Source organism: Curtobacterium sp. 1544 (genome assembly GCF_040544915.1).
In the GTDB taxonomy this organism is placed as follows: domain Bacteria; phylum Actinomycetota; class Actinomycetes; order Actinomycetales; family Microbacteriaceae; genus Curtobacterium; species Curtobacterium pusillum_C.
This window is the reverse complement of record NZ_JBEPKX010000037.1, coordinates 1-41,551: the sequence shown is the minus strand read 5'-3', so window position 1 is coordinate 41,551 and position 41,551 is coordinate 1. Positions and strand designations below refer to the sequence as shown.

The window sequence follows — 41,551 nt, the reverse complement described above, 5'->3', positions numbered from 1 at the left end:
GGGTGCGCGGCCCCCGGGCCCCGGGGGCCTGGGCGCGCCAGACCCGCACCCCCGGGGGGGGGGGGGGGGCCCGCCCCCCCCGCCTCCAGTCCGTCTCCTAGGTACGTCTACCGCGTCTACCGCGCCAGCTTCAGCCAGACGGCGCCGAGCGGCGGCACCACCAGGTGCGCCGACGCGGGGCGTCCGGCCCATGGGGTGTCCTCCGCGGTGACGACGCCGAGGTTCCCGACGCCGGACCCGCCGTACTCCGCGGCGTCGGTGTTGAGGACCTCGTGCCAGGCGCCCGCCGTGGGCAACCCGAAGCGGCGCTCCACCGGGACCCCGGAGAAGTTCACGAAGACGGCCAGCCGGTCGTCGCCGTCCTTGCGGAGGAACCCGAGCGTGGAGTGCGGTGCGTCACCGCCCTCGATCCACTCGAAGCCGTCGGCGGTGGCGTCGTGCGTCCAGAGCGCTGGGGTCTCGCGGTACACCCGGTTGAGCGACGCGACGAGGTCCTGCACTCCCCGGTGCCCCGGGTCGTCGAGCAGCCACCAGTCCAGGCCGCGGGCCTCGGACCACTCGGTGGGCTGGGCGAACTCCTGGCCCATGAAGAGCAGTTGCTTGCCGGGGTGCGCCCACATGAAGGCCAGGTAGGCACGCACGTTCGCGAGCTTCTGCCACTCGTCGCCGGGCATCTTGCCGTACAGGGAGCCCTTGCCGTGCACGACCTCGTCGTGGCTGATCGGCAGGGTGAACTGCTCGCTGAACGCGTACACGAACGAGAACGTGATCTCGTCGTGGTGGTAGCTGCGGTACACGGGTTCGCGCTCGATGTACTGGAGCGAGTCGTGCATCCAGCCCATGTTCCACTTCTGGCCGAAGCCGAGCCCACCGGCGCTCGTGGGCTGGGTGACCCCCGGCCACGAGGTGCTCTCCTCCGCGATCATCACGATGCCGGGGTAGCGCTTGTACGCGGTGGCGTTGGTCTCCTGCAGGAAGGAGATCGCCTCGAGGTTCTCCCGCCCGCCGTGGATGTTCGGCAGCCAGTCGGTGCGTGAGTAGTCGAGGTACAGCATCGAGGCGACCGCGTCGACCCGCAGCCCGTCGATGTGGAACTCCTCGAGCCAGTAGAGCGCGTTGGCGACGAGGAAGTTGCGCACCTGCGGCTGCCCGAAGTCGAACACGTACGTGCCCCAGTCGAGCTGTTCCCCACGGCGGGGGTCGGGGTGCTCGAACAGCGCGTACCCGTCGAACTTGCCGAGTGCCCACTCGTCCTTCGGGAAGTGCCCGGGGACCCAGTCCATGATCACGCCGATGCCTGCCGAGTGCAGACGGTCGATGAGGTACCGGAGGTCGTCCGGGGAGCCGAACCGCGCGGTCGGGGCGTAGTAGCCGGTGACCTGGTAGCCCCACGACCCGCCGAACGGGTGCTCGGACAGCGGGAGGAACTCCACGTGGGTGAACCCGAGGTGCTGCACGTGGCCGATGAGCTGGTCGGCGGCGTCACGGTACGACAGCCCTGGTCGCCACGAGCCGAGGTGGACTTCGTAGACGCTCATCGGACGGTCGTGCGTGGTCGTCTTCGCGCGGTGCTCCATCCACTGCGCGTCGCCCTCGGACCACGTGTAGTCGGACGAGGTGATCACGGACGCCGTCAGGGGCGGGACCTCGGTGCGGCGGGCGAACGGGTCGGCTCGTTCCACCCAGCCGGAGTCGGTGAGCAGTTGGAACTTGTAGCGCTGTCCCTCGAGCGCGCCGGGCCAGAACAACTCCCAGACGCCGAGGTCGGTGAGGCGGCGCATCGCGGTGGTGCGGCCCTCCCAGCCCTCGAAGTCGCCGATGACGCGCGCGGCCGTCGCCCGGGGTGCCCACACCGTGAACGAGACGCCGTCGACGCCGTCCACGGTCGTGACGTGTGCTCCGAGGTGGTGCCACAGCTGCTCGTCACGGCCCTCGCCGAAGAGGTGCAGGTCGAGCTCGCCGATCGTCGGGGCGAACCGGTACGCGTCGTCGGTCGTCCAGGTCGCGTCGTCGGTGTCGGTGGACTCGTCGTAGTCGTAGTCCGCCTCGACCCGGTAGCGACCGAGTCCGCCCGCGACGGCTCCGGCCCACAGGCCGTCGCCCTCGTGCGTCAGCTCGATGTCATCGCCGTCGGGGCGGACGATCCGGACGGCGTCCGCGAGGTGGCGGACCACCCGGACGCTCGTGCCGCCGTCGACGGGGTGCGGGCCGAGGACGTCGTGCGGCTGCGACCAGCGGGCCTCGGCGACCTGCTGGCGGAGCCAGTCCTCGAGCGGAGCGGGACGCGGCTCGGCAGCAGCATCGGGAGCGGCCGTCGACGGGGCTCCGGGTGTCGGCGCCGCCGTCGGTGCTGACGGTGCTGCGGGTGCGCCGCTGCCCACGGCCTCGGCCGCGATGTGCCGCGGGTGCGCTGCGTCGGAGGCATGGCCGGCCAGCGTCGCAGACTCCGCGACTCCGCGGTCGGGAGCCTCGTGCGGTGCGGCGGGCGCCCCGGGCAGGTCCTCGCCGGGGGCGGAGACGCGCGGTTCGTACCGCTGCGTCGGAGGCGTCGTCGGCCGGGCCTCGTACGACTCCGGAGCCACCGGTGCGTCCGCCCGTTCGGCGGCGACGTGGTGCGCGGGGTGCGTCGGACGCGGCGTGTCGGACGGCATGCGGCGCGGGAGGACCGGCGGCGGGGGCGGCGGGACCGCCGGCACGCCGGGGGAGTCGCCCCGGGCCTTCCGTGCGTCGTCCTCGGGGTGGGTGTCGGTCATCGGTGGGGTCCCTCCACGACGAGCAGGTGCACGGGTTCCTGGAACGCGTCCAGGCGGACGTAGTTCGACGATCCCCAGACCCAGCGCTGGCCGGTCACGACGTCGCGGACGTCGAACGCCTGCTCGGAGTCGAGACCGAGCGCGGCGAGGTCGAGGTGGACCGTGGTCTCACGGGCCGAGTGGGGGTCGACGTTCGCGACGACGATCACGGTGTCGTCGCGGCCCGACCGGATGAACCGGCCGGGAAGGTGCTTCGAGTAGACGACGATCGCCGGGTCCTCGGCGTCGTGCACGTGCAGGTTCCGGAGCTGGCGGAGCGCGGGGTGCGCCTGCCGGAACCGGTTCAGCATCGTGACGTACGGCGCGAGGCTCGCTCCCTCGGCCTCGGCCAGGGCGAAGTCGCGGGGCTTGTACTCGTACTTCTCGTTGTCGATGTTCTCTTCCGAGCCGGGACGGGCGACGTCCTCGAAGAGCTCGTACCCGGAGTACATGCCCCACGTCGGCGCGCCCGTGGCGGCGAGCGCCGCACGGATCTTGTAGCCGGCGCGACCACCGAACTGCAGGTACTCGGTGAGGATGTCCGGCGTGTTCACGAACAGGTTCGGGCGCAGGTACGCACTCGTCTCGTGGGAGAGCTCGTCGAAGTACTCGGCGATCTCGTCCTTGGAGTTGCGCCACGTGAAGTACGAGTACGACTGCTGGAAGCCGACCTCGGCGAGCGCCCGCATCATCGCCGGGCGCGTGAACGCCTCGGCGAGGAACACCGTGTCCGGGTGTTCGTCGCGGACCTCGCGGATGACGCGCTCCCAGAACCAGAGCGGCTTGGTGTGCGGGTTGTCGACGCGGAAGATCCGGATGCCGAAGGCGATCCAGTGGCGCAGGACCCGGAGGACCTCGGTGACCAGGCCCTCGGGGTCGGAGTCGAACTGGATCGGGTAGATGTCCTGGTAGCGCTTCGGCGGGTTCTCGGCGGTGGCGATCGAACCGTCGGCGCGCTGGGTGAACCAGTCCGGGTGCTCGGCGACCCACGGGTGGTCGGGAGAGCACTGCAACGCGAAGTCGAGGGCGACCTCCATCCCGGTGTTCTTCGCCGTCTCGACGAAGTCGCGGAAGTCGTCCTCGGTGCCGAGGTCGGGGTGGATCGCGTCGTGTCCGCCCTCCGGCCCACCGATGGCCCAGGGGCTGCCCGGGTCGTGCGGCCCGGGGGTCAGGGTGTTGTTCGGCCCCTTGCGTGCGGTCGTCCCGATGGGGTGGATCGGCGGCAGGTAGACGACGTCGAAGCCCATGCGGGCGACCCCGGGCAGGCGGCGGGCCGCGGTGCGGAAGTCGCCGCTCTTCCAGGAGCCGTCGGCGTTCTTCTTCGCGCCCTCGCTGCGGGGGAAGAACTCGTACCAGGCGCCGACGCCCGCGCGGGTCCGCTCGACGTCGAGCAGCTGCGTCGGGGAGTGGGTGCGGAGAGAGGTCAGCGGCGCTTCTTCGACCTCGGCGGTGATGCGCGGGTCGTCGACCGCGGCGAGGCGCTCGGCCGGGTCGAGGTCGGTGTCGCGGATGCGTTCGGCGGCGCGGGTGGCCGCGGGGGAGTCGGTCTCCGCTGCCAGGCGATCGAGCAGCACGGCGCCGTCGAGCAGGGTCGCCTCGGTGTCGACGCCGGCGGCGATCTTCAGCCGCGCGCCGTGCAGCCAGCTCGCCCAGTCGTCGGCGTAGGACTCGACGTGCCAGGTCCACACACCCGTGTGGTCGACCTGCACCGTCGCCTCGTACCGGTCGGTGCCGGCGGCGACCAACAGGAGCGGCACGGTCCTGGTGCCCCCGTCCGGTCGTTCGAGGACGAGGTCGGCGCCGATGACGCCGTGTCCTTCGCGGAAGACGGTGGCGCCGAACGTGATCACCTCGCCGTCGAACGCCTTGCCGGGGAATCCGTTCGGCGTCCTGGGGGCGAGTTCGGTGATCGGGATGCGCCCGATCTTCGGTCGGCGGGGTCGGTCTGCGGTGGCCACGGAGCCGACGCTACCCGGCGAGGGCCTCCGCGTTCCCCGGAACGTGCCGTCTGTGGAGAGCCGGGCGCGCCGTGGAGCTGTGGAGGGACGGACTGGAGGCGCGGGGGGGGGCCGCCCCCCGCCGCCCCGCCCCCCCCCGGGCGGTCTCGGGGGCGGGGGGCGGCCGGGGGGGCCGCCCCCGGCGCGGGCCCCCCCCCCGCCCGGTGGGAGCGGCCCCGGGGGGGGGGGCCCCGGCGCCGCCCGCGCCCCCCCGGGGGGGGGGGGGGGGGGGGGGGCCCCGGGGGGGGGGGGGGGGGGGGGGGGCGCGGGGGGGGGGGGGGGGGGCCGGGGGGGGGGGGGGGGGGGGCCCCCCCCCCGCGCCTCCAGTCCGACCCGCCGTCAGGCGATCTCGAAGACGTGGATCCCCGGGCCGTACGCCGTGAAGACCTGCCCGGCCGGCCGGAGCCGCTCGTGGTCCCGGTGCTTCTCGCTCGACCACGCCAGGCGGTACCCGACCACGTCCTCGCGCACGGGCAAGGTGATGTCGCGCGTGCGCCCGCTGCCGTGCACGACCACCAGGACCCGGTCGAACGGCTCGTGCTCTGGCGTCGACTCGGCGAAGTACTGCAGGGCGCGGTGGATGGGCTGGTCCCAGCCCTCGAGCGTCATCGGCTGCCCGTCCGGCCCGTACCAGGACATCCGCGAGGCTCCAGGTGTCTCCTGCCCCTCGACCCCGAAGCGCGTCGGCCGGAGCGCGGGGTGCGCCGCCCGGAGCCGTGCCAACGACGCGACGGCCGACGTCATGGCCTCGGCGTCCTCGTCGTCGGACCAGTCGACCGGGGTGAGGTCGTCCGACACCACGTACGCGTTGTTGTTCCCGTGCTGCGTGCGGCTGCGCTCGTCACCGGCGGTCAACATGGGGACACCGGCGGAGAGCATGAGGGTCGCGGCGAGGTTCCGCATCGACCGTCCACGGGCCGCGCGGACCCCCCGGTCGGCGGTGTCGCCCTCGATCCCGTGGTTGAACGAGCGGTTGTCGTTCGAGCCGTCCCGGTTCTCCTCGCCGTTCGCCTCGTTGTGCTTGCCGTCGTACGACACCAGGTCGAGCAGGGTGAAGCCGTCGTGGGCGGTGACGAAGTTGATGCCGGCGAGCGGTCCGCGTGCTGTGTCGAAGAGACTCCTCGATCCCGTCAACGCATCAGCCAGCCGGCCGATGCCGTGCGCCGGGGCACCGTTCCGGCGTTCCTCGGCGATGTCGGTGAGCCAGAACTGCCGCACGGTGTTCCGGAAGCCGTCGTTCCACTCGCTCGTGCGGGTGCCGAACGACCCGGTCTTCCAGCCGTCGGGTCCGACGTCCCACGGCTCGGCGATGATGAGCGTGTCCTGCAGGTCCGGGTGGTTCCGGATCCGGTCGAGCAGCGGGTGCGCCGGGTCGAACACGTGGTCGGCATCCCGGCCGAGCGCTGCCATGAGGTCGAAGCGGAAGCCGTCGACCTGCACGTCCCGTGCCCAGTACCGCAGGCTGTCGACGATCAGGTCGGCCGTGGCCTCGACCGAGGTGTCGAGCGTGTTCCCGCAGCCGGTCGTGTCGTAGTAGGCCGCCGGCTCGCCGTCCGGAAGGCTCGCCCACCGGTACCGGTTCGCCCCGTCGATGCCCCGCAGCGAGCTCGTGGGGCCGCCGAGTCCTTCCTCGGCGGTGTGGTTGTAGACGACGTCGAGCACGACCTGGATCCCGGCGGCGTGCAGCAGCCGGACCATGCCCTTGAACTCCCGGAGCACCGCCGACGCACCCTCGGCCCGCGCGCCGGGGGAGGCGTGGGCGGTGTGCGGCGCGAAGAAGCCGAGGGTGTTGTAGCCCCAGGCGTTCTCGCGTCCGGCGTCCCGCAGCCACCGCTCGGTGTCGAACGCGTGCACCGGCAGGAGCTCGAGCGTGGTCACACCGATCCGGTGCAGGTGCGCGATGGTGCTCTCGTGCGCGATGCCGGCGTACGTGCCGCGGAGGTGCTCGGGGACGGCGGGGTTCGCGGCCGTCAGGGTCCGGACGTTCGCCTCGTACACGACGGTCCGGTCGAGCGGCGTCGTCGGCTTGACCACCCCGCCCCAGTCGAACGCGTCGTCGACCACCACGCCCGTCCACCGCGAGTCCGCACCTCGGACGATCCCGCGGGCGTACGGGTCGAGCAGCGGACGGGTGGGATCGAACGCGTGCCGCGGGCCGGCCGGTCCGTCGACGAGCAGGTGGTAGGTGTCACCCGCCTCGACACCGGGGACCTCGCCGCTCCAGACGTCGCCGGACTGCGTCAACGGGACGGTCCCGCGGCCGTCGACCACGACCGACACGGCCGTCGCCGAGGCGGAGCGGACGGAGAACCGCGGGACACCGGCCCCCAGGATGAACCCCTGGGTCTCGTCGATCGCGGTCTCGTGCATGCCCACCAGGGTACGAGGACCCGCGGGTATCCTGGAAATGCTCGTTCAGGGGGTGCAGATGCCGGTCTACCTCGACCACGCCGCGACGACGCCGATCCTGCCGGAGGCGCTCGCCGCGTTCACCGCTGCGCTCGGCACCGTCGGCAACCCGTCGTCGATCCACAGCGCCGGGCAGCAGGCGAAGATGCTGCTCGAGGACGGCCGTGCCGCGGTCGCCGCCTCGCTCGACGCCGACCCGGTCGAGGTCGTGTTCACCTCGGGCGGCACCGAGAGCATCAACCTCGCGGTCAAGGGCATGTTCTGGGCGCGGCAGCAGGACCGGCCGCGGCCCCGCATCGTCGTGCCCGGCGGCGAGCACCACGCGACCGTCGACACGGTCGAGTGGCTCGAGCGCCACGAGGGCGCGGTCGTCGACGTGGTCCCGTTGGACGCGCAGGGTCGCGTGGACCTCGCCGGCCTGGAGGCACGACTCGCCGACGCCTCGGACGTCGCCCTGGTCACGTTCCTGTGGGCGAACAACGAGGTGGGCACCATCCAGCCCGTGTCACGGATCGTCGAGCTCGCGCACGCCGCGGGCGTGCCCGTGCACAGCGACGCGGTCGCCGCCTACGGGCAGGTGCCGGTGTCGTTCGCGGCCTCCGGCCTCGACGCGTTGAGCGTGTCCGCGCACAAGATCGGTGGTCCGGTGGGCATCGGCGCGCTCGTCCTCGGGCGCCGGGCCACGGTCGAACCACTCATCCACGGCGGGGGTCAGCAGCGCCAGGTGCGGAGCGGCACGCAGGACGCCCCGGCCGCTGCGTCGTTCGGTGTCGCGGCGGCGATGCCCCACGCGGACGTCCGGGCGCTGCGGGACCGACTCGTCGCCGGGGTCCGGGCCGCCGTGCCCTCGGCGGTGCTCATGGGGGACCCGGTCGACCGGCTGCCGGGCAACGCGCACTTCACGTTCCCGGGGTGCGAGGGCGACTCGCTGCTGTTCCTGCTCGACGCCGCCGGGGTGGCCGTGTCGACCGGTTCGGCGTGCCAGGCCGGCGTGCCCGAGGCCTCGCACGTCCTGCTCGCGATGGGGCTGTCCGAGCAGGACGCCCGCGGAGCACTCCGGATCACGCTCGGGCACACCACGACCGTCGCCGACGTCGACGCGTTCCTGGCTGCGCTGCCGGACGCGGTGGCGCGGGCGGGGGCCGCGGGGATGGCGTCGCGTGAACCGGTCCTCGGACGCTAGGCCGCGCGCTGTGTCCCTCCGCGTGTCCGCCGCCGTGCTGCTGGCCGTGCTCGTCGGGACGACGGTGGCCGGCTGCGTCGCCGCCGGCCCGCGCGACGGCTTCCTCACGCTGTCGGGGTCGGATGCGACCGAGCCGCCGACGTGCACGGTCGCTGCGCCGGTGAGCGTCGAGACGCTGGACGGCACGGATCTGCAGTCGTGCCTGCCGTCGGGCCAGGAACTCGTGTTCCCGGACGGGTACCGGGAGATGCTCGGCGAGACGTCGGGCAGTTCCGCCAGCGCTCCCGGTGCGGGGTTCGTGTACAACTGGGTCTCCGTCGGACGATGGGGCCTCGTGGCTGCCCGGGCGTCGGACGACTGCTCGGACGTGCGGGAGTGGGGGCACCCGGAGGCGCTCCGACGTGTCCACGAGGCGTTCGGTGCCGACTGGGCGTGCGACGACGCGGAGTCGTCCGACCGTGGCTGACCTCGACCGGCGACTCGTCGAGCTCTACGACGACGACAACCCCGACGGTCCGGACCACGACTTCTACCGCGCGCTGGCCGACGAGTCCGGAGCGCATTCGATCATCGACCTGGGCTGCGGCACGGGCATCCTCACCGTGACGCTCGCAGGCCCGGGCCGCCGGGTCGTCGGGGTCGATCCGTCGGTCACCATGCTCGACCGTGCTCGCGGTCGGCCGGGTGCCGAGACCGTGACCTGGGTGCACGGCGACAGCCGACAGCTCCCGGAGACGTCGGCCGACCTCGCCGTCATGACGGGCAACGTCGCGCAGCACATCGACGATCAGGACTGGGCACGCACCCTGCGGGACCTGCGAGGGGCACTCCGTCACGGCGGGACCCTGGCGTTCGAGAGCCGGAACCCGGCGGCCGAGGCCTGGCACAGGTGGACCTCGACCGCGCGCACCACCCGCGACACCGCGCACGGGCCGCTCGAAGAGTGGTCGGAGGCTGAGGAGGTCGCCCCGGGAGTCGTCCGGCTGATCGCGTCCAACCGCTTCACCGACACCGACGAGACGATCGTCGAGACCGTGACGCTGCACTTCCGCACGCGGAACGAGCTGGAGCGACAAATCGCCGCTGCGGGGTTCGCCGTGACGGCGGTGTTCGGCGACTGGCAGCGCGGCCCGGTCGTCGACTCGTCCGCCGTCCTGGTCGTCACCGCGGTCGGTCGGTGACCGGCGAGGCGGAGGCGAGCCGCGCCTCCAGACGGTCAGCTGTGTCGGACGCGCGCCGGTAAGCTTGGTGACCATGGTCGAACTGGACTTCACCGAGCAGATCTCCGCCCTCCGCGAGACCTTCGGCAACATCCGCTCGGTGGTCGACGTCGACCGCCTGCAGCGCGAGATCGCCGACCTCAGCGAGCAGGCCGGGGCCCAGGACCTCTGGGACGACGTCGAGCACGCGCAGCAGGTGACGAGCGCGCTCTCGCACCGGCAGTCGGAGCTGAAGAAGGTCAACGACACCGAGCGGCGCATCGACGACCTCGAGGTGCTGGTCGAGATGGCGAACGAGGCCGACGACCAGGAGTCCGCCGACGAGGCCGCCGCTGAGCTCAAGGCGATCCAGAAGACCATGGGCGACCTCGAGGTGCAGACGCTCCTCGACGGCGAGTACGACGACCGTCCCGCGGTCATCACGATCCGTGCTGGTGCCGGTGGCGTCGACGCCGCGGACTTCGCCGAGATGCTGCTGCGCATGTACCTCCGCTACGCCGAGCAGCACGGCTACAAGACGACCGTGATGGACACCTCCTACGCGGAAGAAGCGGGCATCAAGTCCGCCACGTTCGAGGTCGACGCGCCGCACGCGTTCGGCACCCTGTCCGTCGAGGCCGGCACCCACCGGCTCGTCCGGATGTCGCCGTTCGGTGCAGCGGGCAAGCGCCAGACGTCGTTCGCCGCGGTCGAGGTCATCCCGCTCATGCCGGAGACCGCCGTCATCGACATCCCGGAGAACGACATCCGCGTCGACGTCTTCCGTTCCTCCGGCCCCGGCGGCCAGTCGGTCAACACGACCGACTCCGCGGTCCGCCTGACCCACATCCCGACCGGCACCGTCGTCTCGATGCAGAACGAGAAGTCGCAGATCCAGAACCGTGCCGCCGCCATGCGCGTGCTGCAGTCGCGACTCCTGCTCCTGAAGAAGGAAGAGGAGAACGCGAAGAAGAAGGAGCTCGCCGGCAACATCACGGCGAGCTGGGGCGACCAGATCCGTTCCTACGTCCTCGCGCCGTACCAGATGGTGAAGGACCTCCGGACCGAGCACGAGGTGAACAACCCCTCAGCCGTGTTCGACGGTGACCTCGACGGGTTCATCAACGCGGGCATCCGCTGGCGCAAGCAGTCGGTCGATTCCTGAGCCGCGCGCCTCGGTTGATTTCCTGGCGGGGAGACCTACCCTGATCCGGTCATGATCAAATTCGACCAGGTCACCAAGGTGTACTCGGGCAACCCGAGTCCCGCGCTCGACGCCATCTCCCTCGAGATCCTCAAGGGGGAGTTCGTCTTCCTCGTGGGCGCGTCCGGGTCCGGCAAGTCCAGCTTCCTCCGCCTCGTGCTGAAGGAGGAGAAGCCGTCGCGCGGGCAGATCCACGTGCTCGGACAGCGTCTGGGCGCCCTGTCGTCGCGCAAGGTCCCGTACTTCCGCCGCAACCTCGGCGTGGTCTTCCAGGACTTCCGGCTCCTCCCGAACAAGAACGTCTTCGACAACGTCGCGTTCTCGCTGCAGGTGATCGGCAAGAGCAAGGGCTTCATCAGCGAGGCCGTCACCGACGTGCTCAAGCTCGTGGGCCTGGCCGGCAAGGCGACCCGCATGCCGCACGAGCTCTCCGGTGGCGAACAGCAGCGTGTCGCGATCGCCCGCGCGGTGGTCAACAAGCCGGCGATCCTGCTCGCCGACGAGCCGACCGGAAACCTCGACCCGACGACCTCGGCCGGCATCATGGCGCTCCTCGAACGCATCAACCAGGGAGGCACCACCGTGCTCATGGCGACCCACGACGCCAGCATCGTGAACCAGATGCAGCGCCGCGTCATCGAGCTCTCGAACGGGACCATCCTGCGCGACGAGCAGTCGGGCGGTTACCAGACCCAGGCGGTGCCGATCCAGCGCGGTGGTGGCGTCTCGAACACCACCGGCATCCAGACCATCCCGGGGATCATCCGATGAGGCTCGGGCTCGTCATGTCCGAGGTCGGCTCGGGCCTGCGGCGCAACGCGTCCATGGTCGTGTCCGTCGTCCTCGTGACCTTCATCTCGCTGACCTTCGTCGGCACCGCGATCCTGCTCCAGATGCAGATCAACCAGATGAAGGGGTACTGGTACGACCGGGCCCAGGTCGCGGTCTACCTCTGCACCGACACGGACACCACCGGCAACTGCACCGGCGCCAAGGCCACCGACGACCAGCGGCAGCAGGTGCAGGCGCAGCTGGATTCCTCGACCCTCAAGCCGTACATCGAGAAGACGTACTACGAGGACCAGGACCAGGCGTACGACCGCTTCAAGCAGCAGTTCAAGGACTCTCCCGCCACGGAGTTCGTCAAGCCCGAGTACCTCAACGAGACCTTCTGGGTGAACCTGAAGAACCCGTCCCAGGCGGACGTGCTCGTCGAGAGCCTGTCGAAGGTCGCCGGCGTGCAGAGCGTCGTGGACCAGCGCGGGTACCTGCAACCGATCTTCAACCTGCTCAACGCGTCGTCGTACACGGCGATCGGCATCGCGTCGCTGATGCTCATCGCGGCCGTGCTGCTCATCGCGACGACGATCCGCCTGTCGGCCTTCAGTCGAAGGCGCGAGCTCGGCATCATGCGCCTCGTCGGGGCGTCGAACCGGTTCATCCAGACACCGTTCGTGCTCGAGGGGGTGATCGCCGCGGCCATCGGGGCGGTCCTCGCGGGTGGGGCGATCGTCGCCGTGGTGTGGTTCTTCGTCCGGAACTACCTGGCGCAGCGGTTCTCCGGCACGGCGTTCATCGGGATGGGGGACGCGGCGGTCGTGGTCCCGGCGGTGATCGTCATCGGCATCGTCCTGGCGGGGCTGTCCGCCTTCGTGGCGATCCGCCGGTACCTCAAGGTCTGACGCGTGGTCGCGTCGGCGGCGCGCCGGGAAGGTGCGCCGCATGCCGTGCGTTCGGTAGTCTGTAGGGCTGCGCATCCGCAGCGACCGCCCGGGAGGAGACACGCATGGCGAAGGAACGCGGCGAGAAGATCGTGGCGACGAACCGTCGCGCGCGTCACGACTACCTGATCGAGGACACGTACGAGGCCGGCATGGTCCTGTCCGGCACCGAGGTGAAGTCCCTCCGTGAGGGGCGCGCGTCGCTCGTCGACGGGTACGCCTTCATCGACGGGGGCGAAGCCTGGCTCGACGCCGTGCACATCCCCGAGTACACCGAGGGCACGTGGAACAACCACGCGCCGCGGCGGAAGCGGAAGCTGCTCCTCCACAAGCAGCAGATCGTGAAGATCTCCCACAAGACGGCCCAGGGCGGCTACACGCTCGTGCCGCTGCAGATCTACTTCCACGACGGCCGGGCCAAGGTGGAGATCGCGGTCGCGAAGGGCAAGCGTGAGTTCGACAAGCGCCAGGCCCTGCGCGAGAAGACCGACAAGCGCGAGGCCGAGCGGGCCATGCGCACCCGGAACCGCGTCGGCGAGTAGCGCTGATCGGTTTCGGTCGGTAGACTGAGGGACTGCTCCGAACGGGGCATTGGCAACTCAACAGCGTGACAGCGGCTCGCACGTCCGGCCCGCATGGGGATGATCGGTTTCGACATTGCCTGTGTGCCGACGGGAAGCGGGCCGAGGACCCACGGTTATCTCGTTAACGATCCGTGGAAACCAACAAGTGCCAATTCCAAGCGCACTGACTTCGCTCTCGCTGCGTAAGCAGCCCAGCACATGAAGTCCGTCGGCCAGGTGATCGTCTTCTAACCTGAGTTCCGGCGTCATCCAGAGGACTTGCTGCACGGTTGCGCCTCAGGGCCGTGCGGGACTTGCACTGAGACTGGGCCCGTCGTCCTAGAAGCCGGTAGCAAAGGACGGGGCCGAGCAGAACGAACCATCCGGATACGCCCGTAGAAGACGTCGAATTGCAGCGATGGACGGGGGTTCGATTCCCCCCATCTCCACCATTCGCCGAACGCCGAGCCGCTGTCACGCTGACGCCACACCGAACGCCCCGACGCCGTCCCTGGATGGTTTCGGGGCGTTCGCTGTCCCGCTACCCGCGGGGACTACGATCCGGGCCAGGTGCGGGAACTCGCCCGTGCTGATCCCGAACGAGAGGTCCACGCGTGGTGCAGGAGATCGCGATCCGAGTCCGTCTGCGAGAGCAGGAGCGAGTGGTGCTCGCCGACTACGAGCGGGCGGTCGCCTCGGTCGCGACGGTCGCTGCGTTGGCTGCATGGCTCCCGACACCGGACGCCCGGTTGGTCATCCGCGGGCGCGGGGCCGAGCCGGTGCGGCTCGAGACGGTGACCTACGGGTCCGTGATCGAGATGCTCGTCGTGCTCGACCAGCGGTCACCGGCGGTGGAGCGAGGAGCCGCTGCGATCGCGGCGCTCGTCGAGTCAGTGCGGCACGAGCACGTCGAGGACGACGTCGCCGGCGTCGCCGGCGAGCTCGACCGACTGGACCGGTCGGCGCCCCGCGGGCGGTCGGTGGTGGAGCGGACGCTGCGGGCGTTCCTCGAAGGTGCGCGCGCCGACGTCCTCGCCAGGAAGACCACGACCCGGGTGCGGGCGGCGCAGGCGCTCCTGCGTCTCGCCGAGGACGGGGCATCGCTCGTCGTCGAGCGGGTGGACGATGCGCTCGCGCCGGTCGTCGAGGAGCACGCGGTCGACGTCCTCACCGACACGGGCAGCGCGGTCGTCGTCGAGCCCGTGGACGGTATCGGGTCGACGGAGCAGGAGCCCGAGCCCCAGCCGAAGAAGGCGTCGAAGAAGGCTGGCAAGAAGCAGTCCGACAAGAAGAAGAACAAGAAGGACGACAAGAAGAAGAGCAAGAAGGACGTCGGCAAGAAGCAGTCCAAGAAGGACGACGGCAAGAAGAAGGCGAAGAAGAAGTAGCCTGAGTGCTTGTACAGCACATTTGTTTCCATTGTGTTAAACAATCCGGCGAAAGTGCTGTCACGGTGCCAGAGTCGATGAGCGCGGCCCCCGTTCGCGGGACCGCGCTCATCGACAGGAGCAACAGTGGCTACAACGACACAGGCGCTGCCGGACTCCGGCCTCAAGCGCAACGTCGGCTTCATCGGGCTCATCTGGGCCTCGACGGGGTCGATCATCGGCTCCGGCTGGCTTTTCGGCTCGCAGGAGGCCTTGAAGACCGCCGGACCAGCCGCGATCATCTCGTGGCTCATCGGCGGCGTGGCGATCCTCGTCCTCGCCCTCGTGCACGCCGAACTCGGCGGCATGTTCCCGATCGCGGGTGGAACAGCGCGGTTCCCCCACATCGCGTTCGGTGGCGTCGCCGGAGCCTCGTTCGGGTGGTTCTCGTGGCTGCAGTCCGTGACGGTCGCCCCGATCGAGGTCGAGGCGATGATCAAGTACGCGCAGCACTGGGAGTTCGCACACCCGTGGTTGCACACGACGACCGTCGACGGTGAGACGCAGCAGCTGCTGACCGGAGCGGGGATCGCCGTTGCGGTGGTCCTCATGGCCGTGGTCACGGTGATCAACATGCTCAGCGTGAAGATCCTCGCGAACACGAACTCCGCGGCGACGTGGTGGAAGGTGGCGATCCCCCTGCTCGTCATCATCGTGCTGGCGTTCAGCGGGTTCCACGGCTCGAACTTCACGGCGGCCGACGGCTTCATGCCCGAGGGTGCGAAGGGCATCCTCGCCGCGGTGTCCACGTCGGGCATCATCTTCGCGTTCCTCGGGTTCGAGCAGGCGGACCAGCTCGCCGGTGAGGCCAAGAACCCGAAGCGCGACATCCCGAGGGCGGTCATCGGCTCGGTGCTCATCGGGCTCGTGATCTACCTGCTGCTCCAGGTCGTCTTCCTCGGCGTGCTGCGCTCCGACGCGATCCAGGGATCCTGGGCGACGGCGGACTTCACGAAGTACACCGGTCCGTTCGCCGACATCGCGATGGCGGCCGGCATCACCTGGCTCGCCGTGATCATCTTCATCGACGCGATCATCTCGCCCGCCGGCACCGGTCTGATCTACGTGACGGCGACGAGCCGGATCTCGTACGGGCTGAGCCGCAACGGCTACTTCCCGAAGGCGTTCGAGTGGACGACGAAGCAGGGCGTGCCCTGGGTCGGCCTGATCGTGGCGTTCGTCGTCGGGTGCGCGTGCTTCGCCCCGTTCCCGTCGTGGCAGGGGCTCGTCAGCCTCATCACGAGTGCGTCGGTGCTGATGTACGCGGGTGCTCCGCTGGCACTCGGTGCCTTCCGGAAGCGCATCCCGGAGATCGAGCGGCCCTACCGGATGCCGGCCGCGGCGGTGCTGTCGCCGATCGCGTTCGTCGTCGCGAACCTCATCATCCTCTGGACCGGGTGGGACACCGACTGGAAGCTCGGCGTCGCGATCCTCATCGGTGCCGTGGTGATCATCCTGAACAACGTGTTCCGCGGCGCTTCGAGCGTCCGGCCGCGCTGGGACTGGAAGGCGGCCCAGTGGCTGCTGCCCTACCTGATCGGCATGGGCCTCATCGTGTTCCTCAGCGACTTCGGCCCGCTGACGCACCCGGTGTTCCCGCTGTGGATCGACATCGTGGTGGTCGCGGTGTTCTCACTGGTGATCTACTACTGGGCGATCAACTCCGCCTCGGACCGCGAGGAGATCCTCCGCACCGCCGAGGACGTCCGTGACGTCGAGGAGAGCGGCGTCGTCGAGCCGGTGCACCACTAGAGCCGAACGACTAGAAGTCGAACAGGTTCTGCCGGATGCCTCCGGCGCCGTACTCCCGTCGGAGGAGCCCACGGCGCCGGAGCACCGGCACGAGGTCGCCGAACGTCCGGTAGACCTGCGCCGGGTGCAGGTCGCCCGAGAAGATGATGCCGTCGTTGTCCGCGTCCGCGCCGAGCTCCTCGATGAAGTCGGCGAACTCGTCGGCGGTCCCCACGAACCCTTCGCGCGCTGACACCCGACCCTTGCGCGCCTTGCGTTCCAGCAGCGAACGCAGCGGTGCATCCGGGGTGTCACCGACGAGGCCGCGGATCGTGCCGGCGGACACGTGGTCGCCGAACGTCCCGGCGGGGATCGGCGCGTCGAGGTCGAGCGCGAGCAGGTCGGTTTCGGAGTCGCTCGACCATGCGATCGCCGCGGTGCGCAGGTCGTCGTCGGAGGGGTGCGTCGACGCGGAGACGATCCGGTCGGCTTCCTCGGTGGAGGACACGATCTCGGGCTTCAGGACGAACAGGATCCGGAGGTCCGCGGCGGACCGGCCGGCGAGGGCAGCGGCCGAGACCACCCGCTCGCGGTAGTCCCGTACGGCAGCGGCGGACAGCGGTGCGAGCGCGAGCTGCACGTCCGAGTGGGTCCCGGCGAACGCCAGCCCGCGCCCGGAGCCGCCGGGGGAGACGACCACCGGATCCGAGTCGAGCGGCAGCGCGTTGAGCGGCCCGTCCGCGGTGAAGTACTCGCCCTCGTGGTGGAACGCGTCGAGCGCGTCCCCGTTCGCGAAGTTCCAGTCCGAGGAGTCGCCGACGTACCCGTCGGAGCGCCAGGAACGCCAGAGCCGCCGCAGCAGCCCGATCCACTCCTCGGCACGGTCGTACGCCTGGTCGTGGGGCAGCGGCGACAGCCCCGCGTGCCGGGCGCTCCCGGTGTCCGTCACGACGTTGATGCCGAGCCGCGACCCGGACAGGTGCGCCAGCGTGGCGAACTGCCGAGCAGCGAGGTACGGCGGGGTGAACCCGGCGTTCACGGTCGGGGCGATGCCGATGTGCGACGTCGCGGCGAACAGGTACGGCGCCAACAGGAGCGGGTCGTGCTTCGGCCCGCCGTACGCCTGGCGGATGCGCAGGTCGAGCGTCGACGGGTTGCCGAGCGAGATGGCGTCCTCGGCGATGACGAGGTCCATGCCCGCCTGCTCGAGGGCGCGGACGGACTGCTGGTACAGCTCGGGCTTCGTCCAGTCGTGTCCCCAGTCCCAGTCGGACCGGCCCCACGCCTGCGGGCCGAACCCGCGTGAGAAGAAGTACCCGAAGTGCTGCAGTTCGGCCATTGCCTAGAGTTCCTCCGCGATCACGTGGTTGCCGGGGACGGCGTGTTCCAAGGAGGCGAGCTCCGAGTCGGAGCCGACCCGTGCCTCCAGGCCGACAGCGCCGACAGCGCCGACAGCGCCGACAGCGCCGACAGCGCCGACAGCGCCGACAGCGCCGACACCCGCACCACGCAACGCTGCGAATCCGCGCGACAGGTCGCGGACCAGGTCCGCGACGTCCTCGATCCCCACCGACAGCCGGATCAGACCGTCGTCGATGCCCTGGTCGGCGCGCTCCTGGGGCGTCTTGCCGGCGTGCGTCGTCGTGGCGGGGTGCAGGATCAGCGAGCGGACGTCCCCGAGGTGGGTCATCCGGCTGAACAGCTGCACGCTGTCGATGAAGGTGCGTGCGGCGGCTTCGCCGCCGTCGAGCGTGAACGCGAAGACGGAGCCGGCACCGCGCGGCAGGTAGCGCTGGGCGAGGTCGTGGAACGGACTGGAGGCGAGACCCGCGTAGTCGACGCTCGTCACCTCCGGCTGCTGCTCCAGGAAGGACGCGACGGCCAGCGCGTTCGCGCTGTGGCGTTCGACGCGCAACGACAGCGTCTCGATGCCCTGGCGGAGCAGGAAGGAGTTGAACGGCGACGGGGTCGGGCCGATGCGGGAGGCGACGACGTCGCGCGCGAAGACGATGAACGCCCGGCTGCCGTAGCGGTCGACGTAGCTCTCGCCGCCGAGCGACCGTTCCGGGCTGGTCAGGTGCACCCAGCGCTCGGGGGAGACGGACCAGTCGAACGTGCCACCGTCGACGACCACGCCGCCGAGGCCCGCGCCGTGCCCGGAGAGGAACTTCGACGCGGAGTGCACGACGATGTCGGCCCCGTGCTCGAACGGGCGGACGAGGTACGGCGTCGCCAGGGTGTTGTCGACGATGAGCGGTACACCCGCACGGTGCGCGGTGTCGGCGACGCCGGAGATGTCGAGGACGTCGTTCTTCGGGTTCGGGATGGTCTCGGCGAAGAACGCCTTCGTGTTCGGACGGACCTGCCGAGCCCACTCGTCGAGGTCGCGCTGGTCGGCGACGAAGTCGACCTCGATGCCGAGGCGGCCGAGGTTCTGCACGAGCAGCCCCTTCGTGCCCTCGTAGATGCTGCGCGCCGCGGCGACGTGGTCGCCGGCCTGCAACACCCCGAGGAACGCGATGGTCGCGGCGGCCTGTCCGCTGCCGACGAGGATCGACTCCACGCCGCGCTCGAGCAGGGCGATGCGACGCTCGACGTCCGCGTTCGTGGGGTTCCCGAGGCGGGTGTAGGTGTAGCCGTCGTCCGTGCCGGCGAAGCGGTCCCGGGCTTGGTCGAAGTCCTCGAACAGGAAGCCCGAGGACATGTGGATCGCGGGGACCCTCGCACCGTGGCCCGCGTCGGGCTGGAACCCGCCGTGCACCTGCTCGGTCGCGAAACCGTGCGCCTCGTCCGTCATCGGTCTACCTCCTGCCGTGGTCGTCCCGGTACTCTCGCAGGCCTCGCCCTCCAGCCGCCGATTTGCGGCGTCCCGTTACGGTGGAGGCATGGTGGACGAAGACGCGACCCTGGTCATCCGTGACGTGCGACCGTGGGGAGGGGAGCGTCGCGACGTCGTCGTCGCCGGCTCCCGCATCGCCCGTGTGACCGCCCCCGGCGCAGTGCCGACGGCGGGCGCCACCGAGGTGCATGGCCGCGGGCAGGTCGCGCTCCCGGGTCTGGTCAACACACACGCCCACGTCGACAAGAGCTGGTGGGGCCACCCGTGGGAGTCGTACGGCGGCGAGGGCGGGACCCAGGGGCGCATCGCCCACGAGCGTGCCCGTCGTGACGCCCTCGGCATCCCCGGCGAGGCCGTCGCCACCCGGGTCCTGCGCGAGTCCCTCCGCACCGGCACGACCCGGGTGCGGACCCACGTCGACGTCGACCTCGGGGTGGGGCTCCGCGGCATCGAGGCCGTCCGCGCAGCCGGTGCCGCCCTCGACGACGCGATCGAACTGTCGATCGTGGCGTTCCCGCAGGACGGCGTGCTCCGACGCCCGGGCGTCCTCGACCTGCTCCGGCAGGCGGCGCTCGCCGGTGCCGAGCACATCGGCGGCCTCGACCCGTCGCTCATCGACCGCGACCCCGTGGGACAGCTCGACGGCCTGTTCGACATCGCCGCAGACACCGGGTGCGGGATCGACGTCCACCTGCACGAGCCCGCCGACCTCGGGGCGTTCTCGTTCGACCTGATCCTCGACCGTGTCGAGCGGCTCGGGATCGCACCGGGCAAGGTCAACGTCGCGCACGGCTTCGCGATCGTCGACGTCGACCCGGTCCGGCGCCGCGACCTGCTCGCCCGGATGGCCGGGCTCGGCGTCACGATGACCACGGTCGCCCCGGTCCGCATGAAGCAGCTGCCGCTGCACGAGTTCGACGAGGCCGGCGTGCGGTTCGGCTTCGGCACGGACGGCATCCGGGACCTGTGGAGCCCCTACGGAGACGGGGACGTGCTCGGCATCGCCTGGCAGTACGCCCGGGCCGGCGGGGTGGTGCGGGACGAGGACCTGGTGCGGGTGGTCGAGATCGCCTCGCGCGACGGCGCCCGGTTCGTCACCGGCGAGGAGCACGACCTGGTGGCCGGCGCCCGCGCCGACGTGGTGCTGGTCGACGCGGAGAACCCGATGGACGCGCTGGTGCGCCGCGTGCCGCGGTCGCTCGTGGTGGCCGGTGGCCGGGTCTTCGACCCCGCGGAGCTGGCGCAGCACCCCTGGGAGTAGCGCGGCCGGCGGCGGGCGGTCGGTTCGCACGCCGTTCGCGACACCGCGCTCGTCGATCGACGTGTGCGGTGTCGCATCATGCGCATGTGCACGGTGCGTGCGCATCGTTCGACACGACGCCGGTCGATCGACGCGCGTGGTGTCGGAAGGTGCGCACGCATCGGACTGGAGGCGCGTGGTGGCGCCGGCACGCGCCTCCAGTCCGGTGTCAGTCGCGCTGGGCGAGGGCCGCCACCACTGCGGCCAGGCGTGCGGGCAGCCCCGGCGCGAGGCCGTCGGGCAGCGCGTCGAGGGCGAACCACCGGACGTCGTCGCTCTCGTCGCTGACGGTGGTCCGCCGAGCGGGATCGACCACGGCGACGAAGCCGACGTCCCAGTGCGCTGCGCAGGCGAAGCCCCCGTGCAGGTCGTGTCGGTCGAGGTCGGCGATGCTCTCATCGAGCAGGTCGAGGTCGGCGACGCCGGACTCCTCGCGGGCCTCGCGGCGGGCTGCGTCGGCGAGCGACCGGTCACCGGGTTCGAGGTGGCCGCCGAACTGCACCCAGAACCGGCCCTTGCCGTGGAGGCACAGCAGCACGCTGCCGAGGTCGGGCGAGAACACGAAGCACGACGCGGTGAGGTGTTCCGGGCCGCCCTCGCGTCGGAGTGCCGCGTCGCCGTGGGCCCGCACGAAGGACTCGAACCGGTCGCGGTGCGGGGCCGTCGTCGCGGCGAGGGCGGAGGTCACGGCGTCGAGGTGCACGGCGTCATCCTCGCAGGGCTCTCGCGTCGTTCACCGTGCCACGCGGGGGCGCGCCGGCTGCGGTGCCGTGCGACAAGTCCGATGTCGTACCACAGCGGAGTCGTCGTTCCGAGTCGGAACCCGCCCCCGCCCGCGCCCCCGCCGCTCCGCGTCAGAACAGCGCGCGCACGCCCGCCTCGACCGTCGCCCAGACCTCGAGCAGCGGCCCGCGCGCGAGCCACACCGCCACGGCGTTCACCGCGACGAACAGCGCGAACCAGACGCCCGCCGGCACCCGCATCTCCGCCGCCGCGATGTGGAAGTCCGTCTGCACCCGCGCCCCGGTCACCAGCCACCGCGCGACCTGCACCACCGATCGCAGGCCGTCGACCACGAAGAACGCCCCGACGGCGGCGACGACCAGCACGGTGGTCTCCGACGGGCGCAGGGCGACCCAGAGCGCGAGCGCGTCGAAGCCGAGCACCACGAGGATCCCGAACCAGTTCCGGACGAACGCCAACGCCACGAGCCCGACGACGCCGAGGACGACGACGGGCAGCCACCGCGACCCGTGCAGCACCCCGGTGACGAGCAGCACGCCGGCCCAGAGCGGTGCGCTGTACCCGGCGTAGAGGTTGAGGATCCGGACGAGCCAGCGGATCCCGCCCGGCACCCGGCCGAGCTGCACCCAGGCCTCGCCGGACCCGTCCGCGTGCAGCTCGATGCGCTGGATCCGCCCGCCGAACGGCACGACGACGATCGCGTGGCCGACCTCGTGCGCGATGGTCGCGGCGATGCGGGCCACGCGTCCGACGAGCGGCACGAAGGGCAGGACGGCGCCGACGAGGAGCGCGACGAAGACGAGGGGCGGGGCTGCGGTGGTCAAGGCACCAGGATCGCAGCCCCGCCCAGGAGGAAGCCGAACGGACTCAGCCGACCAGGGCCGGCACCAGGGCCGGTACCACCGCCGACATCAGCGCCGGCACCACCGCCACCGCGATCACGATGATCGTGGCGACGATGGCGAGCGCGGTGAGGACGGCAAGGAACACCGTCAGCCGGTTCATGCGCGTGTGCCTCGCTATTCGACCGTCACCGACTTGGCGAGGTTCCTCGGCTTGTCCACGTCGCAGCCGAGCTGGAGCGCGAGTTCGCGGGCGAGCATCTGCAGCGGGACGACGGCCTCGAGGGGACCCCACGGTGCGGTCGCGCGACCCCAGGCGAGGTCACCGGCGGCCCGAGGGGTCAGCGCCGGGATGTCCGAACCCTCGCCGCCGACCGTGATGACGAACCCGCCGCGGGCGCGGACCTCGGCGATGTTCGCCTGCAGCCGGTGCTCGCCGTGGTCGATCACGACGACGGGGGTGCCCTCGTCGACGAGGGCGAGCGGTCCGTGCTTGAGCTCGCCCGCCGGGTACGCCTCGGCCCACCGGTAGCTGAGCTCCTTGAGCTTCAGTGCGCCCTCGGCGGCGTACGGCAGACCGGCACCGCGGCCGAGGAACAGGAACCCGGTGGCGTCCTTGACGCTCGACACGAGCAGGGGGATGCGGTCGGCGGCGATCGCGGCGGCGTGGTCGATGCGTGCGGGCAGGTCGGTGAGTTCGGCGACGAGTGCTTCGGCCCGCGCCGTGTCGATCCGCCCGGAGGCCACGAGCGCGGAGATCACCGCGGCGACCCCGACGACGACCTGCGCCGTGAACGTCTTCGTCGCGGCGACACCGATCTCGGGCCCGGCGTGGCAGTCCAGGACCGCGTCGGCGCGGCGCGCGAGCGAGGAGTGCACGTTGTTCGTGAGGGCGAGCACCGGGTGCCGGTCCTCGAACCGGTCGAGTGCGCGGAGCACGTCGGCGGTCTCACCCGACTGGCTGATCGCGACGACGAGGGTGCCGGATCCGAGCACGGCCTGGTCGGCCTCGCTCGCGACGACGATGTCCGTCGGGACGCCGCCGATGCCGCGGAGCGCCGTGGCGATCACCTGCCCGGCGTTGAGGGAGGTCCCGCACGCGACGATCGCGAGCCGGTGGAACCCCGGGAGGCCGAGGCCGACCCACATGCTGCCGTCGGCTGCCCGGCGGGCGACGCGGTCGAGGATCGAGGCGACCACGGCGGGCTGCTCCTCGATCTCCTTCGCCATGTGGTCCGGGTGGTCGCCCAGGTCGAGCGCGGTCGCGGCGAACGGCGACGGCGTCGGGAACGGTACCGGTACGGCGATGCCGTCGGACGACCAGGTCCAGGCCTCGCCGAGTTCGACGACGTCGCCGTCGCGGAGCGCCACGAACGTCTCGCACCACTCGGCGATCGCACCGATGTCGCTCGCCACGAAGTCACCCCGGGCCGAGCGGGCGACGACGAGCGGGGATCGCTGCGCCGCGACGACCATGCGGCCGTCCCGGGCGTCGAGCACGACGATCGCCCACGAGCCCTCGAGCTGCGCGGTCGCGATCTGGACGGCGAGCATGAGGTCCGGATCGACGGCGAGCGCTCGCTCGACGAGGTGCGAGATGACCTCGGAGTCGACGTCGGACGAGAACACGTGCCCCTGCGCCTCCAGGGTGGTGCGCAGCCGGTCGGCGTTCTCGACGATGCCGTTGTGCACGATGCTGATCCGACCGGTGCAGTCGGCGTGCGGGTGTGCGTTCGCCTCGCGGACCACGCCGTGGGTCGCCCACCGGGTGTGCCCGATGCCGACACCGGTCAACGCGTCACCGGACCGCGCGGACACCAGCGTCCGGAGGTCACCCACGCGGGAGACGGAGCGGATCGTCTCGGTCCGACCGGAAGCGGTGCGGACCGCGATCCCGGCGGAGTCGTAGCCGCGGTACTCGAGTCGTTCGAGGCCGTCGAGCAGGTAGGGCGTCGCGTCGTCGGAGACGCGGGCCGCGATGATGCCGCACATCTGGGTTCCCTTCGGGTGGGGAGGAGCAGCGAGTGTGGAGGAGCAAGCAGTGGGGGAGTGCTGTGGGGGAGGTGCGGCACCGACCGCCGCCGGGTCTGCCGTGCGTCCGGTCCGCCGGCCCGGACCGCCGCCCGTCCTCGGATCAGGCGAGGACGGACGACGGCGTACGTGGGCCGACGGTTCGGGTACCGGACGGGGTACCACGGGCTGGCTCCGGGGGGGACACGGCGGTCGGTGCAGGAGAAGCCTCACCCGGCGTCGGTGACACGGCAACGGTCCCGCCCCGCTCTTGCGGTTCCCCGCGTGCGGGCTGCGAGCACCTGCGGACGCGTGCGGTCTCCCGCAACCACGGAACGGACTGGAGGCGCGGTGCCAGCTGGCACCGCGCCTCCAGTCCGTTAGGGAGTCGCGTTCAGATCACGTGAGCAGCGCGACCAGGTGCGACCGCGAACGCGCCCCCACCTTCCGGTAGATCTGCGTCAGCCGCAGCTCCACCGTCCGCTGCGACATGAAGAGCGACGACGCGATCTCGCGGTTGCGGTACCCCTCCGTCACCTTCTGCACGACGGCGCGCTCCTCCGCGGTGAGCGAGGTGAGCACCGCCGAGGCGTCCGGCGCGCTCCGGGGCGTGCCCGGCATCGCCGCGGACAGGACCGGACCGGAGCGCAGCGACGTCGGCGAACCGAACGACGGCATCGCGACCGTCGCTGCGGGCGTGGCGAGCGGACGCCGGAGCCCCGCTGCCTCGTACGCTGCCGCGGCGGCGGCCCCGAGGCGCGGACGGTCCGTCGGGCTCCCCACGGCGGCGAGCGCCGCGAGGGTCCGGGCCCGCTCGAACTGCGAGTCGTGCGGCTGGAACAGTTCCAGCGCCCGACGACGAGCGGTGTCGCGGGTGGTGTCGTCGGCTACGAGTGCGAGGCTCCGGGCCAGCACGAGCGCACCCCAGCGGGACGGCCGTGCGTGGTGGTCCGCCGCCAGCCGTGCCGCGATGGTCCGGGCGTCGTCGATCCGGTCGAGGCGCGTGTACGCCTCCACCAGGTCGCCGAGGTGCCGGAGCACCGCCGGGTTCCGCAGCGACCGGCCGATGGCGTCGGCGGCCTCGAGGGACGCCGCTGCCTCCTCGACGCGTCCGTCGAGCAGCAGCACCCGGCCACGCAGGGCGTGCAGCTTGGCGGTCGCACCCCACAGGCGGTTCGTGGACCGCTGCGCCAGGCACCGGTCGACGACCTCGAGCGCCTCGGGGGAGCGCCCCTCGGCGAAGTGCCGCCACGCGATCGCGATCGCCCGGGACGGCTCGCGGAGCCGCTCGACGACCGACGAGCCGGCCTCCCACACGTCGATCGCGCGGAGCGCCTGCCGGAAGTTCCCGGAACGCACCTCGTTCTCGGCGGACAGGTAGCGGGCCGCCTCGGTCCACACCGGCATCGCCTCCTGTCCCCGTGCGAGGACGAGGGCGAAGACGCGGCGTGCACTGCGGTACCGCTCGGCGATGCTCAGCGCGTGGGCGAGGAGCAGCAGGGCGGGGTCCGACATGCCGAGGAGCGTCGCGGTGGACAGCCCGTCGTGCAGCTCGGTGTCCGCCGGCAGGGTGCCGTCGACGGCGGCGATGAGCTCGCGGGCCGTCGTCGTGATCTCCCGGGTGTGCTCGGACGCGGACCGCCGGAGCAGTTCGGCCCGGGCGAGGAGGTCCCGTGCGTGGTCGAGTTCCCAGGCCTCGGCCCGGAAGCAGGCGACCATCGCCAGGAGCCCACCCACGGCGTCGGCCTCGGCGGCGTCCTCCGGGTCGACCGGCACGAGGAGTTCGTCCGCATGCACGGCGTCACCGCTGAGGTACTGCACCGAGTACTCCAGACGGAGCCGACGGGTCTCGTCGGCCATCGTCCGGAACGGCCGGATCGCGGCGAGGTACCGCGCGGCGAAGCCGAGCAGCCGGTTCGCCAGCAGTGCCTCGGTCACGCCGAGGAGCGCCACGTGCTCGTCCTCGGTGCCCCCGCCGATGTGCAGCGCACGCTCGGTGAGGACGATCGCGGCCTGGGCGTTGCCGTCCACCACGTAGGACCGTGCCGCACGCAGCAGGGCGGTCACGTCGGGGACGTCGTCGACGAAGCTGCGGTGCCAGGCGGTCGCACGCGGGTCCGACTCGGCGCTCGCCGCGGCCAGCTCCGTGTGGGCTGCCCGTCGGTCCCGTGCCGGCATCCGCCAGTACAGCGCGGAGCGGACGAGGGGATCGCGCACGGAGACGGTCTGGCCCTTGACGGACGTGAGTCCGGCGTCGGCGAGGTCGTCGAGTTCGTCGCGGTCCCACCCGGCGGTCTTCGCCACGGGGACGAGCGCCAGTCGTGCGAGGACGTCCAGATCGCGTCCCGCAACGGAGCCGAGCGCCAGGGCCGCGATGGCCTCGGTGGTCGGCGTCGGGCGGAGCGGCAGCACGAGCGGCTCGGAGCCGTTCAGCTGCTCGCGGCTGAGCACGGCGAGCTGCTCCTGCAGTGCGCCGGGGTTGCCGCCGGTCTCCTGGGCGAGGACCGCGAGGACGCCGTCGTTCGCCTCCTCAGGAGCCATGGCACGGGCGAGCACGAGTGCCTCGTCCGCGGGCAGCGGTTCGATCCGCAGCATCGGCAGGGCCGCGAGCGGTCCGTCCGACGGCACGGTGCGGACCGTGGCGACGACGCGGAGTGCGGTGCCGGCGAGCCGGGACGCGACGAACGCGATGAGCTCCTGGCTCTCCACGTCCATCCGGTCGAGGTCGTCGATCAGCACGAGCGTCGGCGGCAGGGTCAGGGCGTGCACGGCGTCGAGGAAGTCGTGCGCCGCGGCGAGCCCCGGCGTCTGCCGATCCTCGGGCGCGGTCCCCTGGAGGAGGTGCGCGATGTGTGCCGTCGCCCGGGGGTCGTCGAGTGCGGTGAAGAGCGAGGTGACGCCGGCCAGTGGCCAGTGGGACTCGCTCCCGTTCACACCGACGCGGACGACGGGGAGGGAGACGCGGTTCGAGACCGCGTCGAGGACGCTGCTGCGTCCGGAACCAGGGTCGCCGACGACGACCATCGCTGACTCACGAGGGAGTACAGCGAGGGTCGCGATCCGGTCGACCTCGAGACGGCGACCGGTGAGTCCCATGACTCACCGGCCTCCGGGTCCGGAAGCGGATGCGGCGGAGAGAGACCGGGTGCCGACGCGGTGGTTCGCCGCGTGGAGGGCCGGACGTGAGGCGGCGAGGGAACGCGCGCCGGAGCTGTCGGTAGTTGAATGCGGTCGACGAGTGAGGGTGCACTCGGTTCCGCTCGGGAACGATGAAGTCATCGTCTGTATCACCCCTCGGGTTAGGGTCTTCGGACGAAGCACGACCGGTCCGGTGGTCCGTTCGGAGCTAGGGACTCCGACGCGGCTCCTGACCTGTCGCCTGCAAGCAAGATAACTCAGGTTTCGACCGGGTTGGCCAGTCTCCGCAATCCGATGTCACCCCCCGGTGCCCCCAGTCCGGGGGGCCGTGTGACCCCCACGGGGGTGACTTCCGGGGCGCCGTGGTACGAAAACGGGGTACAGGGGTGTCCCCTCCGGGGTGGACCTGCGGCGTCAGCGCCGGATGACCTCGACCACGGCGTCGTGCACGAGGCCGTTCGTCGCGAGGGCGCTGCCGTGCCACGGCCCCGGGTCGCCGTCGAGTGAGGTGAAGCGGCCGCCGGCCTCCTCGACGATCGGCACGAGTGCCGCCATGTCCCACGGCTTGAGGTCGGGCTCGCCAGCGATGTCGAGGACCCCCTCGGCGACGAGCATGTACGACCACATGTCCCCGTACGCCCGCGTGCGCCAGACCTTGCGGGACAGTTCGATCAAGGTGTCGAGCCGGTCGTCGTCGTCCCACTGCTGGATGCTGTTGTAGCTCAGGCTGGCGTCGGCGAGGGTGTCGACGCCGGAGACCCGGAGCGGGCCGTCGAACGAGTGCGCTCCCTGCCCCTCCGCCGCCCACCAGCGCTTGCCGAGGGCGGGGGCGCTCACGACGCCGAGGACCGGCCGGCCGTCGACGGCGAGCGAGATGAGCGTCGCCCAGACCGGCACGCCACGGAGGTAGTTCGCGGTGCCGTCGATCGGGTCGACGACCCACTGGCGGTGCCCCTCGCTGACGGCCTCGGCACCGGTGTCCGCCGTGGTCTCCTCGCCGAGGAACGCGTCGTCCGGGCGCTCGGTCGCCAGCCGCTCGCGCAGCGCCCGCTCGACGGCCTGGTCGGCGTCGGTGACGTGCGTGCTGTCGGCCTTCTTCGACACGTGCAGGTCGGCGGCACGGAACCGCTCAAGGCTGATGGCGTCCGCGGTGTCGGCGAGGGAGCGGGCGAAGTCCAGGTCGGCGCTGAGGTCCACGCCCGCCAGCGTAGCGGCCTACGCCGCCACGACCTCTTCCTCCTCCAGGGCGGTGACCTCGCGGTCGCGGGCGATGCGGGCCCGGCGCGCGACGAGCCCGTGCACGACGACGCAGAGCAGCACGGCGGCGGCGAGCCAGAGCGCGAGGACGAGGGACGACCGGCCGAGCGAGGCGCCGGGGAAGTACTGCAGGTCCTGGGCTGCCTGCAACCAGGCGGCGCCGCTCCAGAAGGTGTTGAGTCCTGCGAAGAAGCCCGGCTGGAACGCTGGCTGGAAGATGCCGCCCGAGGACGTGAAGTTGAGCATCACGAAGAGCATCGTGAGGATCGGTGTCGTCCACCGCCCGAGGAGCGGGTGCAGGCCGACGCCGAGCGCGACGATGATCGCGTCGTACATCCACGCGAACAGGAAGATCTCCCAGCGGTGCGTGGTGATGATCCCGTAGAGCGGGCCGGCGATCACGATCCCGATGCCGGCGACGACCCCGGCGGTCGCGAGGCCGATCACCGCCGTCCACAGCGGGCGGAGACGGGCGGCGAACGCGGCCACGGCGATCGCGGACGCGTAGCCGCCGACGCTCAGGGCCACGAGGAGGAAGAAGAGTCCCTGCCCGGTGGTGTCCTGCTCGCCCGAGGGGACGACGTCCTGCACGGTGAAGGGCAGGTGCGCCTGGTACGCGATCGGCATGAAGATCTTCTGCGCAGCGGTCGCGGTGGTCTCCGATGCGGCGGTGGAGACGTAGAGCGTCGCACCGGACGTCCCGGGGGCGTAGACCGCGGCGAGCTCGCGGTCGCGGACCTGTCGTTCGGCCTCGGCGGTCGAGGACACCACGTGCGTGACGAGGGCGCCGTCCGACTGGTCGGTGACGGTCTGGGCGAACACCTGCGTCGCCGCGCCCTGACCGATGATGCCGACGGGGAGGTCGTGCAGCGTCGGGGCGTGGAAGGCGCCGAGGTAGGCCAGGCCCATGCCGACGGCCAGGAACAACGGCACGAGGATGTGCGAGCCGAAGCTCAGCAGGATGCGACCGAGGCCCTGCGGACGGATGACCGACGGGCCGCTCGGCTCCCGCGGACTCCTGGAGGACCGGGGTGCGGCGTGCGAGTGGGGCTGGGCGGGGGAGGTGTGCACGTGCGACGTCGTTGTCGTCATGGTGGAGGACGGGGCGTCGACGGCGGGGGTCGGCGCAAAGTTGTACTTTGCAACTTCAGACACGAAGGGCAACTGTACAACGCCGGTGCGCACCTGTCGACCCGGCCCGACCTCGCACCGTGCGAGGTCGGGTTCGGAGCAGGCGAGGTTCCGTGCACCGTGGGAGGGCTCCGGCCTCGCACGCAGCGCGGAACCTCGCACACTGCGCGGAGCCGGGCTACTCCAGGCCGGGGTCGGACGCGCCCATGCCGGTCAGGAGCGCCCGGAAGGAGTCGAGCCGCTCGACACCGGTCGGCCCGAGCTCGCCGTCCTGCACCCGGTCGACGATCTCCCAGTCGTGCGCCTGGTCGAGCGGGATGCCGTCCGCGGGCTCCCGGACGGGGACGGCGTGCGAGGCGAAGGCCCGGAAGACGTTCGCGGGGTCGACGTGTCCGAGCCCGAAGGACCGCACGCCCGGTGTGTCGATGATCCAGCCGCCGTCCCGCACCTGCAGCGCGATGGACGACGACGAGGTGTGCCGCCCCCGACCGGTGACCGAGTTGACGACCCCGGTCGCGCGGGAGGACCCGGTCAACGCGTTCACGAGCGTCGACTTCCCGACGCCCGAGTGCCCGACGGTCACGGTGACCTTGTCGTCGAGGACTTCGTGCAGGGCGTCGAACGGCACGTCGTCCGAGCGGCTCGTCACGATGCGCAGGTCCAGGCAGGCGAAGTGCGCGAGGAACGCCGTGGGATCGGCGAGGTCGGTCTTGGTGATGCAGAGGATCGGGTCGAGGCCCGCGTCGAACGCGGCCACGAGGTACCGGTCGATCAGGCGGGTGCGCGGCTCGGGGTCGGCGGCGGCCACGACGATGAGCATCTGGTCGGCGTTCGCCACGATGACGCGCTCGACCTCGTCGGAGTCGTCGGCGCTGCGGCGCAGCAGTGTGCTGCGCTCGGCGACCTTCACGATGCGGGCGAGCGACCCCGGTTCCCCGGAGACGTCGCCGGCGAGGTGGACGGTGTCGCCGGTGACGACGGACTTCTTCCCGAGTTCACGCGCCTTCGTGGCCGTGATGACCCGGTCGCCGACCAGCACGCCGAACCGGCCGCGGTCGACGTTCGTCACCCAGCCGGTCGGGGCGTCGTCGTACGTCGGCCGGACCTTCGTACGTGGTCGGTTGCCCTTCGGGTTCGGACGGACCCGCACACTCGACTCGTCGTACTGCCCGTACGGTTCGTCCGCGTCCGTGTCGTCCCCGTCGACGTCGTCCCACCAGCTCATCGGATCACCTCTCGGCCGGAGCGGACGAAGCCGGACCCGACGACGCCACCAGCGCCGCCCACAGCTCCGGGAACTGCGGCAGCGTCTTCGCGGTCGAGCCGATGTCGTCGACGGCGACGCCGTCGACGACGAGGCCGACGATCGCGCCGGCCGTCGCCATCCGGTGGTCGTCGTACGCGCCCCAGTCACTGCCGTGGAGCGCGGCAGGCTCGATCCGGAGGCCGTCGTCGAGTTCCTGCACCGCGCCTCCAGACCGGTTGACGTCCGCGGCGAGCGCGGCGAGACGGTCCGTCTCGTGCCCACGCAGGTGACCGATCCCGGTGATCTCCGTGGGACCGCCGGCCAGCGCCGCGAGCGCGACGAGCGCCGGGGCGAGTTCACCGCCGCGGCTGAGGTCCAGGTCGAGACCCGGGAGGGAGGCGCCACCTCGGATCCCGACGCCGCCGTCGAACACGAGGTCGTCGCCGTCCCGCGTGACGGTCGCGCCCCACAGGGGCAGGAGCGTCTCGAGGTCGGCCCCGACCTGCGTGGTCGACGTCGGCCAGGTGCGGATGCGGACGGAGCCGCCCGCAACGAGCGCGGCGGCCGCGAACGGTGCGGCGTTCGACAGGTCGGGCTCGATGGTCACGTCGCGCGCCGCGATCGGCCCGGGGTGCACGACCCACTCGCCGACGGCGGGCTGGTCGACGCGGACGCCGCGGGCGCGGAGCACGTCGACCGTCATGTCGATGTGGGGCAGGCTCGGCAGGTGCTCGCCGACGTGCGTGAGGTGCAGCCCCTCGTCGAACCGCGGAGCGGACAGCAGCAGCCCGGAGACGAACTGGGACGACGCCGACGCGTCGATGGTCAGGGCGCCGCCACGGACCGAGCCGGTGCCGGTGAGCGCGAACGGCATCGCTCCGCCGCCGTCGTCGGTGACGTCCACCCCGAGGTCGACGAGCGCCTGGATGATGGCGTGCATCGGGCGCTTCCGCGCGTACGGGTCGCCGTCGACCGTCACCGGCCCGACCGCCAGTGCGGCGAGGGGCGGCAGGAAGCGCATGACCGTGCCGGCGAGCCCGCAGTCGAGCCGCACGTCGCCGTGCATCGGAGCCGGCGTGATGCGGAGGTCCGGGCCGTAGGGGTTGTCGCCCTGCAACTCCTCGATCCCGACGCCGAGCTGCCGGAGCCCCGCGATCATCAGCGCGGAGTCGCGGGAGTGCAGCGGGAGGTGGATCGTGGACGGGCCGTCGGCGAGGGCGGCGAGCACGAGCTCCCGGTTCGTCAGCGACTTCGACCCGGGCAGCGACACGTCGCCGCGCAGGGGACCGCGTGCGAGCGGTGCGATCCAGGGCTCGGTCCGGGACTGGGAATGCGTCGTGGCTGCCATCGGTTCACAAGGGTACTGAACGCACCGGGAGGATCATTGGCGACAGCAACACTCGCACGGCCCCGAACCGCCGTGCCCGCCGAGCCGACGACGCTCGGGGACGCCCGCGGCCTAGACTTGGCGGCGATGACGACCGACGAACCGCAGGCAGCACCGCACGACCTGGTCGCGGAGACCGAGGCGCAGCTCGACGCGGTCTCCGAGGAGCAGGAAGCGCTCGAGACGGACGACGTCGTCGACGCGAAGACCGTCTCCGACGCCGAACTCCGCTCCCTCTTCGAGGACCAGGCGCTGCCCTTCATGGACCAGCTCTACGGTGCCGCGATGCGGATGACCCGCAACCCGGCCGACGCCTCCGACCTCGTGCAGGAGACCTTCGTCAAGGCGTTCGCGGCGTTCCGGCAGTTCAAGCAGGGCACGAACCTGAAGGCCTGGCTGTACCGGATCCTCACGAACACGTTCATCAACACGTACCGCAAGAACCAGCGCAACCCGTACCAGGGCACCATCGACGAGCTCGAGGACTGGCAGCTGGGCGGCGCGGAGAGCGTGACGCAGTCGATCTCGGCGCGTTCCGCCGAGGCCGACGCCATCGACCACCTGCCGTCCTCCGCCGTGAAGGACGCGTTGCAGGCCATCCCCGAGGACTTCCGGATGGCCGTCTACTTCGCCGACGTCGAGGGGTTCTCGTACCAGGAGATCGCCGACATCATGAAGACCCCCGTGGGCACGGTCATGAGCCGTCTCCACCGTGGACGCCGACTCCTCCGGGGGCTCCTGGCGGACCATGCACGTGAGACCGGCATCGTCCCGGACGCAGCGTCGACGGCGACGATGCGCGGACGCGGCCGGAAGGTTGCTGCGACCTCGGGTCGCGTCGAAGGGAAGGAAGCACGATGAGCGGCTGCGACTGCTCGAAGGCGAAGGCCGAGCTCGAGGAGTTCCTGCACGGGGAGCTCTGCCGCGAGGACGCGGCGGACATCCGTGAGCACATGGAGGACTGCGAGGACTGCACGACCGAGCACCGCGTCGGCGTGGTCCTGATCGAGACGGTCCGTCGCGCGTGCAAGGAGACGGCTCCCGACCAGTTGCGGAGTGAGATCCTCGCCCGGATCCGGGTGGAGCAGGCGACCCACTGACACCGCTGCCGGGCGTCAGCGTCCGGCTGCGAAGTGCTCGGCGACTGCTGCGGCGTCGAGCACGCGGTCGTAGACCCGGGCGCTGTCGATGTCCCCGGTGAAGTTGTACGTGCCCGCACCCGGCCAACTCGCGAGTGTTCCTCGACCAGTTCGCCAGTGGCCGTCGTACTGCCGGAGAGTGATCGCGTCCGTACGGCGCGCAGCGAACTGGCCGTCGACGTACAGCGTCATCGACCGGGCTTCGAAGGTCGCGACGGCGTGGTGCCACGACCCGTCGGCGACGGTACCCGCTCCGATGGCGAAGTTGAACGCGTTCGAACCCTGCACCCCGAAGCGCAGCACCCCGGTGGAGTCGACGTAGAGGTGGCGATCGCGGTACGTCGACGCCGGCGCGGTGTCGGACGTGAAGCCGAAGATCCGGCCCCCGGATGAGTCTGCGGAGCGGAACCACACCTCGATCGAGAACACCTGCGGTCCGGCGACCTTCGTGTCGGTGAGGGCGTAGTCGTCGGTGCCCGTGCTCGGGTAGGTGCTCCACGGGTTCCCGGAGCAGTCCTGGTCGACCCGCGACGCACGACCGACGAACCGGCCGTCCGCGCCGTGGCCGCTGACGTCGCGGACGAGCGGCCCGTCCTTCTCCGCGAAGTCCCACGCCAGGACCGCGCCGTCGGTGTCGCGGTGGAAGCACGCGAACGACTCGGCCGTGCCCAGCGCGGCCGCCGTCCCCGTCGCACCGCTGAACCCGGCCCCGGCGGTGCTGCCGGTGACGGCGACGAGCAGGACCGCGGCGATCACGGGGAACGCCATCGCGTTCGTCGAACGCTCCTCCGCTCCGATCGCGGTGGCGTGCAGGTCCCAGCGCGGCGCGCCGCAGCGAGGACAAGGTTCGCCGGACCGCAGGGCTCGGTCGCTCCGAGCGACGACGGCGAGTGCGCCGGCGGCGAGGGCAGCCGTGACGAGGGTGAGCCAGTCGCCGTTCCGGATCCACACCGACGGCAGACCGACGAACGGGAAGCGGAGGACGCCGACGCCGAGCACGGCCCCGGGACGGACGGCTGTCCGGTCCGGTTCCGGGTTGGCATCGCCCCGGAGTCGGAGCCCGCCGTCGGCCTCGATGCGTTCGAGGCGGTGCAGCCGACGGCGGTCGTCGTGGTCCGGGTCCGCCACGAGCAGCACCTGGCCGGTCGAGACGGACGTGCCGTCGACGGGCAGGGCGGCCACGACGTCTCCCGCACGGACGGCGGGCGCCATCGACTCGGAGACCACGGTGGTCATGCGCCAGTCGAACGCGGCCGGGAGCATCGCCCACACGGCGAGGAGGAGCACCGACCAGAGCACGGTCCGAGCGGTGACCGCGAGGAGCAGCCGGGGCAGGTCGCCGGCGCACCGTACGGTGGTCGGGTTCCGGGTCATCGGCTGCTCCTCGGGGTCGGGCGGGCTGCTGTTGTCGGTGTCCGGTCGGGTCAGGCCGTCTGGGCTTCCCAGACGAACGTCGTGCCGACCTCGGACTCCTGCGCGGTGTTCGGGGTGGCGTCGTCGAGGTCGTAGCTGAACCGGTAGGTCGTGCTCGTCGTGCCGACGGCGGGCTGCCAGTCGTCGACGCCGCTGCCGAACGCGTCCGTGTCCATCAGTTCGGCGAGCGTGCCGTCGTGCACCGTCGAGCCGGCGGTGAAGGTGCTGCAGTCACCCGGCGTACCGAGCGTGCCGCGCTCGACGGTCATGCCGAGGTACTGCCCGATGTCGGACGGGTCGGTCTGGTCCGCCGTGTACAGCTTCACGGTCGAGGCGTTCGTCGTGTCGGCGGTGACGGTGATGCAGTTCTGGCCGGAGGACCCGGGCACGAGGTCGTCGGCGGAGAACAGCGCCGTGCCCTGGTCGTCGTCGGTCAGCGACACGGCGCCGGTGCGCCAGGCGTTGCCGGCGTTCTCCGTGGTGTCGGAGAAGGCGGCGTACGAGGCCGTCGCGATGACGGCGGCGCTGGCCACGACGGCGAGGGGGAGGGCGATCCAGGCCGCGGTGCGGCCGTGACGGGCGGTGAGGTGCATGGTCGGTCCTGTCGTCGGGAGGTTCACCTGTTTGGTGATATGCCAACAGTGTATATCAATACGGAATGCGATGGAACAGTTCCCGTCGCAACACGCCCACCACCCCGGGTAGGGTCGCGTCCATGACCCTCTCCGCCGAGTCGATCGCCACCTGGTCCGACACGGACGTCGCCGACGTCGCCGCCCTCGTCCGCCTGTTGGGACACGAGGTCGACGACGCCTCGATGCGCGCCCGGCTCGAACGCCTCACGGCCGAGGCTGGGCACCGGACATGGCTGATCCGGGACGAGGACGGGCGCGCGGTCGCGGTCGCCGGCGCCCAGGTCACCTGGGCGTACGCGAGCGACGAACCGACGGCGCAGCTCCTCCTGCTGGTCGTCGACCCGTCAGCCAGGAGGCTCGGCACGGGTTCCGCGCTCATCGGTACCTTCGAGACGTGGGCGGTCGAGCAGGGCGCGCGTCGCCTCAGTGCCGTCAGTGCGGCCGCGACGGACAGCGCGCACCGCTTCTACCAGAAGCGCGGGTACCACGACGCCGGGGTGCGCTACACCAAGATCGCGTAGCGGGAGACTGGAACGCAAAACACCGGTGTTCGTCGGTGGAACACCCGCATGACGCGGTGCGTTCGACGAACACCGGTGTTTTGCGCCGCTCCTAGCTCAACGCCTTCGCGATGACCTCGGTGGCCTCCTGCGCGGATCGCTTCGAGGACCCCGTGGCCGGTGCGGCACTCGCGGCACGTGCGGCGACCGACAGCGGCCGGCCGTCCAGGTGCGGTGACAGGTTCATGCAGACGAACGGCCAGGCACCCTGGTTCTCCGGCTCCTCCTGCGCCCACACGACGTCGGCGTCCGGGTAGCCGGCCAGGACCTCGAGGATGCGCTCGAGGGGCAGCGGTGCGAGCTGCTCGAGGCGCACGAGGGCGACGTCGGTGGCCCCGCGCTTCTCGACCTCGGCCCGCAGGTCGTGGTGCACCTTGCCCGAGTGCAGGACGACACGGCGCACGGCGGACCTGTCGGCCACGCGGTCGTCGTCGATGACCTCCTGGAAGGTGCCGGTCGTGAAGGCGTCCACCGCGCTCGTCGCCTGGCGCAGCCGGAGCATGGCCTTCGGCGAGAAGACGATGAGCGGCTTCTGCGGACGCTCCCAGGCCTGGCGGCGCAGCAGGTGGAAGTACGACGCCGGGGTCGACGGCCGTGCCACCACCATGTTGTCCTCGGCGCAGAGCTGCAGGTACCGCTCGATGCGGGCGGACGAGTGGTCCGGTCCCTGGCCCTCGTAGCCGTGGGGGAGCAGGAGCACGAGGCCGGAGCGCTGTCCCCACTTCTGCTCGGCGGAGGAGATGAACTCGTCGATCACGGTCTGGGCGCCGTTCGCGAAGTCGCCGAACTGCGCCTCCCAGAGCACGAGTGCCTCGGGACGCTCGACCGAGTAGCCGTACTCGAACGCCATCGCCGCGTACTCGCTGAGGAGCGAGTCGTAGATGTACAGGCGTGCCTGGTCCTCGGTGAGGTTCGCGAGCGGCAGCCACTCCTGGCCGTTCACCCGGTCGTGGAACACGGCCTGGCGCTGGACGAAGGTGCCGCGACGGGCGTCCTGGCCTGCGAGCCGCACGGGCTTGCCCTCGACGAGCAGCGAGCCGATCGCCATGAGCTCGGCCATCGCCCAGTCGATACCGCCGTTGCGCGTCATGTCGGTGCGCTTCGACAGCAGCTGCTGGAGCTTCGGGTGGATCGAGAATCCGGCCGGCGGGTTGCTGTGCGCATCGCCGATCGCGTGCACGAGTTCCTCGGAGACCGCGGTGTCGTGCACCTCGTTCTCGGAGTCGTCGCGCTGCGCGGCGGGGCGTTCGAGCCCCTGCACGGCACCGTCGTCGTCCACCGTGATCACCGGGATCGTGCCGGTCTGTGCCTCGTGCGTCTCCGCGAAGGCACGCTCCAGGCGGTCCTGGAAGTCGCGGTGCGCCTCGTCGTACTCCTCTTGTGTGATGTCGCCGCGGCCGACGAGGGCCTCGGTGTAGAGGGTCCGGACGGAGCGCTTCGCCTCGATGAGGTTGTACATCATCGGCTGCGTCATCGAGGGGTCGTCGCCCTCGTTGTGGCCGCGGCGGCGGTAGCAGATGAGGTCGATGACGACGTCGCGGTGGAACTCCTCGCGGTACGCGAAGGCGAGCTCCGCGACGCGGGCCACGGCCTCGGGGTCGTCGCCGTTCACGTGGAAGATCGGCGCCTGGATCGTCTTCGCGACGTCGGTGGAGTACACCGAGCTGCGGGCTGACTCCGGCGGGGTGGTGAACCCGACCTGGTTGTTGATGACGAGGTGCACGGTGCCGCCGGTGCGGTAGCCGCGCAGCTGGGACATCTGCAGCGTCTCGACCACCACGCCCTGGCCCGCCATGGCCGCATCGCCGTGCACGAGCACGGGGAGGACCCCGAACGTGCCCGGCGCCTCCCGGTCCTGCTTGGCGCGGACGATGCCCTCGAGCACACCGTCGACGGCCTCGAGGTGGGACGGGTTCGCGGCGATCGTCACCGGGATCGCGGTGCCGTCCGATGCACGGAACACGCCCTCGGTGCCGACGTGGTACTTCACGTCGCCCGAGCCCTGACCGGACACGGAGCCCGGGAGCGAGGAGCCCTCGAACTCGCGGAAGATCTGCCCGTACGTCTTGCCGGCGATGTTCGTGAGCACGTTGAGGCGTCCGCGGTGCGCCATGCCGATGGCGACCTCGTCGAGGCCGGCGGTGGCGGCGTGCTGGATGAGGGTGTCGAGGAACGCGATGGTCGACTCGCCGCCCTCGAGCGAGAACCGCTTCTGCCCGACGTACTTCGTCTGCAGGAAGGTCTCGAACGCCTCGGCCTCGTTGAGCTTGCCGAGGACCCGCAGCTGCTCGTCCTTCGACGGCTTCGAGTACGGGACCTCGATGTGGGCCTGCACCCAGCGACGCTGCTCCGGGTCCTGGATGTGCATGTACTCGATGCCGACCGTGCGGCAGTAGGCGTCGCGGAGGATCCCGAGGACGTCGCGCAACGGGGCGTTCGTGGTGCCGGCGAGGCCACCCGTGACGAACTCGCGGTCGAGGTCCCAGAAGGTCAGCCCGTGGCTCTCGATCTCGAGGTCGGGGTGCGTGCGCTGCCGGTACTCGAGCGGGTCGATGTCCGCCATCAGGTGCCCACGGACGCGGAAGCTGTTGATGAGCTCTTGCACGCGCGCTGTCTTGTTGACCCGGTGCGCCAGGTCGACGTTGATGTCGTTCGCCCACTGGATCGGCTTGTACGGGATCCGGAGCGCCGCGAAGATGCCCTCGTAGAAGCCGTGCTCGCCGATGAGTCGCTCGTGCACCTTCTTGAGGTACTCGCCCGAACCGGCGCCCTGGATGACGCGGTGGTCGTAGGTGCTCGTCAGCGTGATCGTCTTGCCGATGCCGAGTTCGACGAGGGTCTTCGACGCCGAGCCCTGGAACTGCGCGGGGTACTCGAGGGCGCCGGCGCCGATGATCGCACCCTGCCCCTTCGTCAGACGGGGGACCGAGTGCACCGTGCCGATCCCGCCGGGGTTCGTCAGGGAGATCGTCGTGCCCTGGAAGTCGGTCGGCGTGAGCTTGTTGTCGCGGGCGCGCTTGACGAGGTCCTCGTAGGCGGAGAGGAACTGGCCGAACGTCAGGGTCTCGGCGCGCTTGATGCTCGGGACGAGCAGGGAGCGTGTGCCGTCCTTCTTCGGGACGTCGATCGCGATGCCGAGGTTCACGTGTGCGGGCTGGACCACGAAGGGCTTGCCGTCGCGCTCTTCGTAGAACACGTTCTGGCTCGGGAAGTCCTTGAGCGCCTGGACCATCGCCCAGCCGATGAGGTGCGTGAAGGAGATCTTGCCGCCGCGCGCCCGGCGCAGGTGGTTGTTGACCACGATGCGGTTGTCGATCATCAGCTTCGCCGGGATCGTCCGCACGCTCGTCGCCGTCGGGACGGTCAGCGAGGCGTCCATGTTCGACGCCAGGGTCTTCGCCATACCCCGGAGCGGGGTGGCGACGTCCTCGTGGGTCTCTTCGTGGTCGTCGGCCTCGTCGTTCGCCTCGGCCGGGATCGGCTGCGGCGTCGGCTGGCGGGACGTGGTCTTCGCCTGGATGGGGCCGGACTTGGCCTCGGCGGGGGCGTCGCCAGTCGCGGGCTGCTGGGTCGACGACTGCTGGCCGCCGGACGGTGCCGGGGCGGACGTCGGAGCGGGCGCTGCCGGAGCGTCACCACCCTGCGTGCGGTGGTAGCTCTCGAGGACCGGCCACCAGGACTTGTCGACCGACTCCTTGTCCGCGACGAACTGCTCGTAGAGCTCGTCGACGAGCCACTCGTTCGCCCCGAATTCGCCCGCGGTCTCGTCCGTTCCGGTCAGATGGCTCGACACAGCCGATCGCCCACTCTCCGTCGATAGATGCTCGTGTGTGTCGTGCGCGGCAACCCTGCCCCGCACAGGTCCCAAGCCTAGCCGCTCACAGATGACCGTTCGGTGTCAGGACGAGGCGGGTCGCGCCTCCCGTCCGCCCGTCGCGCGTGTCGCGCCGGAGGCGTGCCGACCCGCCCAGACCGGCCACCCGACGGAGCCGTACAGTGGGGCGCATGAGGTTCTACGAGACGCGGCCGACACACGACCTGACCTACTCCGACGTCTTCCTCGTCCCCAGCCGGTCGGCGGTGACGAGCCGCTTCGACGTGGACCTCTCGACGAACGACGGCACCGGCGCCACCATCCCGATCGTCAGCGCGAACATGAACTCGGTGACCGGCCCGCGCCTCGCCGCGACCCTGGCCCGCCGTGGTGGTCTCGGCGTGCTGCCGCAGGACATGCACCTGCAGGACCTCGACGCGGCGATCCGGTGGGTGAAGGACCAGCCGGTCGACTTCGACACCGCCTACGACCTCGGCGCGGACACCACCGTCGCCGAAGCCCTCGAGCAGCTCCTGCCCGTCGCCGGTCGTGGCGTGGTCGTGCGGGACGCGTCGGGGGAGTACCTCGGCTGCGTGCCCGCCGGACGCCTCGGCACCGCCGGCCCCGACGCCACGCTCGGCGACCTGCTGCACGGCGCCTCGACCGCGATCGACGCCGAGGACGCCGGCACGCCCCGGCACGTGTACGACGTGCTGAGCGGCGCGGAGGTCGACTTCGCACCGGTGATGCGGCACGGCAAGGTCGTCGGCACCGTGAGCCAGACGAGCGCGATCCGCTCCGACATCTACACGCCGGCCGTCGACGCCTCCGGACGGCTCCGGGTCGCCGCGGCGGTCGGCATCAACGGCGACGTTGCCGCGAAGGCGCAGGCCCTCGCGGCCGCCGGGGTCGACGTGCTCGTCCTCGACACCGCCCACGGACACCAGGAGGGCATGCTCCGCGCCCTCCGCACCGTCGCTGCCCTGGGGCTCGACATCCCCCTCGTCGCCGGGAACGTCGTCACCGCCGACGCGGTCGCGCACCTCGTCGACGCCGGTGCGAGCATCATCAAGGTCGGTGTCGGGCCGGGCGCCATGTGCACCACCCGCATGATGACGGCCGTCGGTCGGCCGCAGTTCTCCGCGGTCCTCGAGACCGCCGCCGCCGCCCGGTCGCTCGGCGCGCACGTGTGGGCCGACGGCGGCGTCCGGTACCCCCGCGACGTCGCCCTCGCCCTGGCCGCCGGCGCCTCCGCCGTGATGATCGGTTCGTGGTTCGCGGGCACGCTCGAGGCACCCGGAGTGCTCCGTCGTGACGCCGCGGGCAAGGCCTACAAGGAGAGCTGGGGCATGGCGTCGGCGAAGGCCGTGCGCGAGCGGTTCGAGCGGCTCGACCCCTACGAGCGCGCTCGGAAGGCGCTCTTCGCCGAGGGCATCTCGTCGTCGACGATCTACCTCGACCCGGAGCGGCCCTCCGTGGAGGACCTGCTCGACATGATCACCGCCGGCGTGCGGAGCTCCGCGACGTACGCTGGCGCGTCCTCGCTCGCCGAGTTCTCCGAGCGGGCGCTCGTCGGCATCCAGTCGGCCGCCGGCTACGAGGAGGGCAAGCCGCTCCCCGTGAGCTGGTAGCGCGCTGCGCGCGCCGCCACTGTTCGCGAAAGCGACAGATGGACGCGGAAGGTTCGCGGCATTGTGTCGCCTTGGCGGGACGGACGGCGCCGCTCGGCGGCAGACTGTCGCTTTGGCGGGGTGGTGGCGACCACGGACGGACGGGAGGCGGGGGGGGCCCCGGGCCCCCCCCCCCCCGCCCGGGGGGGGGCCCGCCCCCCCCCCCCCCCCCCCCGGCCAAAAAACAAACCCCCCCCCCC

At 71.3% G+C, this 41,551-nt stretch carries 31 protein-coding genes and 1 other RNA gene; 15 read left to right on the top strand and 17 right to left on the bottom strand.

The window, feature by feature from the left end:
• Positions 1-116 precede the first annotated feature (116 nt).
• The 3 genes from glgB to ABIC61_RS16985 all read right to left on the bottom strand — a co-directional run bounded on the left by glgB (position 117) and on the right by ABIC61_RS16985 (position 7,159).
• Complete coding sequence (gene glgB, locus ABIC61_RS16995; protein WP_354030867.1) at positions 117-2,753, bottom strand: 1,4-alpha-glucan branching protein GlgB; 2,637 nt, start codon at positions 2,751-2,753, stop codon at positions 117-119.
• Entirely contained in the window at positions 2,750-4,750 is a 2,001-nt protein-coding gene (locus tag ABIC61_RS16990) for an alpha-1,4-glucan--maltose-1-phosphate maltosyltransferase (RefSeq protein WP_354030866.1), read from the bottom strand. The genes glgB and ABIC61_RS16990 overlap by 4 nt, the downstream gene beginning before the upstream one ends.
• A 378-nt stretch (positions 4,751-5,128) precedes the next feature.
• Complete coding sequence (locus ABIC61_RS16985) at positions 5,129-7,159, bottom strand: glycogen debranching protein (protein ID WP_354030865.1); 2,031 nt, start codon at positions 7,157-7,159, stop codon at positions 5,129-5,131.
• A 58-nt stretch (positions 7,160-7,217) separates the two neighbouring features.
• Between ABIC61_RS16985 and ABIC61_RS16980 the strand changes: the two genes are divergently transcribed.
• The 10 genes from ABIC61_RS16980 to ABIC61_RS16935 all read left to right on the top strand — a co-directional run bounded on the left by ABIC61_RS16980 (position 7,218) and on the right by ABIC61_RS16935 (position 16,247).
• Positions 7,218-8,381, top strand: coding sequence for a cysteine desulfurase family protein (locus tag ABIC61_RS16980; RefSeq protein ID WP_354030864.1), 1,164 nt, complete (start codon positions 7,218-7,220; stop codon positions 8,379-8,381).
• Between the two features lie 10 nt (positions 8,382-8,391).
• Positions 8,392-8,847, top strand: a complete 456-nt coding sequence (locus ABIC61_RS16975) for a hypothetical protein (RefSeq protein ID WP_354030863.1) — start codon at positions 8,392-8,394, stop codon at positions 8,845-8,847.
• A complete protein-coding gene (locus ABIC61_RS16970; RefSeq protein WP_354030862.1) occupies positions 8,840-9,562 on the top strand; it encodes a class I SAM-dependent methyltransferase in 723 nt (240 codons plus the stop codon). Before ABIC61_RS16975 ends, ABIC61_RS16970 begins: the two co-directional genes overlap by 8 nt.
• A 73-nt stretch (positions 9,563-9,635) precedes the next feature.
• Positions 9,636-10,745, top strand: a complete 1,110-nt coding sequence (gene prfB, locus ABIC61_RS16965; RefSeq protein ID WP_079236311.1) for a peptide chain release factor 2 — start codon at positions 9,636-9,638, stop codon at positions 10,743-10,745.
• A gap of 51 nt (positions 10,746-10,796) precedes the next feature.
• Entirely contained in the window at positions 10,797-11,555 is a 759-nt protein-coding gene (ftsE, locus tag ABIC61_RS16960; protein WP_079236310.1) for a cell division ATP-binding protein FtsE, read from the top strand.
• Positions 11,552-12,466: a permease-like cell division protein FtsX gene (gene ftsX / locus ABIC61_RS16955; RefSeq protein WP_079236309.1), complete on the top strand. Its 915-nt coding sequence runs from the start codon at positions 11,552-11,554 to the stop codon at positions 12,464-12,466. The genes ftsE and ftsX overlap by 4 nt, the downstream gene beginning before the upstream one ends.
• A 104-nt stretch (positions 12,467-12,570) precedes the next feature.
• Positions 12,571-13,047: an SsrA-binding protein SmpB gene (gene smpB, locus ABIC61_RS16950; RefSeq protein WP_022907777.1), complete on the top strand. Its 477-nt coding sequence runs from the start codon at positions 12,571-12,573 to the stop codon at positions 13,045-13,047.
• Between the two features lie 95 nt (positions 13,048-13,142).
• Positions 13,143-13,520: a transfer-messenger RNA gene (gene ssrA, locus ABIC61_RS16945) on the top strand.
• A gap of 162 nt (positions 13,521-13,682) precedes the next feature.
• On the top strand, positions 13,683-14,456 hold the full coding sequence (locus ABIC61_RS16940; RefSeq protein WP_354030861.1) for a hypothetical protein: 774 nt from the start codon (positions 13,683-13,685) through the stop codon (positions 14,454-14,456).
• A gap of 126 nt (positions 14,457-14,582) precedes the next feature.
• Complete coding sequence (locus ABIC61_RS16935; RefSeq protein ID WP_354030860.1) at positions 14,583-16,247, top strand: APC family permease; 1,665 nt, start codon at positions 14,583-14,585, stop codon at positions 16,245-16,247.
• Between the two features lie 10 nt (positions 16,248-16,257).
• Here ABIC61_RS16935 and ABIC61_RS16930 read toward each other — a convergent pair whose 3' ends face one another.
• The gene (locus tag ABIC61_RS16930) at positions 16,258-17,565 is read right to left on the bottom strand and encodes an LLM class flavin-dependent oxidoreductase (protein ID WP_354030859.1); all 1,308 of its coding nucleotides are present in this window, start codon (positions 17,563-17,565) and stop codon (positions 16,258-16,260) included.
• Positions 17,566-17,568: 3 nt separating this feature from the next.
• Positions 17,569-19,023, bottom strand: coding sequence for an O-acetylhomoserine aminocarboxypropyltransferase/cysteine synthase family protein (locus ABIC61_RS16925; RefSeq protein WP_354030858.1), 1,455 nt, complete (start codon positions 19,021-19,023; stop codon positions 17,569-17,571).
• A gap of 88 nt (positions 19,024-19,111) precedes the next feature.
• On the opposite strand from ABIC61_RS16925, the gene ABIC61_RS16920 reads away from it, so the two are divergent.
• The gene (locus tag ABIC61_RS16920) at positions 19,112-20,326 is read left to right on the top strand and encodes an amidohydrolase family protein (protein WP_354030857.1); all 1,215 of its coding nucleotides are present in this window, start codon (positions 19,112-19,114) and stop codon (positions 20,324-20,326) included.
• A 208-nt stretch (positions 20,327-20,534) separates the two neighbouring features.
• Here ABIC61_RS16920 and ABIC61_RS16915 read toward each other — a convergent pair whose 3' ends face one another.
• The 9 genes from ABIC61_RS16915 to aroA form a co-directional block, all read right to left on the bottom strand.
• Entirely contained in the window at positions 20,535-21,068 is a 534-nt protein-coding gene (locus tag ABIC61_RS16915) for an NUDIX hydrolase (protein WP_354030856.1), read from the bottom strand.
• 151 nt (positions 21,069-21,219) lie between these two features.
• A complete protein-coding gene (locus tag ABIC61_RS16910) occupies positions 21,220-21,933 on the bottom strand; it encodes a M50 family metallopeptidase (RefSeq protein WP_354030855.1) in 714 nt (237 codons plus the stop codon).
• Positions 21,934-21,976: 43 nt separating this feature from the next.
• Complete coding sequence (locus tag ABIC61_RS16905) at positions 21,977-22,114, bottom strand: hypothetical protein (protein ID WP_354030854.1); 138 nt, start codon at positions 22,112-22,114, stop codon at positions 21,977-21,979.
• A gap of 14 nt (positions 22,115-22,128) precedes the next feature.
• Positions 22,129-23,943, bottom strand: a complete 1,815-nt coding sequence (gene glmS / locus ABIC61_RS16900) for a glutamine--fructose-6-phosphate transaminase (isomerizing) (RefSeq protein ID WP_354030853.1) — start codon at positions 23,941-23,943, stop codon at positions 22,129-22,131.
• Between the two features lie 417 nt (positions 23,944-24,360).
• On the bottom strand, positions 24,361-27,057 hold the full coding sequence (locus ABIC61_RS16895) for a helix-turn-helix transcriptional regulator (RefSeq protein ID WP_354030852.1): 2,697 nt from the start codon (positions 27,055-27,057) through the stop codon (positions 24,361-24,363).
• Positions 27,058-27,513: 456 nt separating this feature from the next.
• Positions 27,514-28,296 carry an inositol monophosphatase family protein gene (locus ABIC61_RS16890; protein ID WP_144749397.1) on the bottom strand — a complete coding sequence of 261 codons (783 nt, stop codon included), beginning with the start codon at positions 28,294-28,296 and terminating at the stop codon, positions 27,514-27,516.
• A gap of 18 nt (positions 28,297-28,314) precedes the next feature.
• On the bottom strand, positions 28,315-29,511 hold the full coding sequence (locus ABIC61_RS16885; protein ID WP_354030851.1) for an ABC-2 transporter permease: 1,197 nt from the start codon (positions 29,509-29,511) through the stop codon (positions 28,315-28,317).
• A 154-nt stretch (positions 29,512-29,665) separates the two neighbouring features.
• A complete protein-coding gene (gene rsgA / locus ABIC61_RS16880; RefSeq protein ID WP_354030850.1) occupies positions 29,666-30,712 on the bottom strand; it encodes a ribosome small subunit-dependent GTPase A in 1,047 nt (348 codons plus the stop codon).
• A gap of 4 nt (positions 30,713-30,716) precedes the next feature.
• A complete protein-coding gene (aroA, locus tag ABIC61_RS16875) occupies positions 30,717-32,081 on the bottom strand; it encodes a 3-phosphoshikimate 1-carboxyvinyltransferase (RefSeq protein WP_354030849.1) in 1,365 nt (454 codons plus the stop codon).
• A gap of 126 nt (positions 32,082-32,207) precedes the next feature.
• Here aroA and ABIC61_RS16870 point away from each other — a divergent pair, with 126 nt between their 5' ends.
• Both ABIC61_RS16870 and ABIC61_RS16865 read left to right on the top strand, forming a co-directional pair.
• Complete coding sequence (locus ABIC61_RS16870) at positions 32,208-32,981, top strand: sigma-70 family RNA polymerase sigma factor (protein WP_144749405.1); 774 nt, start codon at positions 32,208-32,210, stop codon at positions 32,979-32,981.
• Complete coding sequence (locus ABIC61_RS16865; RefSeq protein ID WP_079236294.1) at positions 32,978-33,220, top strand: zf-HC2 domain-containing protein; 243 nt, start codon at positions 32,978-32,980, stop codon at positions 33,218-33,220. The genes ABIC61_RS16870 and ABIC61_RS16865 overlap by 4 nt, the downstream gene beginning before the upstream one ends.
• Before the next feature lie 15 nt (positions 33,221-33,235).
• On the opposite strand, the gene ABIC61_RS16860 is transcribed toward ABIC61_RS16865, so the two are convergent.
• Complete coding sequence (locus tag ABIC61_RS16860) at positions 33,236-34,633, bottom strand: LamG-like jellyroll fold domain-containing protein (RefSeq protein ID WP_354030848.1); 1,398 nt, start codon at positions 34,631-34,633, stop codon at positions 33,236-33,238.
• 50 nt (positions 34,634-34,683) lie between these two features.
• Positions 34,684-35,265: a hypothetical protein gene (locus tag ABIC61_RS16855; RefSeq protein ID WP_354030847.1), complete on the bottom strand. Its 582-nt coding sequence runs from the start codon at positions 35,263-35,265 to the stop codon at positions 34,684-34,686.
• Positions 35,266-35,387: 122 nt separating this feature from the next.
• Between ABIC61_RS16855 and ABIC61_RS16850 the strand changes: the two genes are divergently transcribed.
• Entirely contained in the window at positions 35,388-35,828 is a 441-nt protein-coding gene (locus ABIC61_RS16850) for a GNAT family N-acetyltransferase (RefSeq protein WP_354030846.1), read from the top strand.
• Positions 35,829-35,919: 91 nt separating this feature from the next.
• Here ABIC61_RS16850 and ABIC61_RS16845 read toward each other — a convergent pair whose 3' ends face one another.
• Entirely contained in the window at positions 35,920-39,660 is a 3,741-nt protein-coding gene (locus ABIC61_RS16845) for a multifunctional oxoglutarate decarboxylase/oxoglutarate dehydrogenase thiamine pyrophosphate-binding subunit/dihydrolipoyllysine-residue succinyltransferase subunit (RefSeq protein WP_354030845.1), read from the bottom strand.
• Between the two features lie 212 nt (positions 39,661-39,872).
• Between ABIC61_RS16845 and guaB1 the strand changes: the two genes are divergently transcribed.
• Entirely contained in the window at positions 39,873-41,312 is a 1,440-nt protein-coding gene (gene guaB1 / locus ABIC61_RS16840) for a GMP reductase (RefSeq protein ID WP_354030844.1), read from the top strand.
• The last annotated feature ends 239 nt before the right edge of the window (positions 41,313-41,551 follow it).

What these genes read in the sequence shown, in the direction of transcription:
- glgB (WP_354030867.1), bottom strand. Translation starts at nt 2,753, where the DNA reads ATGACCGACACCCACCCCGAGGACGACGCACGGAAGGCCCGGGGCGAC.
- ABIC61_RS16985 (WP_354030865.1), bottom strand. Translation starts at nt 7,159, where the DNA reads ATGCACGAGACCGCGATCGACGAGACCCAGGGGTTCATCCTGGGGGCC.
- ABIC61_RS16980 (WP_354030864.1), top strand. Translation starts at nt 7,218, where the DNA reads ATGCCGGTCTACCTCGACCACGCCGCGACGACGCCGATCCTGCCGGAG.
- prfB (WP_079236311.1), top strand. Translation starts at nt 9,636, where the DNA reads ATGGTCGAACTGGACTTCACCGAGCAGATCTCCGCCCTCCGCGAGACC.
- ftsE (WP_079236310.1), top strand. Translation starts at nt 10,797, where the DNA reads ATGATCAAATTCGACCAGGTCACCAAGGTGTACTCGGGCAACCCGAGT.
- ftsX (WP_079236309.1), top strand. Translation starts at nt 11,552, where the DNA reads ATGAGGCTCGGGCTCGTCATGTCCGAGGTCGGCTCGGGCCTGCGGCGC.
- smpB (WP_022907777.1), top strand. Translation starts at nt 12,571, where the DNA reads ATGGCGAAGGAACGCGGCGAGAAGATCGTGGCGACGAACCGTCGCGCG.
- ABIC61_RS16930 (WP_354030859.1), bottom strand. Translation starts at nt 17,565, where the DNA reads ATGGCCGAACTGCAGCACTTCGGGTACTTCTTCTCACGCGGGTTCGGC.
- ABIC61_RS16925 (WP_354030858.1), bottom strand. Translation starts at nt 19,023, where the DNA reads ATGACGGACGAGGCGCACGGTTTCGCGACCGAGCAGGTGCACGGCGGG.
- ABIC61_RS16920 (WP_354030857.1), top strand. Translation starts at nt 19,112, where the DNA reads ATGGTGGACGAAGACGCGACCCTGGTCATCCGTGACGTGCGACCGTGG.
- ABIC61_RS16905 (WP_354030854.1), bottom strand. Translation starts at nt 22,114, where the DNA reads ATGAACCGGCTGACGGTGTTCCTTGCCGTCCTCACCGCGCTCGCCATC.
- glmS (WP_354030853.1), bottom strand. Translation starts at nt 23,943, where the DNA reads ATGTGCGGCATCATCGCGGCCCGCGTCTCCGACGACGCGACGCCCTAC.
- ABIC61_RS16895 (WP_354030852.1), bottom strand. Translation starts at nt 27,057, where the DNA reads ATGGGACTCACCGGTCGCCGTCTCGAGGTCGACCGGATCGCGACCCTC.
- rsgA (WP_354030850.1), bottom strand. Translation starts at nt 30,712, where the DNA reads ATGAGCTGGTGGGACGACGTCGACGGGGACGACACGGACGCGGACGAA.
- aroA (WP_354030849.1), bottom strand. Translation starts at nt 32,081, where the DNA reads ATGGCAGCCACGACGCATTCCCAGTCCCGGACCGAGCCCTGGATCGCA.
- ABIC61_RS16870 (WP_144749405.1), top strand. Translation starts at nt 32,208, where the DNA reads ATGACGACCGACGAACCGCAGGCAGCACCGCACGACCTGGTCGCGGAG.
- ABIC61_RS16865 (WP_079236294.1), top strand. Translation starts at nt 32,978, where the DNA reads ATGAGCGGCTGCGACTGCTCGAAGGCGAAGGCCGAGCTCGAGGAGTTC.
- ABIC61_RS16860 (WP_354030848.1), bottom strand. Translation starts at nt 34,633, where the DNA reads ATGACCCGGAACCCGACCACCGTACGGTGCGCCGGCGACCTGCCCCGG.
- ABIC61_RS16855 (WP_354030847.1), bottom strand. Translation starts at nt 35,265, where the DNA reads ATGCACCTCACCGCCCGTCACGGCCGCACCGCGGCCTGGATCGCCCTC.
- ABIC61_RS16850 (WP_354030846.1), top strand. Translation starts at nt 35,388, where the DNA reads ATGACCCTCTCCGCCGAGTCGATCGCCACCTGGTCCGACACGGACGTC.
- guaB1 (WP_354030844.1), top strand. Translation starts at nt 39,873, where the DNA reads ATGAGGTTCTACGAGACGCGGCCGACACACGACCTGACCTACTCCGAC.